This window comes from Paraburkholderia oxyphila NBRC 105797, assembly GCF_000685075.1.
Taxonomy (GTDB): domain Bacteria; phylum Pseudomonadota; class Gammaproteobacteria; order Burkholderiales; family Burkholderiaceae; genus Paraburkholderia; species Paraburkholderia oxyphila.
In genome coordinates, this window is sequence record NZ_BAYD01000016.1 from 57,672 (window position 1) to 114,474 (window position 56,803).

The window sequence follows — 56,803 nt, forward strand, 5'->3', positions numbered from 1 at the left end:
AGCTTCGCCGCAATGCGCGGCGCGACGTTCTTGCCATAGGCGGTCGCCGGCGCAAATATGTGCGAGTAGTTCATCGCGATGCTCAGTGCTGTCGCGGCGACGTTTTCCGCGAGACCGTCGGCAAGTTGCGGCGCATCGGCTACCAGCACTTTCGTGACGCCAGCGATCTTCGCCGCGGCGTCCGCCGCATCACTCACGTTATAGCCCGCAACCAGCACATGGATTTCCGCGTCCACTAACGCCGCGACAATGGCCGCGGCCGCGCCGGTATTAAGCGTCGCAGGCTTGATCGACGTATTATCGTGTTCCGCAATTACCAAAATTGTCATGATTTCCGCTCCCCTTAGAGCACTCGGGCTTCGGTCTTCAGCTTTTCGACCAGCGTCTTTACGTCCGGCACCTTCACGCCAGCCGCACGATCAGGCGGCTCGGCTACATTGAGCGTCGCAAGACGCGGCGACACGTCAACGCCCAGATCTTCCGCCCTGACCGTCTCAAGCGGCTTCTTCTTCGCCTTCATGATGTTCGGCAGCGTCGCATAACGCGGCTCGTTCAAGCGCAAGTCGGTCGTCACCACCGCCGGCAGCTCCAGCGACAGCGTTTCTGTCCCGCCATCTACTTCGCGCGAGACAGTTGCCTTGCTACCGACGATCGCCAACTTCGCGGCAAATGTTGCCTGCGGCAGGTTTGCCAATGCGGCAAGCATTTGGCCGGTCTGATTCGAATCGTCGTCGATTGCCTGCTTGCCGAGGATCACAAGTTTCGGCCGCTCCTTGTCGACGAGCGCCTTCAGGATCTTCGCGACCGCGAGCGGCTCGATGCCATCTTTCGATTCGACGAGAATCGCGCGATCGGCGCCGATTGCCAATGCGACCCGCAACGTCTCCTGGGAGGCACTCGTTCCGCATGAGACTACGACCACTTCCGCGGCCACGCCTGCCTCCTTCAAGCGCACTGCCTCTTCGACTGCGATTTCGTCGAATGGATTGATGCTCATTTTGACGTTCGCCAGATCGACGCCCGATTTGTCCGCCTTCACGCGAACCTTCACATTCGCATCCACGACGCGCTTCACCGCTACCAGCACTTTCATTAATACTCCTGATCCAATACGTTGCCTCTGGCCATTAGTTTGCCGCCGGGATGATTCCCTCAGCCCTCCAAACTTGCTCCAGGCGCAGGAAGCGTTCACGGTTGACCGCCCTCGTGTCGGCGTTGGGCGGATAGTCGACCCAGCGCGGAGGTAACAGCCCAGCTTCCCCGGCCTGCAGAAGTTCTGCCTGGACTTGTGCCCGGGTCTTACCCGAAGCCGGGCTGACGCTAGCAATTTGGCCCGATTCCGCGCCGACGGCCAGGGTCGCCGCCCCGGTGTCTGCCTGGTCGGCACTCGACACAGATACCGAATGTGGGATCGACCGATCCGGTCGAGGTGCCACGCCTCCACGAGCTTGAGCCGCGACGGCCACGGGACAGATCAAAAGCGCTACTACGATATGTTTTGATATGCTAATCATTTTTACCATGACCTCCTGACTGGAAACCTCATACAGAGACACACACAATTTCAGGAACCGGCGTCCTCGCGTGCTGCGTACATCACAACGATCATCACGTGCTCGATTTCATCGCCTTAAGGCGGACTCTCGACCGATTTCGGCTCACGAATACGTGTTCAAAGACCGGGCGAGAATCTGAAGACATCCCTGCACCAACATCCTTCACTGAGCACTCGCATGTGGCGCTTATTCCTGGGTCCACCCGTTCTTGTACAACCTCCCTGCCAACACACCCAGACGCGACGTGAGCACATAATTCTCGCCGTCTTCGATCAGAGCAGAGCGCACATCGCGGAAGATCTTTTCGATCGGGAATTCGCGAGTGGTCCCGTTCGCGCCGAAGAGTTGGAACGCCTCGTGCGTAATCTTCATCGCTTCTTCGGTTACACTCACCTTGCCCATCGCGGTCACATAGGGGTGGCCCTGCGGCGACATGCGCGAGTACGTCAGAGTCCGACGCGCGATGCCGCGCGCCATCTCCAGACGGCGCAGCATCTCACCCAGCCGTAGATGCGTCATCTGGTGATCGATCAGCAGTGCACCGCCCTGCTTGCGTTCGTGACAATAGGCAAGCGCGAGTTCGAAAGCCGAACGCGCAGCACCGACAAACGCCTGAGCCATGTGCGTCCCCGCGTACGACCACGCCGAAGTCAGGTTACCCAGGTATTCGTCCTTCAGCGCGACCGCAAAGCGCTTCGGCACCTTCACGTTGTCGAAATAGAGTTCGCCCTGCGGCATCGCGCGCTGACCGATCTTGTCCAGCGGCTTGCCGCGTGAGATCCCCGGCAGATCCAGCGGAATGATCATTGCGATGCCGTTGGTAAACGCGCCCCGCTCCCCTGTACCGTAGAAGCCGTCGCCGTAATCTGCAGCCATGTACGCGAGACCGACCTGTGCCACCGGCCCGTTCGATACCCACGACGAATACTGCCCGTTTATCACGATTTCGTCGGCGCCAACCTTCGCGGTGATGTTGCCCGTCGGCTGCTTTCCGTTAGCGCTGAGCTCTTCGCGGTTCAGGATCGCAGCATCCGAACCGCGGTCGGGCTGCGTGTTCATCCAGCAGCCAACTTTTCCCGTACACATATCGATCAGTTCCTGACTGCCGACCGACTGCGCGACCATCAGCGGCATCATCGACGCGCCGATCGAAATGGCGAAACCGGCATCGCCCCAACCCAGCTCCTCGCCGATGATCGACTCGATCCGGCTCGCGGTTTCCGGAGGAAACTGGGCGATCAGCTGCGGATCGAGTCCCAGCTTCGCGCTCTCGGCCAGGGCCGTCCAATATGGTGACCCGGCGGCAACGACTTCCTCCGGTTTCATGCGATCGAGCTCTCGGCCGATCGGCCGCAACACGTCGCGCGCGAAGCGGTGAACGGTGCTCTGGATCGCACTTTCCTCTTCGGTCAACGGCGTCTCGAAACCACTCAATCCGACCAACGGCAACTCGACAGACTTGCGCAGACGAATCATTTCGATGCTCCTCCTCTCATGGACGCATACAGACCGGATTGCTGAGTGTCCGGCCGTTTCAGTTAAAGGCTTTGACAAGACGAGTCGAAGGGGCCGCCAACCCGCATCTCGCTCCATTTACCTCTTCGACGTTTCACTGACGAGGAGGCTCCGGTCGAACTTGCATCGCCACTCATCTCCGGTCCTTTGATCCTGCCCAGAGCCGACGTTCAGCCCAACCCCCGGCGGCGTTTATGCGACCTACAATATACGTATGCATGACCTAATCATAGCGTCGCATTGACCTACAATCAAGGAGCATGAGGACAGGGAAAACACCGATCGCGCCAATATTTGATGCAATGAGAGGCAGATTACGGACCTCTACAGAAGGCGACAGAGCAAGGAATCCCTGACGATCCTGTGATGACAAAGCCGGAGGCCGGGCCGGTTGCGCGACGAAACCGCGAATCGCACCTTGCGCAAATTCTCCTTGCCGCCCGGCATCCGCTTCAGGAGGATGGCATGCTGGATTCGCGATACACCGTGTAGCGGCATCGCGCGGGAATCACATCAGGAAACCTTCCCGGCTTTCGAGCGAAAGAGGAATTAGATCTGCGCGTTGCGCGACGCAATGCGTGGCTCTGCAGGCATCGGTAGCAGTTCTGCGGCGCTATTCTTCCCTGACGCCGAACGCTCCCCCCTGCACGATGCAATTGACGGTCGAGATGTATCGCTCGTCGAACTCCCGCGTGTGAGCGTGCTTGCTGTGTCCCGCGCCGGGATGCATCGCCAATCCGTCAGCCATCGCAATGAGCAGCGCGGCGACATGCATGCTGTCCGCCGTACCGAATTTCGGGTTGACGGCACGGATCAGCTTTGCGAATTCATGCGTCAACGTGCAATACCACTCGTCAATCAGTTCGGCACACTCAGGGTCGGTCGACGCAAACGAAAAGAAGTGCCGCAGCAATGCCGTATATTCGATATCTTTCGCATCACGGAGCGACCGCTTCACGATCGCATCGAGCACTTCTTGCGGCGGCACGCCGCAGTCGAGCTTGCGCTTCACTTCGTCCAGATACGCGTCAATTTCGGGTTCCATCACCGCCCTCAATACTGCAAGTTTGGTCGGAAAGTAGTACTGGAGATTGCTGACGCTGATTCCGGCTCGAAGCGCGACCGCGCGCAACGAGAATTCCAGCGGGCCGCTTTCAAGCAGGACCTTTCTGGCAACCCGAACGATCACGTTGCGAGTACGTAAGCCTTGGGCTCTCAATCCGTCATGAGCCGCCCCAGCGGCGGCTTCGCTCGATATGTGCCGTTTCCTGATGCCGCGCCGCCCGGCCAACACTTTCGTTGCTTCCATCGTGATTTAGGTGCCCCGGAACTCGCCGAAACGAAATGATTAAATGAGCGATTCGCCAAACGATAGCGCGCCGGATCGTCAATGACAGCGGGAGGATCGCCCGTTATCCCTTTCTGTAGTGGGCCTCACGCACCTTGCTGTTCAAGCGATCGTCCAGCATGTTTGTCACGCACAGCGCGCCATTGACAACACACCAACGCAAGGGTTCGGGCAGCGTCGATGGCGTGTCGTGACGAAGCGCCGCAAGCAGTTCATCTTCGGTACCGCGAATCCGTTTGGCGATCATGTTCCCCACCAGGGACTGCGTACCAACACCATGCCCGGTGCATCCTGCCGCGTAGTAGATATTCTGATGAGATCCGGTTGTGCCGACTACCGGCAGCGCATCGCCAGCCAAACTGATATAGCCGCTCCAGCATGCACGAAGGGCGATATTTCTCAAGGCTGGGAAACGGTCGTGCAAGGCCACCCTAAGCTCGCGATACTGGTCGTAGTCAGGCACATTAGGTGTCTTCGATCCGTACGGGTAGCTGATCCGCTTCGTCGTCACCAATAGCGTGTTGTGTGCTGTCAGCCTATGGCTTTCCATCGTCCAGTGCGCAGTCACGATGCCTTCACGTCGTGGCCAACCCAAAGCCGCAAGTTGTGCGGCAGACAGTGGTTCAGTCTCGATCGCCGAAACCCGGATCGGAATCACCTTGCCCCCGAGTACGCCGAGTTCCGGCGTGTACGCGTTGGTCGCAAGCATCATGATCGGTGCACTCACGCTGCCCCGCGGGGTCCTTGCTTTGATGACAGCGCCTTCGACATAGGACAGCAGCGGCGTATTCTCGTAGATCTTCACGCCTGCGCGAAGGGCCGCCCGGCGAAGTCCCATCACGTACTTGCCAGGATTGAGCGTACCGCCACGCGGCGTGTAGTTGCCGAAGAGAAATGCCGGCGGAATTCCGCGGGCGCGCATCGCAGCCTGGTCCAGGAACTGCGACTGGAGACCCAGCTCTGCACCGATTCGCATGCCTTCTCGTACCTTCTCCTCCTGAGACGCATCGATGCCGGCGCGAATTAGCCCGGACTGGTTGTAGTCGCAGTCGATCCCATGCTCCTTGAGCTTTCTCTCAACGAAGCTAACCCCCTCCTCGTAGAAGCTGACGATCTTTTTCCCCTTCTCCTGACCGATGTTCTTGAGGAAAAGGTCGTACTCGATCCCCAGGGCGCCGGCAAGATAACCTGCGTTGCGCCCGCTTGCCCCAAATCCGGCAAATTCGCGCTCGAGGACGACCACTTTCGCCCCGTGCGCGGCAAGCTCCAGAGCGGCTGACAGCCCTGCGAAACCGGCACCGACGATCACCACATCCGCCTGAACATCACCCTCGAGCGCGGGCTGTGGGTCATCCGGTTTTTCCACCCATCCGCCAAGCGCCCGATACTTCCCCAGATCAGCGGTGACTTTCGCTTCGACCACCGATTCGGCATGCACGCTCCCTGCGGCTGCCATTGCCGGCGCGACGATCGTTGCGATGGCCGCGCCCTTGACGAAAGTGCGCCTGGTCACGCCGGAATGACCCGCGCCCCCGCCCTGATTTGCATCCAATTCCTTGACCATACCTACCTCGATCAATGCTTGCTCAAAATGTGGATGGCAAGCGCCGCTTCTTCAACGCCCTGCAATCCGCCACCGTTCTCCTGGATCGCGTGACGCGCGCCCGCCACCTGCCGTACGCCCGTTTCCCCGCGCAGTTGCGTCACCAGTTCGTACAACTGACCGATGCCCGTTGCGCCGAGCGGATGACCCTTGGATTCCAGGCCACCCGACGTATTGATCGGGATTCGCCCACCGAGCGTGAACTCGCCGCGCTCGGCCGCCGGGCCGCCTTGGCCGAACGGCACGAGTCGGAGGTTTTCTGCCTGGATGATCTCGCCCATCGCCGACGCATCGTGCACCTCGGCGACGTCAATATCCTCCGGACCCAGCCCAGCCTGCTCGTAAGCCTGCAGCGCAGCCAGACGACCGATGCCCTTCTCCGGCTCGTCGATGCGCCGATGCGTGAAGCTGCGGACCACGCTCGCCGCGATCCGGATGCAGCGGCTGCGATCGGCGCCGATGCGCCGCAGGCCTTCCTCGGTGCAAAGGATCGCGGCGGCCGCACCGTCCGTCACCGGCGCGCACATCGGCAGCGTGATCGGATAGGTGATCGGCGGCGCCGCGAGCACCTCGTCGATCGTAAAAGGCTTGCGGAACTGCGAATGCGGGTTGTGCACCGAATGCAGATGGTTCTTCGACGATACGGCGGCAATCTGGCGCTGCGTGGTGCCGTAGGTCTTCATGTGATATCGGCACATCGCCGCATAGATCGCCATGAACCGGCTATATGGCCTGTCGGATTCCGATCCGGGCGGCGGCTCGACACCTTCGCCCATCTTCGCCAGCGTTGCGAAGTTTTCGTCGACGCGGGACACGTCCCATCCCGTCTCGAACAGAGCGAGCGACCTCGCCTTGTCCTCGACGTTCATCTTTTCCGCGCCGAGCGCCAGCGCGACGTCGCTGACGCCCGCCCTGAGGTGCTGCACGGCCAGATGCACCGCGGTGCTGCCGGACGCGCACGCATTCTCGACGTTGAACACCGGCACGCCTTCGACGCCGATCTTGCTGAATACGACCTGACCGGGGATCGACAGTTGGCCCTGCAGCTGTCCGTTGGTGATGCCGGCGTAGAAAGCCACGCCGATCTCATCGGCGCTGCAGCCGGCGTCTTTGAGTGCACCGCGCAGCGCCTCGCCTGCGAGATCGTCGATGCTGCGCTCGAAATGCCGCCCGAACACGGTCATCGCAATGCCGGCAATGTAGATATTGGTCATCGTCTGTCGCTCGTGGAATGCAAGATCAGATCTTGCGTTGCTGGCCCTGCCAGTACTGCTCGCGCAGGTCCTTCTTCAACACCTTGCCGACCGTGCTTCGTGGCAGCGCAACGACGAAGTCCACGCTCTTCGGCGCCTTGATCGAGCCGAGCTTCTCCTTGCACAGCGCGACCAGTTCGTCGGCACTCACGCTCTGTCCAGCATTGAGCTCCACGACCGCCTTCACGGCCTCGCCCCACTTGTCGTCGGGCACGCCGATCACTGCGCAGTCCTGCACCGCCGGGTGCGCCCAGATCACTTGCTCGACTTCGCTCGGGTACACGTTGAAGCCGCCGCTGATGATCATGTCCTTCTTGCGATCGGTGATGTGCAGGTAGCCTTCGGCATCGAGATGGCCAACGTCGCCGGTATGCAGCCAGCCGTCGACGATCGTCTCGGCGGTCTTTTCCGGCGCCTTGTAGTAGCCCTTCATCACGAGGTCGCCGCGCACGCAGATTTCACCGGTGTTGCCTTGCGGCAGCACATCACCGCGATCGTTCATGATCTCGACGCGGACCAGCGGATTCGGACGGCCGACCGACGACAGCCGATCGTCCGACGCAACCTTGCCGTCGAAGAAATGCTCGGCCGGCGTCAAATACGAAATCGACGCCGCAGCTTCGGTTTGCCCGTAGCCGCCAGCCATCACCGGGCCAAACACCTCGATTGCGCGCTTGAGCTTTTCCACCGACATCGGCGCGGCGCCGTAGAGGAAATACTTGAGCGACGAGAAATCCTGCTTCTCAATGCCGGGGATGTCGAGCAGGCGGTAAATGACCGTCGGCGGCAGGAAGAACTCGGTGACCCGGTGCTTTGCGATCGCGTCGAGCAGCAGCGCGGGATCGGGCTTCGTGAGCACAACCACCGTGCCGCCGCGTGCGGTGCACGGCAGCGACAGCATCCCCGCGGTATGGGTCACCGGCGCGGCCGCAAGGTTCACGGGGCGCTCCGTCCCATAGGGGAACGCCGTCATGAATTGCGCGAAATAGGTTTGAAACACCCGGTGTGTATTCATCACGCCCTTCGGCAAACCGGTCGTGCCGCCCGTTGCCGACAGCGTCACGACGTCGTCCATCTCGTAATCGACGTGCGGCATGGTCGACGGCTGGTTCGCGCTCCAGGTGGCCAGCGACGGCGCCCACGGCAGGTCTGCGTCGATGCACACCCACAGCTTCACTTTCGGCAAGCTGACGCGCAGCGCTTCGATCGCCGGTGCGAACGACTGCTGGAAGAACAGCACTGCGCAGTCGAACGCGTCGAGCACGTACTGGTTCTCTGCGGGCGTGCTGCGCCCGTTGACGGGAATGTACGCCAGCCCGGCACGCCAAAGCCCCAGCGTGCACCCCCATGCGGTGATGTCGTTATCCGACCAGACCGCCGCTTTAGTTTCCTTCGTGAATCCTGCGGCGATCAGCCCGTTGGCAACGCGGCAGGACAACTCCCCGATTTCCTGAAAGGAATAGTTGTGGTCGCCCTGGATATAGGCAATGCCGCGAGGGTTGATGCGCCACCCCCGGTCGAAGAAATCAATAATGGCCATAGTGCGTATTTCCCTGAACCTGTATCGGACTGGTGGCGATTACAGCTGAGACACCGACGCGCGCGCGAGCCCGCGCTGCTCGAGGAACCCGAGCAGGTAGCGATGCCCGAACGCCTTCGAGCCGGATGCGAAGCCAACCTTGGCGGTCTCCCCGTCGATGAGCTTCATCGCGGCGGCAGTTTGAAGCGCCCCCGTCGAGATGTACGGCGTGACCCCGTGCACGGTGGCCCGCACCGCTGCGAGCTGGCCGCGTCCGACTGCCACGTCCACAGTGCGCTGCAGCGTCGTCCGTTCCCGCGGCGGCATCGACGGCGTCGTCGAGTCGACCAACTGCTTCAGAACCGCGTCCTGCTGCTCACGCGGCAGGTTCTTGTACTCGGTTTCCCATTTCTGTCCGAGCGTATGGACCATACGCATCGCGTTGTTGTCGTAGAAACCCACGAACGACACGCAGCTGCGTACGCGCGGATCGTGTTCGAAGTAGACAGGCAGTGACGTACCGCCCCACGGCAGGCAGAACACCGCCTGCAGGAAATCGGGCGTAGTAGCGGTGAACGACGCATCCGCGGCGTGGAGTTCCAGCTTCTTGTCCCACAGGTAGCACGCTTCCTGGCGATAGCCTTCAAAGATCGTCGCCGTCGAGCCCACAGTCACACCTGCGGCGCCACGCGGGCCGCGCGTCAAGGTCGCCGTTTCAAGAACATCGATGCCAGGAGTCTCGAGCGCCACTTCAGCAGCGATTTCGGCGAACGAATACATGTACGCGTTCGACGGAGACACCAGCAGACCGGCCTGACGATACAGCTCGCCGAACTGCTCGCGAACCTGGCGAATAAAGTGCTGTTCGCCGGCAGTGTCGATGTAGTGACACCCAGCCTTGAGCGCCGCTTCGACGGCAGCGAGCCCGAAATTGAAGAACGGCCCGACCGTGTTGCACACCACCTTCGCGCCACGGAACGCGTTCGCGAGCGCGTCGACGTTGTGTTCCGCTTCGATGATTTCGTAGTTCGCCGATTCGAGCCGCACGACACGCTGCGCCATCATTTCCTTCGTTCGCTTCGCATTGCGCGCGACGGCGGTGAACGGGATGTTCTGGTCGATCAGCCAGTCCATGATCAACATGCCGGTATAGCCGCTTGCGCCATAGACGACGACGGGGTGCTTTGCCATGAATCTCTCCTGATACTAAGTTAGTTTAGGTGTGAATCAACCAATCGTGATTGGGTACAGAATGCCCACTTCGCACGCCAAACGGCCGAAGCCTGCCTGACGTGTCCCATGAACGTGAAGAAACTGACATCTTAGTAGTACATATCGATTACCGTAGATCGTTTTGAAAATCCAAACTGTGTAAAAGCTGCATGTTCGGCGCCACGCAGATAACTCGCTACGCCGGGTCGTAAGGAAAATCTTCGGGTCCGGTCGGTGGTTGCCACGCAACATAACCGACCGACAATTTGCTTTGCTGCTTGCCGGCCTCTCTCTCTGTTCTAGTTAGCAATCTTTACTAATAAAAGATGGAACAACGTACGCTGTCAAGGTTTAGCCAACACGCCCTCTTGCGCGAACAGAATCGGTTTCCCGGCCTTGTCCAGCAGCGCTGCGGTCAGCGCCGCGCGATCCTCGCGCTGAGCGATCTCGAACGCTGCGGCGCCCGCTTTCTGATTCATCACCAGCCCGTCGAGCCCGACGCCCATCAGCCCGTCACCGGTTGCGATGAGATCAGTAATCGAACTTTTCGTGCCCGTATTCACTACCGACCATGTCGTCCCGCCATCGGTGCTCTGGAACATGCTGCCGAGCAGCCCGCCGACGATGATCCGTCCGTCCGGCATCGCTACACCCGTCCATAACGTGCCCCTGCCACCCGTCGCGAGATAGCTCCAGTTGGCGCCGCCATCTGTCGACTTGAGCACCATGCCCTGCTCAGAGTCGATATAAAGCGCGCCCCGTCCGTCCGAGAATATGTGATAAAGGTTGCGGTCCGCCCTGTTACCGCCTGGAGGCTTCGGTACGGTCACTTTGGTCCACGTCTTGCCGCCGTCATGCGTCGCGAGCATCAGCGACCACAGACCCACCGCAATCCCGTCCTGTGTATTCGTAAAAATCACGGAGAACAGTGGCTGGTCGACAGAAATATCCATCCGTTGCTTTTGCCACGTTTCACCGCCATCGTCGGTCGCGAGAATCACGCCCCACTGACCGACCACCCAGCCATGTCGGGCGTCGGCGAAGGTGACCGCGGACAGTGTTGCCGAGACTGGCACCTGAGCGGCCTGACGCCAGGAATGTCCGTCGTCATCCGAAAGAAGAACCAAACCGTGCTCCCCCACGGCGACGATGCGTTTGCCGGCACGGGTCGCGTCCATCAGCATCATGTGCGTCGGCGCGGTCCATGCGTGAGCCGGTTTCGTGGCCCACATCGCGACTGTCCCGGGGGCTTCTGCGGAAGCGGCTGTGGCAACGCAAAGTGCGGCACAAGCAACAAGTAATTTGATCATGGCTGATTCTCTGTAAGGATGCTGGCTAGGGTCAGTGGCTGAACAGGCCCGGCGCGCGCGCCGGCTTGGTGCGCGGGAACCAGCGCTCCAGGACCGAAGCCAATGCGGGCAATGCAGTCATGGCCATAATCAGATTGACGAGGAACATGAACGCCAGCAACTTGCCCATGTCGGCCTGGAACTTCAGTGCCGAGAAACTCCATGTCGCGACGCCGATCGCCAGCGTGATTGCCGTGAAGATTGTCGCCACGCCCACTTCGAGCATCGCGTGCTGGACGGCTTTGACGATCGTCTGCCCGCCGGCGAGATGCACCTGAAGCCTGTTGTAGATGTAGAACGCGTAATCGACGCCGATGCCGACGGCCAGCACCATCACCGGCAGCGTCGCGACCGTCAGCCCGATCTGCAGTTCCTTCATGAACCAGTAGCCGATGAAGGTCGCGACTGACAGCGGCACGCAGCACGCGAGCATTGCGCGCCAGTCGCGGTACGCGAGGAACACGAGGATCAGGATCGCGGCGTACACATAGAGCATCATCGGAAGTTCGCTCTGCGCGACCTCCTCGTTGGTGGCCGCGAGCACGCCGGCGTTGCCTGCCGCGAGACGGACATGAATGCCCGGGAAGACGTGCGACGCACGGTATTGTTTCACGTCGTCGAGAATCCGGTTGATGGTCGTGGCCTTGTGATCGGTGAGAAACAGATGCACGGCCGTCATGCTACAGTCGGCTTTCATGAATCCCTTCACCCGGCTAGCGTCGACCGATACCGCGCCATAATTTTCAGGGTCGATCGGCACGACGTTCATCTTCGGATAGTCTTCGTTGTAGCCCTGGTTGTACCTCCGCAGCATCCTCGAATAGGACTCCACCGAAACTACGCCCGGCTCACTTTGCATGGCGGTCGAGAGATCGTCTTCATACAGTCCGGCCGCCGGGTTGTTGCACGCATTGCCGCTCGACTCGATCGCAACCGTGAGCCAGTCGAGGCCAATGTCATAGTTCCCAGCGATCGACGTCGCGTCACGGTTGAAGCGTGCGTCAGCGCGCAATTCCGGCGCCCCAGGCTGCAGCGTACCGATCACGCGGTCGCGACTCTGCCACGCGGCCAGTGCGAGCACCACGATGGTCAGCGCGACGGTCGCTTCGGCATACTTTGGTTGAGCAACTCGAGCCAGCCCGCGCAGCCACGCTGAACGCCGCTGGCTGCGCTGCAGCGCGTTCTCCGCGTAGGCCTTTGTGAAGTTAAAGCAGGATGCGGCAACCGGCAGCAGGATGAGGTTCGTCACGATCTTGTAGCCGACACCCAGTGACGCCGTGATAGCCAACTCGCGCACCATCGGAATCGGAATCAGCAACAGCGTTATGAACGAAACGAATGCTGTGACGAGTGCCAGCACACCTGGGATCAGCAGGCCGCTGAAACTGAGACGCGCAGCATCGTACGAGCTGTGCCCATGCGCAATCTCGCGCACAATGAAGTTAACCTGCTGTACGCCATGCGACACCCCGATCGCAAACACCAGAAACGGCACCAGCACGGCGAGCGGATCGAGACCGAAGCCCAGCAGTTTCAACGTACCAAACTGCCAGACCAGGGACGTCAACGAACAGCAGATCAGCAGCGCCGTGAAGCGGATCGAATGGCAATACCAGTAGACCGCAAGCGCAGTGAGCAGAAGCGCGATCCCGCAGAAGCCGAGAACAGCGGTTGCGCCATCCGCGATATCGCCGATCTGCTTGGCAAACCCGATAATCTGGATTTCGTAGCCGGCATCTTCGAACGGCTTGCGAATCTGGGCTTCGAGCAGGTGATTGAACGCCACGTAGTCGAGCACCTTGCCATTGCGGTCGCGCTCGTTCAACTCCGCCGTGATCATCGCGCTATCCTGGTTATGCGACACGAGCGTGCCGATATAGCCGCCGAGCGTGGTTGCATGACGAATCCTGGCAACGATTGCCGGCGTCAACTGGTCAGGCGTGATCGTGCCTGAAATGATCGGCTCAGCGCGGAAGCCTTCGTCGGTAATTTCGTTGACGTACGCGTTCGGGGTCCACAACGACTGAACTCCGATTCGGTCGACATTCGGCAGGTACGTGACGGCCTGCGTCACGTTGTACAGTCGCGTCAACCCTTGCGGCGTCCAGATGGAACCGTTGCGCGCCCGCACGACGACAGTGATGCGGTTCGCACCCAGCAGGTCGTTCCGGTACTTCTGGAAAGTCCGGATGTATTCGTGGCCGATCGGCATCTGCTTCTCGAAGCCTGCGTCCATTCGCAACTGCACCGCGAACACCGCCATGGCGGCGGTGAACAAACCGATCACGACGAGTACGGTCGCACGATGACCAAAGAAGATTTTTTGCAGACCGCTAACCAGACGATGTAGCACGACACCTCCCCTCCAAGTATTTCGACGGCGCGCCGCGCGCACCGCGTCCCGCGTTGCAACATCAGAAGTTCCGCGTGACGAACATCCCTACGAAATTGCGGTCCGCGTAAGGTTGACCGACGTTATTGTGGCCGCCCCAGAACACGCTGTAATTGATACCCGCCTGCCAGACCGTCGGATTCTGATTGAACAGGACGTAGAAGTTCAGCGACTTCGCGCCTTGAAGGTAGTTCGCGCTCAGCGTCGGCGTATAGCCGTAGAGCGCATCAGAGAAAGTCACGCCGGGCGTCACCTGCCAGCCACGGATCAGCGTTCCGTCATACGTCCAGTTGAAATCGATGGTCGCGCCCACCGAACTCGACGTTCCCTGCGCCATCGCGATCGGATACCCCAGACCTGAGTTGTTGTTCAGCCAGGGCAAATAGCCTGCCTCAGGCACCTGCACGACCGTTTGCCCGTTGATCGTCCGCGTAATGCCGCGCGAAGTCACATCGGGGTAGTAGATCCACGTGAGCTCCCAGGTCAGCGCCGCCGCATCCGCCCCGATCAGCTTGAGAAACGGATACTCGCTGCGCGTCAAGGCCAGGATGCCGTTGAGGTCGTACTGAAACTTCTTCTCATCGGCCCACTCCTGGCAGTTGATGCCGGCTACGCCGTTGGTGTTTGCGTCGAGCGGGCCACCCGCCCCGTAGCAACCCGACAGCGACACGGCATCGTGGGGCCGGTAGGACAACTCCGTGCCGATCGCCCACTGGCCAACCCCGAAGTTCGCACTGACGCCAAAGAGCTGACGGTTCTGGAGATACGATTCCAGTACCGTTCCATTGGCCAGCGACGAAAGAACCGGAGACTTGTCGGTATAGTTTTCGTAATAGAAGGCGAAGTTGGCATCAAACGAACGCGGTGCATAGTTGAATTTCAGGCCGAACTGCGGCTTGTACTTCGACGGTGCCTGCCAGCTGACAGGAAAACCGATGTCGTTCCAGGGTGCACCGGCATAGACGCCGTTGACGAGCCCTGTGTTGATTCCGTTGAGCACATTCTGGTTACCGCTGTTCGCGCCCGCGATGGTTCCCGCACTTGGGCCAGCCACATTGAAGTTGTTCGTGCTGATCGTCAGCGGCTCAGCGCCGCGCCCAAGAACATTCGTGGTCGACCAGAAAGAACCGACCGGCGGGTATCGATTGCCGTTCCACTGGAACTGGTAGTAGTCCTCCGTGCTGAATCCATGCCCAAGATTGGCGGCGAAGCTCAGCATCGGTGCCGGGAGCAGCGCCTGCTTGAGTTGGGTACCCGGAATCAGCAGCTTCTGGATATCGAGCGAGTTGGTAGCGTTGATGCCACTACTGGCAAAAATACTCTCGCCCCAGTTGATCACCTGATTGCCGAGCCGCACATGAGCGGCCTCCCCGTTGATCGTGAAGTCCTTCTCGCCCCACAAATCGAGCAATTGCGCGTTGTAGACGACCTGCGCCGCAGCAGTGCTCGATAGCGGCGTTCTGTTCGTGTCACCCGCGAGGAAATCATACATCCCCGTGCCGCGGATCATGAATTTCAATCCCTCGCTCGGCATCGTCAGCAGCAACTCGCTGGTCGCACTGATGTAGGTGCTGAACGGCTGCCCCTTGCGGTAGTTCAGGTCGCCGTCGTCGCCGAAGCCCCATTGATTGACGTTGGCCGCCGGACCGCAGTCGAACGCGTTGGGATCGCCGGTAAGCGAGCAGCTCGGAGATTTGGTGCGAATCCCCGCGCCCGCTGTCAGGTTGGTCACCCACGACCCCGTGAGATCGTTGATTCCCGTCGTAAAATCGTAGCCGTACGCGCTCGAAGTCACCGCCCCCAGAATGGCGAACGATACCGTGGCACGCCCGACGATCGTTTTGCTTTTCATGTCTCCCCTCATCAGCATTTCGCGCTGACGGGCGCCGTCAGCGCACGTCCGCCATCTTGTTCACGCAACAGTGTTCAGCGCTCGCTGACCGACCTGAGCGTTTCCGCCGTGTAGAAATCGGACTTGAACTGAGGATCATTGGTCTTCTCGTACCAGCGAAGGTCTTTGCCCTGGCCAATGGTCGATTGATCGGACAGGTAGCGTCCATCGATCAGGTCATACTGCACGAATGGCTCGTTGTCACAGGCGCCACCCAGCTCCCACACCGGAATCGGGTAACTCTCCCGCACCTTCCACAGCTTGCCCTGAGCATCGTAATCCTCGCCTACGAGTGCAAGCCAGCTGTCTTCGTCCAGATAGAAGACCTTCTTCGAATCGACGTGGCGTGCAGTAGGCTTGAGCGTCGCCTCGACGATCCAGACGCGGTGCACCTCGTAGCGTCGGTTTTCGGGAGCGATGCCGGTCGGTGTAAAGACGTTGTGCAGCTTTTCATTGAACTTGTACATGCCGAAGGAGTTGTACGGCACGATCATTTCCTTCTTGCCAACGAGCTTCCAGTTAAAACGATCGATGGATCCGTAGAGCATGTTGGCTTCATCAACCAGATACTGGTTCTCGAAGCCGATTGCCGGCGCATCGTGCGTGTAGGCCGGCATGCGCCTCACCCGGCGCTGTCCGGGGAAGTAGTAGAACGTTTCGGCATCCTTATCGAAATAGTTCCGTGCCACATAAGCCTGCCCGGCCAGCGCCGCCGGCGAACGCATCGCGAAGTAGGTGCCCTGCTGGAGCTGATCGACGTCCTGCGGCGAGGTCTTACCCGTTTTGCCCCACGGGAAATACTCATTTGCCACGCTGACTACCTCGATCCAGTCGCCGCCCCCCGGACTCGGGGAAACGGTCGTCACCACCGACGGCATGTCGAGACCTTCACCCCGGTACCGTGACAGGTAGTTCAGAATCGCCTCGGCTCCTTGTTTCGGCTGCGGAAACGCGACGCCGGGGAATATCGCGGTCTGCACCATTTCGCCTGTCGAATCGAGCTTCGCGGCCGTCAGATTCGCCGTCGAGTTCTGTTCCGCGAAATCCGGTAGCTGGCATTCGCGGTGCGATGGATAGACATCCATTCGATAACCCTTCTTCTCCTTGATCAACTGGATCTGACCCGGCGACAGTTTGTCTGCGTACTTGTCGACATTCGAGGCGTCGATCGAATAAAGCGGCTTCTCGTCTTTATGCTTCCAGAAATCACCGCGATACTTCCCATATTCCCAGCCGGGCTCGGGTGACTGCCTGCCGACAAAGGCCGGCACGAGGCCGTCCTTGCTCGCCGCGCGGTCGCCGCCCTCAGGCGTGAGGTCGTCCCCGGCGACAGCCGTTCCGACCACAAGGAATACCGCAGCCGCGATAGCCGACACGGCTCCAATCCTGTGCTTCTTCATCATGGTTCCCCTCCGATTCCGCCTTCACACACCGGTCACGCCACTCTTGGACGAAACACGGTCATTTCGATACGATCATCCACTACCCGACCGGACTGCTCCTGACTATCAGCACCCAACGAAGATAGTCAAACGAGGTGATTCCTACTTCGGAAACGCTCCATACGATTCGTAATCTCCCGACAAGTTGAAGCGCAATGGCAAACTCGCGTCCCTATTTCCTCACGTGCTACTGACGACGTGTCGGGCGACTCGCTTATCGTTCTCCGGAACCGGCCACAGCACGAATCTCAACGCAAAAAGGTTGTCAGCCCGACCACGTCAAAGACGCTTGCCCCAGTCGTCTCGAGAATGGTTTCCAGGGACCTGAAGGCGATCCTCGCCTGCGCCGGACATCCTCGTCCACCGGGAAGACCACGGTCAGTTTCGGAAAGACTCATGGAATCAAGCCTACTTCCTTGAAGTCCTCTCGCTTCAAAAGCTCAAGCGGATCCACGATCCGACCATCTATTTCAATAAAACCGACGTAGGTTTCCCCCCTCGCCCAGCCCAGAAGCCGTTGAAACTCCTCCGTGAAACCCCTGACCTTTTCGATCGGAACGGAGAGGTACTGATTCTCTTCCTGTCTCAGGTACGACAGGTCGTACGGCATCGAGATGCCGGTACGGGGACCATTCGAGGTATTCTCGCCACCACCGTGGTAAGTCGACCCGAGCCACATGAGCGCGTCGCCAGCGCTCATCTCCGCTGGAACCGTTTCGTCCGGTTTCGGCATCCGCTCGTCATCCCACTTATGGCTGCCGGGAATGACTCGCGTTGCGCCGTTCTCTTGCGTGAACTCGGTCAGCGCCACCATCAAGTTGATGCGGGCCTCCCGCTCATAGGTCGGATGGCGCCAGAGATAGACCGCGTCGTCGCGGTGCAGGGGTTGCCCGCCTTGTCCCGGCCAGATCTGAATGGCCTGTGTGGCGCCGATCTGGATGTCCGGCTTACTTTCGATCTGCTGATCACCGAACCACATCTTGACCGGCTCCACCTGCAGGATCTTGCGTGCGGTTTCGAGCGACAGCGGATTCAGCGCAATGGAAACGGCGTGATCCGTGCGTGCAAATAGTCGAGAGAGACGGCGCGTCTTCTCACCGTGAAAGAATGGATCGTCGCCGGCCGGGATCTGCTCCAGGAGCGGCAACAGATCCTGCTGCAAGCCATTCAATGTTTCGGGCGACGCAAATCCTTCAATACAGACAACCCCATCCGCCCGCATGACAGCAGCGATTTCCTCGGGCGACGATGTATTGGGCAGCTTACGGATGCTCATTTCTTGACCTTTCAAAAATTGGACCAATTCAAATGTATTGATACTGAAACGCTTCACTTCGACACCGGCGGGCACATGCGTGCCAACTGAACAACAGGTGCTACATGACAAATGGCAGCAGCCCTCTCACGATTGCGCTCGCAAGCGCGCCGCCTTGCCGAGCACCGCAGCATCCGCAAAACCGCCATCCCTTGATTCGACAATAGCGATCCAGAGTCCGGCATTTGCGCGATGACCCGGCCGTACTCGCTTCGGCATACGGAGGGTCAGGACAAGTCTCGCTGTCGAACAACTCGCGGATGCTGTTCGCAATGCACGGAAGGACACGAGGGTTGCCCTCTTCGCCATCAACGCCGGGCCAAGCACTCACCACTATCCAACTGCACGTCAATACGACCTATACTTGACGTTTTAATGACCTAAGCATAGCGTTGCAATGACCTACAATCAAGAGAATTGAGAACAGGGAAAACACCGACTGGCATGACAAATTTTCTGGCCTAGCACCCGCACAGGACACTTTCACGGCGACTACGCCCCATTCACCGGGGCTCGGTGGCGGCCAGCGCCCAGGTCAGTCATGATTTCAGGGTAGAAACGTGTCCAACCAGCGGAGTTCATGGCGATGTTTTCTCCTGCCATCGAAGCGACCTATAATGGCTGGCAGGCCGATGTAAGCTTTTGGGGAGAACCGACGTGCACCAGAAGGCGAAAGAGCAAGGAACCTTTCATGAACTTGAACAGGCAGGAACCGACACCGGGTCGCCTGCGCGAATCAGCCGGGAACTACGCCTTGGGCAGATCATCCTTGCCGCCCAGCAAGCGTTTCAGGAGGATGGGTACGCTGGATTCGCGACGCGCCGCGTAGCGGGTCGCGTAGGAATCACATTGGGAAATCTTCAATACTACTTTCGGACGAAAGAGGAATTGTTACGCGCGGCGCTGCAAGAATATGTGCGCCAAATAGCCAGCGACTACACGACCATCGCGAGCCAGTCGGGTGTCGGCGCCGCACGGCGTTGCGCCGCGCTCATAGAGCGCATTTTTCACGACATCATTGAAACTGATCTACCGAAGTTCATGTTTGAACTATGGGCTTTCGCTCAGCGTGAACCCTATGCCATGGAACTCGTTGAAGGTACGTATGCCGAGTATCGGAACATCTTCGCGAAGCTACTGTCGGAAATCCACCCGGCTTTGACTCACGAACAGTGCCTGGTGCGTGCATCCGTTCTAGTTGTGCAGACGACTGGAATGATGATATTCACTAACCACGCCAGAGACTCGGATAAGGACTTCGCAGAATTCGTTCGCGTGACAAAACGGGTGGTGAAAATGATCGTTGGCTTGCCGCCGCAGGACCTGGAAGCCGACGCCCCTCCTCCCAGTTCGCCCAAGGGTCAGACACGCGACCAAAGGAGTGCACACATCAGGGTCTTTGGTTCCGAGGAGCACGTCCAGCACGGGCTGTTCGAGCTGAGCATGCGAAGAACAGGAAACGATGCCGCCTATTACCGACCCACAGTCCAAGGGAAACGTCGCGAGGTAAAGATCAACGAGATCGTCTCGACTGCCGCTAACCTTTTGGCGGCGGAAGGATACGCGAACTTTACACTGGCGCGAGTGGCCAAGGAACTCGGCATTCCGCCGTCCGCGCTCCAGAATTATTTTCCGACACATGACGACCTGCTTCGCTCGACGATTGGCGCGCTCCTGAACGCCTACCTGGACCGCTATGCAGACATGGGCAGGCCGACCGGTAAACCGGCGATGGAACGATTGTCTGGAATCGTTGATGATGCTATCGAAGAAGCCCGTGATCCGAGGACTTGTCGATTCTCGTTCGAATTGTCAGCACTGTCCCAGCACTCGGACATAGCGCTCGAACTCGTGAGAAGACTCTACTCCGCATATCGACCGATCTATGTGGATCTGGTGCGCGAGATAGACTCGTCTGCCACTGCGCGCGAATGCCAGGCGCGCGGGACACTAATTGCGGCGCAGATGGAGGGCGCCGTAATTTTGATGTTCGGATCCAGGAAGCAACCGCCGGACTTGGACGACGTTTTCGATTTGATGAGAGCGACGGTGATTCGCATCGCAGAAGGAAACATTGCCACAAAGGGCGCGGCGTAGAGTCGTCGCCCTCGCTGGTCACACTCATGCGGTAACGTGTGATCGGTCGTGGACGGAATCCGGTGGGCCACCAGCACGTCGATGGCAGTGTAGTGGTCAACTAATTTCGGACAGGCAGATAGGGTCTTTCGCTGTCGGGTTCGCCTCATAGGCGGCGGGCGACAGATAGCCCAGGGTGGAGTGCAAGCGCACCGGATTGTAGAAAGCGACGATGTACTGGTTGATATCGCGCCGAGCCTCATCGTGGTTAGCGTACTGACGCTGCCACACGCGCTCCATTTTGAGGTTCAGGAAGAATCTCTCCATCACCGAATTGTCCCAGCAATTTCCTTTGCGACTCATGCTGCAAACCACGCGATGTTGCTTCAGCAAGGCCTGGTACTCGTCGCTAGCATACTGGCTGCCCCTGTCCGAATGCAGAACCAGTCCCGGCGCTGGCCGACGCTGCTGCAGCGCCATGGTCAACGCCGACATGACCAGCCCAGTCGGCATGGTTGGTGCCATTGACCAGCCGACCACCCTGCGCGAGTACAGGTCAAGCACGACCGCCAGATAGAGCCAGCCCTGCGCCGTGCGAATATAAGTGATGTCCGAAACCCAGGCGCGATTGGGCTTGGCCACTTCAAACTGTCTGTCGAGCACGTTCTCTGCCACAGGTAGCGTATGCCTGCTGTCGGTCGTCGAGACGAACTTGCGCTTCCAGCTCGTGCGCAGGCCCGCTTCGCGCATCACCGTACGCACCCGGTAACGACCGATTCGTATCCCTTGCTCCCGCAGTGCATGCATCACGCGGCGGCTACCATAGCTCGCGCCGCTAGCGGCGAATGCTGCCTTGATGTGTGTCTGTTCCTGCAACCTCTTCGCGCTCGGCCCAGCGCTCCGGTGCGCATAGTAGCCAGAGCGGCTCACCTGCAAAACCCGGCAGGCGTTACTGACCGATACGGCCTCCTGTTGCAAATGAGTTACCACGCGGTAAATCACTTTAGTTCCCGGGCAAAGAAGGCCGATGCTTTTTTTAGCAGCGCGTTGTCCTCGCGCAGTTGCCGGTTTTCCGCCTCAAGCTGCCGGATACGCTGCTGCTCAGCCGTCAGCGGCTTGCCCTCGCCGGGGCCGCCTGCACGCTCTGCATCGTACTGCGCCACCCAGCGGCGCACAGCTGTCTCAACCAGGTCCATTGACCGGCAAACTTCGCTGACCGACAGCCCTTGGTCTCGCACCATCCGTACTACTTCCAGCTTGAAGCTGGCGTCAAATTGTCGGCGCCTTCTTGTCATCTTGCTCTTTTTCCTCGTCGATTCAGGATTGTCCTCCTATCGACCTGTCCGAGGAAATTAAACCACTACACAGTGCCCCCACCGGCCTTGCGAATTTGCAAAATAACGATCCAGTTCGAGCCAGAGACCGAATACCCTCGTCAACTTTCCGGCGCGCCTGTCCTGCCGACCAGGAACCATGTGCGGAGCTCGCCCATGCCGTTCGTCACTATCGTTCCGCGCTCCTCGAAGACGAAAGGTTCTCCCAGCCTGCCGCGAGTGCCCTCTGTTACCTGCACGCGCCCAGCTACGCCGTGCGATTCCATCCTGCTCTCAAGGTTGACAGTCATTCCCCACAAGTCGTAGATGAACTTGCGCTTCCCGATCACGCCAGCCACAACCTCTCCACTGTTGATACCGCGCTGGCAATCGTATGTGATGACACCCATTAGCGGGTGATCGTGTCCATGACTTCCTCCTTGGCGGAAGGTTGCTCAGCGGCCCCATGATCACACCAGAGGCTGGCGCTCCGCTGGCCGGGCAAGTCCTTTACCAATTCAGGATCAAGCGATCGGCGTACTGCGGTTACCTGTCGCCCTGGTGGCTCCGCGACCCCAGAAGAACTTTGGTACCGCAATGCGTCCATGGGGTTCGCACAAGTGCAAGGGCTGCCGGGTTGTCGGCGCCAATCCACGGCTGGCTCGCATTGCGGGCGATCCGCTTTTACTGCATATCGTGGACGGCGGCACAGCATTCGATTCAAACCAAAGTGGTTGAATACCAGTCATCACATGAGGCTTGCGGCCACCGTCGTTAGCTCTACTCAAAGCAGCACGTCATATCGAATGGTTTGTGCTCCTTCAGCATGTGGAAGCACGCGCGGGCGAGCTTGTGTGCCAAAGCTTTGCGCGCCAAGATAGGATTGGTCTTGACCTTCTCAAAGGCTTTGTGAGCGACTTCAGTGAGGAGTCTGGCGGCGGTCCTGACGCCGACTCCCAGCATGCTGGTCAGGACCGGCCAAAGAGGGGGTGCATGCACCAGGCGTTCTACCTCGCTGGCAACCTTGTCGCGTTGCTTGCGCAAAGGCGCGAACTGCTGGGCCAGACGTGGCATACCGATAGTTGCGGCCTGAGTGCCGGGTACGATCACCGCCTGTTCGCTGAGCGCCTGAACGATTTCGGCCGCAAGGCTTGTGCCCATGCGCGGTGCGAGTTTGGTGGGACGATTGGCGAGTGTCTTCTCGCTGGTTGCGGCAAGCTCGGCAGCCGACCGGTATCGCTCAAGCAGATCGAGCACGGCCGGATGTCGAGGCGCGGCCCCAGAACCCGTTCCAGTGCGGGATAAATCTGGGTAAGCAGGCCACGAATGTGGTTGCTGGTCTGCGTGATCTGTGCGGCGAGATCATCCTCGAAACCGCACAACATAGTGAGCTCGGCGAGCGGTTCGTCAGCCAGTCGAAGCGAGCGCAGCGTGTGCGGCAATGAGCGTGCGGCTTCCGCAATGATGGCGGCATCGCGAGCATCGGTCTTGGCTTCGCCTGCATGCAGATCGGCGATGCGGCGCATGGCCAGACCCGGCAGATAGGCGACGAGGACACCTTCATCACGGGCAGTGCGCCAATGGTGGCGGGCTGATCGACGACGAACAGAAGCTGGCCGTGCGCCTTGAGTTCGGTGATGAGCGCGTGCAGTTGGCCTCATCGTTGGGCGGAGCTTCGTTGTACAGGCTGCGAGACGGCACCTTTTACCAACCTAAACCAGCCCCTAACGCTTGACGAAAGACATAGCCCCCCGCGAATGCGCGACACGATGTGCTCGTCCATGATCGCGCACGTGGCCCGACCGTTCTTCCACTTTCGCGGTTTACGCAAATTCCGTGGTCGATTTCGTGTCTCGTTCAACCGGAAGGCGCAGACGTTGCCGTCGACGGCGACAGATGTTGGCGGCTGTGTAAATCCGACACTAGACGGCGGCGCTAGATCGTGAGGCCGCCGTCGACGACGACACACTCGCCGTTCGTGTAGCTCGATGCGTCCGACACGAGGTAGAGCATTGTGCCGGCCATCTCACGCGGTTCGGCGTGACGGCGCAGCGGAATCTTCGCCATCCAGCCTTCGTAAATCGCGGGATCCTCGAACAGCGCGCCTGCGAACTTGGTCCTCGTGAGCCCCGGCAGCAACGCGTTCACGCGAATGCCGAGCGGCCCGCACTCCTTCGCAAAGGCTCGAGTCATGTTGACGACTGCAGCCTTCGTGACCGAATAGATGCCCTGCCGATCGCCCGGCTGCAGCGCATGCACCGACGCGGTATTCACGATCACGCCGCCTCCCTGCGCCCTCATCATCTTGCCGGCTTCGACCGACATAAAGAAGTAGCCGCGGACGTTCACCTCGACGGTTTTTTCGTACGCCGCGAGATCGGTATCGAGGATATGGCCGAAGTACGGATTCGCGGCCGCGTTGTTGACAAGAATGTCGAGACGCCCGTGCTTGCCGCGGATCTGCTCGAATGTGGCTGCGATGTCCTCCAACCGTCCGACGTGGCACGCGAGCGCTTCGGCCCGGCCGCCCGCGGCGACGATCTCGTTGACCACCGCCTGGCAGTCGCCGAGCTTGCGGCTCGACACGAGTACGTGCGCACCCTGCTCGGCGAGCAGCTTCGCGATTTCCTCGCCGATGCCACGGCTCGCGCCGGTCACGAGCGCAATCTTTCCCGTCAGGTCGAACAACTTCGTTACCATACTTCGCCCCTCCATGGTTGTGCGGTTCGCGCCGCTTCAGGTTGTTCAGCAATGCGTATCAATCAAACCTCACTCAGCCTGGGAGGCCTCTACCGACGTCGTGACATAGTGCTGAAGTCGATAGAGTAGGATGAGGCCAGGGCTAGAAATGAGGAGCAGAGAGATAGCAATGGCCAAAATGGCGATCAGTATGCGTTTCTTCATCTTCGTGCTCCTATGCCTGACGCAGTGCATTGAGCGCCTGAAGCACGCCCTGATGTCCTGAACGTACTGCGCCATCCATATAGCCGGCCCAAATGTCCGCAGACTCTGTGCCTGACCAGATCAGACTCCCGCACGGCGGACGGAGCGCCTCACCGCGCGCGCTCCAGAACCCGGGAGGGATGGCGGAGACGCAAGTGATGGTCCACGGATCGGCCCGGCCCCAGTCACGATCGTCGTATGACACAGGAGACAATGTTTCGTCACCCTAGGCTCGTGCATAGAGTTCGATCTGCATATGCCTACCACCGTCGTCGAGCCGGGCTTTCCACGCGTATGCGCTTTACCGCGCTACTCCGACCGCCGTGGCTACTTTGGCGGGCGTCCTGCCCGCCAACATCAAGCGACCGGCTCGCACCCGCTTGCGCGTAGCTTCGTCCATCCTGGCCGCCCACCGAGTCTCCCTTCGACGTGGTGACCGTATAACGCGCCAGTAGAGAATTGGTTGCCATCGACCTCGTGATCCTAAATAGCACTTGATAAGTACTTCGTCGGTTTTGATGAGTACCGGCGGACTGCCCGCGATTTCATCTGATGATCTGCGGGCCCTTTCTTTGCCTAGTCGAACGTCGAAGCGCCAGTACCCAGTTGTTCCCCCGGCACCGGAAGGCGCTCGGTGTGCACTACGGTTCGACTGACAGGTCTCGAGCTGCCACGCTCAGCGACGTTCATCACGTTGTGCTGGTCGGCCTGAAGGCTCAGGGCGCTTTGGCCGCGTTGCGATGCTGGAGCTCCGACTTGCGGGTTATAGAACGGCGCCGGGCCATAACCGCTGGCAAAAACGGGGACGGTATACGCTGTAAAGACGGCGATGAGTAAAGTGGCGGGAAGCTTGGTCTTCATGATGTGCTCCGGTAATCGTTACGAATTCAGTTCGAGCGGGCGCTGCGGAAGGACCGGGGAAATATATTCCAGAGTGGCGGCGCGGCGACAGCCGCGGGACTGCCTTACCCGGAGATCGCCCCAGGTCGCGCTGTCCAAACCCGGCCCAACCCGCGCTTGGGACGTGCCGGGTGACTGGCTCAGGTCCCGCCGCTCCCAGCTACGGCCACTGCCCGAATCTCGATATAAAGCCCGGGAATGGAGAGCTGCGTCGTCCCGACCGCAGTCCACGACGGATAGCGGTCAGGGAAGTACTCGTCCTTGACAGCCGAGAAGGCCTCCGTTCCGCCCTGAATGTCCGTGTGAAATGTCGTCAGTTCGACAACGTCTGCCAAGTTCGCCCCTGCCGCCTCGAGAACGGCTTTCAGCGACTCGAAGGCGATCCGGGTCTGCGCCCGAATATCCTCGCCAACCTTCCCATCCGGAGTCGCCCCGACCTGGCCGGAAACCCAGATCGCGTCTCCTACGCGGATCGCTGGTGAGAAGTGGTACTCGTCATACCACCCCTGGAACGGTGGCGGAATGATCGATTGTCGTTTGGTGGTCGTTGCCATGACAAGTAAGCCCCTTTCCTTGAACGAGTTGACAGAGGCAGAAGATATGCTCCATAAGCCCGAGAAACTCTCCAAATTCGCCGGCGTCGCTTGCTACAGCCCCGATGCGACAACTGGGTACTGCTAGCGGTAGGCGGGGACCAGTTGGACACATTCGGGCACCATCCTCATACCATCGGCCGCTCAAGAGTGATGGATGGCCGCGGTCGCGGCAACCCTGCTCAGCGCAGTTGGGTGAAATGGCTGGGGCGGTAGGGATCCCCGGGATTCAGCGACGATTCGTTGCCCCCACCACATTCCATCTGATAGCCGTTCTCCGTGTCGGGCAGCGGCCGGTAGAAGAGCTTGTCGCCGGTGAACCGCAGTGCCATTGTGTGGCGCGCCGGGCAGGCTGGCGTCACGGGAGCACCACCGTGCAGCGCGCCGGAGTGGAACACCAGGGCATCGCCGGGCTCCAGATCCCAGGAGATCACGTCCCACGATGTCGGGTCTTTCTTGCGATCCGCCTCGATGTCGGGAAGTTTCTGGAAGAAGTCTCCCCCCCACCCCGGCGCGGTGGGATCCGATGGGTCGACATATGCGGGGACGTCGTACTCAGGGCCGAGGTGGGAGCCGCGCACGATTTCGAGCGCATTCTCCTTGGGAAGGCTCTCGAAGCTGAACCAGAGGTTGGCCACGTGCGGCCCGTTCGCCGGTATCACCGAGGTGTCCTGGTGCCAGGGTGACCGCCCTGCCTGCCCACCTGATTTGATGAACAGTTCTTCGGTAATGAACCAGACGTGCTCCGAGTCCCACAGGGACGCAAAGAGATCTTGGAGCCCTACCTCCCGGACAAATGCCAGGTACATATCTCTGTTCGCAGGATTGCCGTATTCGTTGTAGTGCGCGTCACTCGTTCCTTCGAAGATAATCTTGCCGGTGCCGGGGTGTGCGATCGCGTAGTCGAAGCACTCACGTGCACGCTTCATTTGCTCGGGCGAGAAGAGGCCCCGGATGACGATGGCGCCATTGACTGCCAAGTCCTGCTTCATCTGCTCAGTTACTTGCATGAATCCTTCCTTTTTTTCAGCAACAAACAGTTGAAAATTAAATTGGAATCCCAGACGCGCTGCGACGGGTTCTTCGATCCCATCACGCGTCGAGCAAGGAGATGCGAATCGCCTTGACGCCAACATCGTGCCGCCCCAATCCATCCGTTACTTCAACCTATTATTTACGTGTTAGTGACCTAATGATAGCGGTGATGTGACCCACTATCAAGGCGAAAACAGACAGGGAAAACACTGACTGGCGCAATACTTTTATCGGCAATTCACCAAAAGTTCGGCCATTCACGGGATGCAACCCCAATTTACATGGATCTAGCGAAGCCGACGCCCATTTCAATCACGATAGCGATGCAGAAGATGGCTAATAATTCAAGACACGACGAAATCTCGTTATGCCATCGCATCGACCTATAATTTTGGGCAGCTCGATGTGGGCTACTTTCGGTGGGCCGACGTGCAACAGGAGGCGGTAGAGCAAGAAACCTTTGACGATCGTGGAGAGGTAACGCCTGATTCCGTGCTGTACCCGCGGCGAACCCCGGAACTGTGCTTTGTGCTGCCCAGCGGACATTTCAGGAGGATGGATATGCTAGCTTCGCGACAGCGGGTCGCGCAGGAATAAATTAGGAAACCTTCAATGCTACTTTCGACCGAAAGACGAATTGCTACGCGCGGCGTTGCTACGCGCTAAACGTGGAGGCACGTATCGTCGTGTTGATCAAGAACGAAGCCTGAGGACCGCGCCACCCCCGCGTGCACGCCATCCAGTGCTGCTCGCCCACAACCCGCACAGGTCCACCCGGCGTACCCAATTCGGGCAAAGTTTCATGTAGTGCGCGATTTCAACCAAGGCTGTACCGCGATCGACTGTCGGGCGATCCAAAACAATTATCGCCCGCAAGCCGGATAGCCGATTCCGGTGCAAACTCAGGGAAACCGGGCACGCAAAGGCAAGACACGCGGACGGCAACAAATTTACTTGAAATTTTGACTCAACTTTCCGTGCGAGCGCACCAGTTTTTCGCACGATTCAACACGACTATTATGATAAGTTTTCCTATATAAATGGATTGTCTTGCGACGCATGATTTCTGCGCTGGCCAAGCGGCGCTATAAAACTTCCGTCAATTCTCGAAGTGCCAGAATGCGATCTATCCCTCATCCAAGTCGTTTGGCATTCGTGGCACGCACGTCGCCACCTTGGCTCGCGGGCGGCACGTCGCATGAATATAGCTTTTCCGGAGGAACGACGATCCGCCCGTGACCACGCCCCGGTGCACCCGGGAGAGCGCCCGCCGGAGTGCAGCCGCGCGGCCGACGGCTGGCCGGTCCCGGAGGCTGCCGCGGCCGCCCCGCGCGATGGTGAGCTGGCCGCGATAAGGGCGTTATCGCGGCCAACAAATGAGTCGAGGGTCTTCGAGTGCCGAACACATGTTCGACCGTTCGGCGCCGTATCGTCATGGCATCAAGCTGGCGATCCAGTCTGAGTTGCAGCGCCTCGAGTACCGCTTCGTGCTCCCATCGTCGAATGCGTCGGTAGGGCGCCGGGGTGCACTGGCTCTTGAGCGAGCAATGAGGACAGGCACTGCTCCCATAGACACGCGGTTTCAGCAGATTGGCGCTCTCGACCGTAGTGAATCTGTATATTGCCCGCTGCCCAGCCGGGCACACGTACTGGTCATCGCTGGCGATGTAGATGAAGTCGCTCCGGTCGAAGCGCCCATCAGCCTTTGCGCTCGAGGTTTGCGTTTTCGGAACCAGCGCCGCAATACCCATATCGTCGCAAGCCTTGACTTCTGGTGCTTTGAAGTATCCACGGTCTGCCAATGCCTTGAGCCGCTTCTTGCCCATGGCATCGCGCGCGGCCTTAGCCATTCGGCTCAACTGCGCCCGGTCGCTGCCGATGTTCGTAACCTCGTGGGTCACAATGAGATGGTGTTGGGTATCGACGGCTACCTGGACGTTGCAACGTTGTAATCAACCACGCCCGTGCCTTTGGCTTGCGACATCATCGAGCGTGAGTCGGGGTCAGTCAGCGAGACCTGTTTTTCCGGCAGATCGTTCAGAAACTCCGCCGCACGATCCAGATCGCGTATCTGTTCGCGCAGCGTCTCGATCTTATCCCGTAGCCGCTCGGTCTTCGATTCTACTTCGGCGGGTTGAGTGCGATCCGCGGTTTCCAGCGCATCCCGGTAGCGCTGAATGCTTTGTTCGATCTGCCCCTGACGTTTCGCGATCTTGTTGGGTGTGAAGTTCTGGTCGCGGCTGTTGACCGCCTTGAACTTGCTGCTGTCGATGGCCACGATCGCTTGCGTGAACAGTTTGAAATCGCGGCAGATCATCACGAAGCGACGGTATACGTTGCGAATGCCGGCACCATTGCTACGCCTGAACTCGGCAATCGTCTTGAAGTGCGGCGCCAGCCGGCCCGTCAGCCACATCAGTTCGACGTTGCGCTGGCACTCCCGCTCCAGACGCCGGCTCGACTCCACGCGATTGAGATAGCCGTAGATGTAGATCTTCAGAAGCACTGCCGGATGGTAAGACGGTCGGCCCGTGTTCGCAGGGGTAACCCCTTCAAATCCCAGGGACGCCAGATCGAGTTCGTCTACGAATGCATCGACAATCCTGATCAGATTGTCTTCGGCGATGAAGTCTTCGAGACACTCCGGCAACAAGGTCGCCTGACTGCGCTCTGCACCTTCGACGAATCGTCCCACCTGTACCTCACGTACCAACGGGTTGATTCAGTCTAGGCGATCACCGGCGTTTTTACACACCCTCGGCCGACCTCTGCCTGACACGGATAACTGCGTTCCGAGCGACGGAACAAATGCACCGCAGAAAATATGTGCTTGGCTGGGCGGCACACCGGCTTGGCAACGATCTATGGGGATGTGTATGTGTGCTCACGCAACCATATCCGCCGTTGCTCTTGGGTGAGCTAACGGCGGCCCCTGATCGTTAAGATTGAACGCCCTTGAGGTGCTCTAGTTTTATAGGCCAGCCGCTTTGATTGGGCTGCGTCACCGACTCTGTCTCAACGCGTTCGAGAATTTTTCCGTCAGCATCCTTTCTAATTGAGACGGACTTCGTGTACGTGGTCGAAACGCATCCAGAGAAAAAAATAGAAACAAAACAAGCTGCCAAAAAGTATGTCTTCTTCATTGGAGTCATTCTATGTTGAAGGGTCGCGCTTCATCCCTGCTTTGTGTAGAAGGCGCTTGCAGCAAATGCAACGGCACCTTGGTTTCTCTATCCTTGCGTGGAGTGAGAGAAGACCGCGATGCCAAATCGGGTTTACGGCAGGACGGCGTTCCGACTTTAGGGTACTGGACTGAGCCCGTTCGCTATGCGGCCGCAGGAAGTTGTCAGGTTAGCGAGCGCGGTGCATTAAAATGAGGCGATGAAGAAGACGAAGTCGCTTTATCACGGTCACCGCTTCCCCGCGAGCGTCATCAGCTGCGCTGTTCGCTGGCATTTCCGCTTCAACCTGCGCCTGCGCGATATCGAGGAGTTGCTGCTCGAGCGCGGCGTGGTGGTGAACTACGAGACAATCCGTTGCTGGTGCGACAAGTGCGGAGCCGCCTTCGCAGGGCGCACAAAGGCGGTGTGACGCAAGTCCGGTAGCACGTGGCATCTGGACGAAGTGTTTGTGACGCTGCGCGGCGAGCCCTACGTGCTGTGTAGGGCTGTGGATGAATGCGGGCGCCGAGCTGGATGTGCTTCTGCAGAAGCACCGAGACAAGGTCTCGGCCAAACGCTTGTTCAAGCATCTGCTGCGATCGAATCCCGTGCCCCGGAAAATCGTCACCGACCAACTGCGCAGTTATCCTGCGGAGAAGGCAGGCATCGCAGAACTCGCGGACGTCAAGCACATGTTCCACCAGTCTGAAGGTAAAGGTCATGGCGCTTGAGTCGCTCGGCGATGCCGCGAACCTCTATTGTGAGAGCGTCGCGGCTCCGGACGGTCTGGTTGCCCGAATTCCGCCGCTCGAACGTCACGCACACGGGAGTTCACTGTATCTGGGCGCCGCGCCGGATCATTGTCACGTCTTCGACGCGGAAGGCAAGGCCTTCAAGCGCACCGGAGTCCGCGCGTTGGCGGCTTGACGAGCCACCACGTATCCATGACACGCTCCTCAGGTTAAATGAAGCCTTCAACGCTCCCCATCCAGAAGGACGATCATTCGCACGATGATCCGCTCGCACTGCCCGTTCCCGCTCTCATCGGCGACCAGTTTCCTTGCGCTATCACGTTGCATTGGAGGCGATGAAACTCGGAAAGAGTAATGCGGCGACAGCACAGGCCCTGATGGGAAAGGTACTCGCCGCAGGTCTGCTGGCCGACTGTGGGCATGGGCGGCTGGACCTCCAGCAAACACGCGCTGCAGAGAAGGCAATCAGGTGTGTGGCGGAGAGCGGCCTGCGGTTCAGGAACTGGAGGCTTTCCGCCGTTGGCTTTGACGCCCTGCGTACGATGATGGCCGAGCATGATATCCAACTCAGTAACGCGTGCGCGCGGGATGTACTCCGCGTTCTTGAGCACGTGTACCAGTTGGGTCATCGCGCAGGCGTACCGGCCAGCAAATCCTCATCTGGAGGATAGCGCTCAAGGCTTTCGCTAACGTGCGATGGTCGCCGCCGCCCAGACAGTTGTGGTTCGTCGCGGGCCACTGGGGTGGCAAGGGGGCAGCAAACGGCTGATTTATATTAGAAAATATTGGGGCGGCAAGCGAAGACAGCGCCAGTCCTCGCTGTTCCTAACCAGAATCCTGCTCGAAAATCAAAGAGCCCCCGACAGCACGGCAATGTGCGTCGGCCATCTCAAGGTCCACGAGGTGGTGCAGTTCACTCAACCCAGCAATGCACTTGGCCAGACGATTTCGGTAGTGTCATTTACCACCAGTCCTGTCGATGTCCCCGACTGGGCAAAAAACGCCGACGGCCAGCAAGAGGATGGACTCGACATCAAACTGGCTGACCATGGCAACGCCTCGCGAACCCTCGTGTTGGCGAGCGACGGATGGATTGACGCCAGCGACTTCAGCAGACAACCACGACAAAGGTCGGTTCGCACCGGCCTTTCTTCCGTGCCGGTGGAGGTTAGCGGATGCCCGCCGCCTTTCGCTCGCGCAGCGCGAATTTGCGCAGGCTGGCGTAAGGATCGAAAAGTCGGCGCGGCAGGCGGAACAGTTTGCACAGTGGCGCCAGTAGGCCGCCAAAGCCCACGCCCGCGACGATGCCGGCCACGATACGCAGATTAGGCCAGTCTTCGGGCGTCACCCCGAGCAGCAGGATCGCACAGATGCTGATGCACGCCATCGCGCCGAAAAATTCCCACGAGAGCTTGAACGAGTCGATGTCGACCATCGCGCACGGGATTTCCTCGGTCTCGTAGGCTTCCTTCTCGAGGACCAGTCGAAGATCGAGCGGTGCCGGCCGCGACGAAACCGGATTGACCAGGCGGGTCGAGAGCGCCGCGGCGGTGACGTCGACCGCCGGAAAGTCATCCGGCCATTGATGACGTTCCCGCACGCCATAGGCCCGTAGCACCGGCAACGCCCAGTCGGGGTGGTTGATGGGTTCCAGCAGCTGGTCGTCCAGCACGGCCCAGTGCACGGTCTGGTTCGCGTGCTTCACGGCGTAGAGGGTGAGCCGTTCGGCGGCCGGATAGTCATATGGCGCCACATGGGCGGGAATCCACCGGGCGTCCATGTCGCGGAAGAACCCCACGCGATTCTTGCCTTCGTGCGCGAGGAACAGGCCCAGCGGCTTGATCCACATGAACTCGGCCCGCTCGCGATCTTCTGTCGTGGCCCGCGCCGGCTCCTGCAGTCTGGCCAGTAACTCCGGCCGTTCGGCCTCCGGCACTGAGCGTGTCGTCCACCTCCAGCTGGCCCCGATGGTCTGTGAAACCGGCACCAGCGCGCTAAACGCCTCACCATGAGGTTTGAAGCCGCTGAACGGCATGACTGTCTGGAAAAAAGCCGCCCCATTTCGCGGGCCGTAGCCGCCATCATGGAGCGCCCCAGTCAGGCGCGGACCTGCCACGCCATGACGGGCCAGTTCGTCGACCTCGTACTTGGCGTCAACCAGTTGCCGGATTTCCTCGCGCAGCTGCGTGGAAATCTCGTCTGCGACGGCTTCGAGTGGGGAGTACGGTGTTGCGCTCATCGTGTCACTCCTTGGCTGGTGAATGATTTGTTAGCTACTCGCTGAAAAGATATCCCAAACGCGCCCATGCGCGTTCTGCAGGCGTCAACGCACGTCCTCCCTGGCACACGCGTTGCCCCGCGTTCGACGGGCGCGCCCGGCCTCGCGCGTGGCGTATGGGCAACACCGCGCAGCGCGGTATTGCCACCGCCGGCCGGGTTCTCCAAGGGGCATCCCCTTGGAGCACGGTATATGTAGACGGAAATGCGTCAGCATTTCCGTCTACATATACGTCGTGCCTCGGCTTTGAGCCGACCGCCCGACGACAGGTCATTCCTGGATCGGAATGAATCGCTTTTGGATCATTTCTGGATTGCTTTCAGAGCATAGAAGATCAGAGGTTGAACACTAATGGTGCAGCTTTCGATCATTCGCGGCATACTGACGCCGTTTCCTCTCCCGCGAGCGCTCAAATGGACGCCCAAATCGCCGCGCAACGCGCACAACGCCTCGATGCCCTGTCGGCGGCATCGGATGGCCGGTCCAAGACCGCCCAGCTTCGCGACGTGTTCGACAGCGTCGAGCGCGCCATTCGCGCAGGCGTCCGGTACGCCGCGATCATTCAGGACCTGGCCGAGACCGGCCTTGTCTTCACGTACCAGACTTTCGCCCTGACCCTTAAAAGACTCCGGCGCGAGCGCGGCATTGTGCTCCGCCACCCCCGCGCGCCACACCCGGACACTGGCCCGGCAGCCCACCGGGCGGAGGACGCGCCGGACCCGGCAACGGCCCGCACGTCAACGCCTGGCAATGACGCCAGATCCGCTCCGGACGTGGTACCCGCCCCGCCCGTTGTGCGCGAACGTCGCCCGATTGCTCCCGTCGGCGCAAGGCTTCCCGATGACTGGCTCACCGCCGACCTGACGCGCGAACAAAAACGACTGCTGACATCTGAACAGCGAAGCGCACGCGCGGATGCGAAGGTCAAACAGTACTGGCCTAACCCGTTCGATCCGGTGCCGCCCAAAAAAGACAACCCCGCCTGAGCGGGGTTGTCGTGTTGCGACGCGCAACGGACGTCAAAGACCTGAGGGGCAACCCCGCTCAGTGCGGCTCGTCGTCCTCCTCGTTTGAACCCGCCTGAGTTTCTGATAGTTCGTCAGTTTCGGTCCCGGCGTCGGCTCCATCCTCTTCGTCGTCGTCCTCGCGGTATCCGTATGTGACGCGCTCCGGCACTTCGCGGTTGCGCAGGACTTCCGGCAACCAGCCCGAGTCCGTCATGCGAAGCTCTGCCGCCGCTGCTGCGTCGTCCTTCTTCATGCCGCGCAGTTCGCCCGCCACCTGAGGCGATACGCTCTCACCCACCACCGCTGCAATCCGGTCTTTCGCCACGTGTGCAAAATAACCGGCGCGCGTCGGTTTCCAGTAACGCGAGAGGTCCACCGCCAGCGTGTTGGCCACCTCGTTCACGGCGTGCGGACGGTCGGCGCTGCTGATCCCGTCAACCGTGGCCGCCACGCAGAAGGCAAAGAGATTCGACGTCACGTCCTCGCCCTGTTCCAGCAGCCAGGGCAACAGTTCTTCGGCCCGCCTGGGCAGCATCCGCGCCCACTTCGCGCGCTCGCCTTCCAGTGCCTTCCAGGCCACGCTTCCGGCCATGTCGTCCGCATTCGATACCAGCGCATCACGCGACGTATGCAGTTCAATCTTCACCGCGTGGTCGATGTACGACCGCGCATAGACGTCATCGAATACAACCGGAATCATGCGCTGCATCAGCACGGCAAGCGCCACGCCCGGCTGCTGCGCAAGCTCGATCTGCACGGCGGCGGTCCGGTGCGCGGTCAGTCGCCTGCACAGCTTTTCGCCATGCAGGGGGCGCTCCTTCGGGGCGCGTGCTGCGTTAGCCATCGCGCTGCCCACAGGCGACGCGCTTGCCTGCGCACCCGGCGTCGCCTCCCGCCGCACCAGGCCACGCTCGATACACACACGCCCCTCGTCATCGAGATAAACAAACGCCCCGGCCTGCTTCATGTCTTCCGGATCGAACGTCTCCAAGCGCTCGGCGTACTGGTCAGCGGCATACGTCGCGGCGGTGGCCGTCGCCTCCAGACGCTCCTGCAGTGCCTCGTCGGGTTCGCTGTCGTCGTCGTAATACGCGTCGAGCTCCGCCTGCGCGGCGTCACGCGCGGCGCTCAGTTCCGCAAGCTCGGATTCTTCCTTTTTCGTCGGCTTGCGTGTGGTCGAGGCGATGCGCCCATGACGCATGATTTCCATCGCGTCGTAACGGGTCCGGCATTCCGTCCACTGCCAGCCTTCCGCCGCGACCGTCTGCGAAAGCGCGATCAGCCGCTCGGTGGCGAGCCGGTGCAGCAGTTCGGCGTCCTCGATGTATCCCGCGTGCTCGTCGGCGCTGAAGAGGTCACGGCGCACCCGACCGCCCGCCGCTTCGTAAGCATCAAGGCCCACGAACCGGGCCAGGGCGCTGTCCCTCGCATCGATTTCCTCGCGCGTGATCGCCGCGCGCAACTCGGCAGGGCGGCGTTGCCACGCGTTCACCGCTTCGTGCCAGACGCGTTCCTGCGTCGCGTGATCGTCGGCCAGAACCAACACCTTGGCCTGCTCGTAGTCCAGCTTGTCATCACGCAGCAGATCGAGCAGCGTGGGTGCAAGGCTGGCGATTTTCAGCGCGCGGCGCACCGCGACTTCCGGAATGCTGAAAAGCGCCGCAATGTGCCCGGTACTTTTCCCCTCGTCGACCAGCAGCCCGAAAGCGACCGCCTCATCCGCAATGCACATGGGTTCGCGCGCGCGGTTCTCGATCAGCGACGCTGCGACCGCTTCGCCTTCGCTGACGATCAGCACCGGCACCTGGTAGTCCTTTGTAATGCGGCCCTGCGAAAACAGCAGATCAAGCGCGGCGAGTCGCCGCTGGCCCGCGCAGACCCCCAGCTTTGGTAGCTTCGCACGGCCTTTCAGTGCGTGCACGACCAGGTTCTGCAACAGGCCCTTCTCCCCGATATTCGCGGCGAGGGCTTCAATCTCGTTCGGCGCCTTTTTGCGCACATTCAACGGCGAGAGGGACAGTTGAGAGTACGCCACATAGTCAATGCGACCCTGCGTACCAGCTTCCACTTCAGCAGGTGTTTCGGTTAGATCACTGCGAATCTCTTTAGCCACGGTTATCTCCGGTTATGGCCATCGCAATACGCGAGGCACAGAAGATATTATAAGGTCTTAAAGCCCGGATTACATAAGTAAAACCCAATCCGCATTAAAATCTCTCTATTATGCTGCCGAATCAATTGGAAATCATTTTGCAGAATTCCTTTACATAGGTCTTAAAGACACTATACTTATTTTGTGCCTCGCATGTTGCGATGGCCATAACCGGAGATAACCGTGATTGACAATGAAACCCGTATTTCTTCTTCTGTCATCCCTGATGAATTGCAACTGAATGTCCTGCCGCGCTATCTTGGCCAGCACTACCTGACCGGCGAAGGGATGGTGTACGACTGGGCCGCGCGCCTGTGCAGCCGGTATCAGAACGGCGCGTGGCACTTCTTCTCCCTCTCCAATGGTGGTTTTTACATGGCTCCCGCCGAGATGGGCCGCGTGCATGTGCGCTGGCACCTGAACGGCTACAACGACATGATGGGCGCGGATGCCTTCGGCGTCACCGTGACGCTCTTCGCGCTCTGCCACCTCGCTGAAAAGACGCAGGACGATTCCATCATCGATCGTTACCACCAGTTGCGTGAGTTCGCCGTACAGCACGTGGAAGCCGCCAACATCCTGCGCGCCATCGATTAACTGACCGGCCCCGGCCTGCGGGCCGGATCTGCTCCATCATTGGGGAAAAGACATGAGTACGCTAGCAAGCCGCTTCAGCAGCAATGCCATTGTCCTGCGCTCGGATCACCCGCTGACGAACGACGAAATCGCGGAAGTTGCGCCTTCCGTCCTTGCCAACGCCGCGCACGAAAGCCGTTCGGCGCGTTACACCTACATTCCCACCGTGGATGTACTGGATGCACTCCGGAAGGAAGGCTTTCAGCCCTTCATGGTCTGTCAGACGCGTGTGCGCAATGACGACATGCGCGAATACACCCGGCACATGCTTCGCCTGCGCCACGCCGACCAGATCACGGGCACGCGCGAAGCGAATGAGGTCATCCTGTTGAACAGCCACAACGGCAGTTCGAGTTATCAGATGATCGCCGGAATGATCCGCTGGGCGTGCCAGAACGGGATTGTGTGTGGTAACGACCTCAGCGATATCCGCATCCCGCACAAGGGCGATGTGATCGGTCAGGTTGTTGAAGGGGCGTTCAAGGTGCTCAAAAACTTCGATCAAACTGCGGAACAGCGCGAAGGCATGGCGGCGACGGTGCTCGATGAGGGCGAACAGATTGCCTTTGCCCGCGCGGCGCTCACGCTGCGTTATGACGAGAGCAAGCCTGCGCCGGTCACGGAACGCCAGCTTCTCGCGCCGCGCCGCATGGAGGATCGTGCGCCCGATCTCTGGACCACCTTCAACCGTGTCCAGTAACGTTATGTGCAACGTTACTGGACTTATGTGGCGATGCCGCTTACGTGGAGCAATTCAACAGACCCTGCGTCGGTTGGGAATTTCTCTCGCCACATCTGCACATTACTTTTCAGATCGCGCTAGCGTTGAGATCCCTGATCCATTTCAAGAGGTGATCGTCATGCTTGAAGAACTCTTTGTTCGCGTCCACGCGAGATACACGTGCTCACCGCATGCCGCCGAGCTCAACGAGTTCGCGCTATGGTTGATCAGCCACGGGTACGGGCAGCGCTACGCCCAGCGACTCGTTTTCCGTGCCATGCGCTCTCTGGATGCCTTCGATCTCCCCTCAGCTAGTCAATGGACTGATCAGCAAATCGACTGTGCGTTCCGCAATCGCCGCCACCCTCGACTGTATCGCCACGCCAGCCACGCTTTTCGTGCTTTCCTCGTCTCTGTCGATAGACTTTTACCGACGCCAGCGGAGGACCCGAGGGCGGTACTGATTGAGCAGTTCGCCGATTATCTCAAAGAGGTTCGCGGGTTGCACCAACATACCGTCTCGCAATATGTCAACGAAGTTCGTTCGTTTCTGAATGCTACGCTCGCCAATAGCTCATCGATGGATTCGATCAACGTCGACGACATAGAACGTTACGTTAGTCGACGGTCACGTTCCGTGAACCGCCACACCCTTCATTACGTCCTGGCTCAGATCCGTGTCTTTCTGGACTACTGCTCGGAGCGAGGCGTACTTCCACGGCCGATTCAATCAATCGACCTTCCTCGCGCGTTTCGACGTGATCAGCCGCCACGTGCACTTACATCAGATTTCATTGAGCGATTCCTCGACTCTATTGACCGACGTGACCGTTGCGGCTGGCGCGACTTCATGCTCTTCCACCTGATGGCCCGCTATGGTTTGAGAACAGGTGAGACGACGCGATTGACAACCGATTCGATCGATTGGGCTGTAAGGGCGCTCCATGTCGAGCAGTACAAGACGCGAAGCTGGCTCACCTTGCCGCTGGCAAGTGAAACAATTGAGCTGCTCCACCGCTATCTTGCGGACGGCCGACGGTCCAGCCCATGTCGAGCACTCTTTCTCACTGCCACGGCGCCGGATCGGCCAATGACGAACTCGGCGGTGAGCGCTGCGTTCAAGTTTCGAGCCCGCCGCAGTGGTCTTCCAATCGCCGATGCCTCTTCCTATGCCCTGCGTCATTCATTTGCAATGAGGCTGTTCGAGAGCGGCGTGAACATCAAGACTATTGGCGACCTGATGGGTCATCAAAGCCTGGAGAGCACGGCTGTTTACCTCCGGCTGCACATGAACGCGTTGAGAGACGTCCCATTGCCCGTTCCTCAGCAACAACCAGGATCAGGAGGCCACCATGTGCGCCTTGAATCTTGAGCAGGCTGTCGAGGGTTATCTCGAGTATAAGATCTCGCTTGGTCTGAATTTTAAGCAGGAGTCCTGGTTATTAAGGCATATAAATAAACAAATTCTCGAGGACGGCCGCGTCGAGCTAGACGCAATTGCGTATGAGCACTGGAACAACAGCATCAAGGATCGGCACAACAATACGCGGCGTAAGTGGCAACAGATCGTCTACAACTTCTGCCTCTATCGACGGCGCAGTGATCCCACTGCTTTTGTACCGGAAGCCGAAGGATTTGTCAGGAAGCGACCATATGTCACGCCAGTGATCGTTGAGCCCGAACAGATCAGTCGAATGCTCATTGTGGCCACGGGACTCTCGTCAAACCGAAGCTTTCCGTTGCGTGGACCGTGCATGCGACTCGCCGTTGTACTGCTCTACACGTGCGGACTGCGCCTGGGCGAGCTGCTGCGACTCAGGCTTTCCGACGTGGAAGAAGGCGGTCGTGTGCTGCGTATCCGCGAATCCAAATTCCATAGGTCCCGGCTCATCCCGTTGTCAGATAGCGCAGCGGGAGAATTGCGAGCCTATCTGGACACGCGTCGTGCCATGGCCAGTACCAAAGCTGATGCGCCGCTTTTGTGCAATCGCTTTGGAGGCGCCGTGCATCCATACAGTCATCCAGGTATGCAAGCCGCGCTGATCAATCTGTTTGACGCCGCCGGCGTTCGCGACGAATACGGCCGACGTCCGCGCGTGCATGACCTTCGCCACAGTTTTGCCCTGCAGGCGTTGATTCGGTGGTATCGGCAACGGGCCGACGTGCAATCAAAGTTGCCGATGCTCGCGCTGTACATGGGACACACATCGATCGAATCGTCCGCATATTACCTGAAGTGGGTGCCAACGCTGCGACAGCTGGCAAGCACGCGCTTCGAAGAACGATTCGGCTATCTCGTAGAGGGAGATTCGCTATGAAACGCCAACTTCCAACTGACCTTGCGCAGGCCATATTCCGCTTCTTTCAGGACTACCTTCCCGCCCAGCGAGGGATGAGTCTACATACGATCCATAGTTACCGCGACAGCGTGATATTGTTTTTACGCTACCTTACTGAGGATACCGATAGGACGACAGATAGACTGCAATTGCGTGACTTCACGGCTGATCACGTGATTCGTTTCCTTGCCCATCTGGAAGCGGAGCGCAAGAACACTATTGCCACCCGGAACGTACGGTTGGCGGCACTGCATACGCTCGCCCGCTTCCTCTGCGGGCACGACCCCGAACACATGCTCATTTTTCAGGGCGTACTCAATATTCCGTTCAAACGTGGTGCGCCGCGTGTACCGATCGATTATCTTGACGCGCATGAGGTCGAAGCGCTGCTTGCTGCGATAGACCGAACCACCGCAACTGGTCGACGCGATTACGCATTGTTCGCGACGATGCTCAATACCGGCGCACGGGTGCAGGAGGTCCTGAATCTGAAGGCGCAAGATATTCGATTCGATCCTCCCCATCAGGTTCGCCTCACGGGTAAGGGCAACAAGGTACGCCTGTGTCCCATCTGGGAAAGCACTGCGCAGTTGCTGCACCAACTGGTACGCGATGGTGATTTGAAGCAGTCCGATCAGTTTGTGTTTCGAAACCGCCGTGATGAACCGCTTACACGGTTCGGCGTTCGCTACCTTTTGCACAAGTACTTGCCTGTGTCCAACGGACAAGGATCGCGCGAAGGGGCGAGACGGCCCCATCCCCACTGCCTGCGCCATACGACAGCCGTTTACCTGCTGAAGGCCGGCGTCGATTTCGCAACGATCAGCCAGTGGTTGGGGCACGCCCAGCTCAACACTACGATGCGATACGCAAAGGCCGATATGGATCTGAAGCGGCAAGCGCTCTCTCAGGTGTTCCCCGAGGTGCTGGGCGCACCCGCTATATCAGCCGTTCCGCTTGACGGTAGTCGACTGACCAGTTGGCTACGGCGACTCTAGTTTTCGCGAACCCGGCGCGGCGCGCTGCATGAACGCGGCCGCGCTAGCCCAGCTGGCCACCCGGAAATAATGTGCAATGAATCCGCCATCAACATGGATCTCACTCTCGAAAGCGACGCTACTCAACGTAAGCGACAAGGCAACATAAGTCCAGGAAAACATGACTCGCGGTGGGCTGCACGGTCGCAACGCAAGCGGTCGGGCCACCACAACCCGCGCCGTCACCGGTATCGACCAGAATATCCGCCTGAACCGTGCCCTGTGGGTACTCGCTGACGAACTGCGCCGCCTGCGCGGCTAACCGGATTGCCCCGGCCTTCGGGTCGGGGCAATCCCACCAGGGGAATATCGCATGGACACCCTGAACACCCGTCCTTCGTGGCTCGCCACCCTGCTGCCGTTGCTGGCTGTCTGGCAGTACGGAGACCGAAATATCGTGCGCGCCGAACTGCACCGCATGGCCCTGTCGGCTGATGCGGCGGCACACGCCGCCGATGCGCTCCGGCGCATTGCCAGCATGCTTGACCGCGAAGGCAATCCAGTCGAGATGCATCGCGAGGAATTGCGCGCCGTCGCCCTTGCCGCACTGGCCAACTTTGATCGTGTACCGCCTTACGCCCCCGTCACGACCATCATCGAACACCAGGTGCAATTGCACTAGCAGTGGCGGACTGACGTTCAACGCCCGCGCATGGTATGGCGCGGGCCTGTGAGGCTCTCATGACTACCCGCTTGGCCATCGCCGAAATCAAACAGGCCATCAACTTCTGATGCCCGCAGGAAGCACCTGGCCAGGATGGCGCGCTGTGCGCACGGGCGCGCCCGCTCGCCGACGTGTAGGGCCTGATGATCTAGGAGCGCGCAACGTCTGTCGATGTCTCGCGGCTCACGCCTGAGCAGGTGGACGCGGTGCGCGTCGCGCTGGATCCCCGGCTTCCGCCGCCGTGATAGCCTTGCGGCCGGCCACCGGGGGCTGGCCCGAGCGCGCCCCGCCCCTCCCCCTGCAAGCCAGGAGGCCGGATAATCACGCCACGTCTCGCGCGCCGCGCGCCCGGATCGAGGCGCACGGGGACCCGCGCCGCGGGCGCGGGGAGAGCGCCGGCGCGCCGCGGCTGCGGCGCGACGATCCGGCTGGGCCTGGGTGGACCGCCGGGCGGGGTCGTCAAGCTCCCGCAGGGAGCGTGTATCCCCCGCGGCGCAGCCGTGGGGGCTCGATTGCTACCCCTTTCAGCGCCAGGAGGGACTGGTTGCGGGGCTATCACGTGCAAAAATGTACGAGCCAGAAAAATTGGAACAGGAAGGTACTGAAAAATGACCGTCGAATATCACGTGCAGATCCGCAAGGAGTGTCTGTGCCCGGCCGATGAGGGATGGGTACGACCTCGAGGCGCTGAGGTCCAGGAGGTCGTGCGGCGCACAGGCCTGTCAGGACGCGCCGTGGCACGTGTGCTCGGACTCAGTGAGCATGGCGGCCGGCAGGTGCGGCGCTGGATCAGCGAGGACGCGCCGATCAACTATACGGCGTGGGCGATCCTCTGTGATATGGCCGGTCTCGGCCGGATATGGCGTGGAAAAACGCTCGAGATGGGCCTGAGTCTCAGCGATACGGGCGAAGATGCCGAAGGTGCCGGGGACGATTCCTGAGCAGTACCAGGGACGGGAATCGTGAAACGGATAATTCCGGGATTGAGGCCGTGCTGCGGAACTACCAGTCGACCACAAAATGAGGATATGGATGACCAATACTCCTGTCTCTTTTCCGCGATACCTTGCCGCATCGGCCGTTGAGGCACTCGCGATATTAACGACGATTTACACGCTCTGGAGCATCGTTCCGTTCTTGCGCGGTGACCTTGGCGCACCCGGCGCATATGTCATTCACTGCGTAGTACTTTGGTTGACGCACCTCGCCAATCAGTTCTTCGGTCTGCCCGTGGCGCACGGCACTGACGGACTCACCTACTACTTCAGTGGTTTTATCGTCTGGATGGGGCTCTCGAGTTTTATGATCGCCATGGGCTACGGTCTGAGCCGCGCGGCGGCGGGCCATCACGATGACTGACGACGATGCGAACGAACCGGGCAACCGGAAGGAGAGTCACGATGAAGCACGTGGTGGCGCCGCCTGGTGCGTTCATTCTGGCATCCGGGCCTGCGTGCTTGTACGCCGGATGGGTTTCTGTTGTTGACGGCGCGGTCCTCGCGCGCGGCATCCATACCAGCCGCCTTGATGGTCATGCCGCAGGCCGACCCGGTACCTGCAGGGCAACAAGTCTTTGACGGCACGAAAATGACGCGTGACGGGCAGATTGTTCGGTGTGACGAGACAGGTCAAGCGTATGTGATAACTGTCAAAGACAGTTTCACAATACGCGATCCCGTCTGGAAAAATGGGAAGCCCGTTAAATACCGACGTGACATGTTCGTGAATTGAGCCGCAGTCCGAAGGAACGGGGAGCTGGCATGAATCGGGAGAACCGTATGCCGTGGCGGCCGTGGCTCGTCCAGACGGCTGGCGGCGTGCAGGTCCAGCCAGTCGATCCCGCGCCGTGCGCCCTTCTGCCCCAGGTGGGGCACTTCGGCGAACCAGCGCGGGAGACGCCCGCGGATCAGGGCCAGCAGGTCCGCGAGGGTTGCGAGGCCTGCGGCGGTCAGGCGCGCGGCAAGCGCCGGATCGAACCAGGTATCGAGCGGATCTTCCGGCCGGGGATCGAGCGCCAGCGCGGCCTCCGTGCGCGCGAGGGCGGACGCCTGAGCTCGCGCAGCGGCGCATTGCGGGCGAGTTTGCGATCCAGCCGTTGACGTTCCGGCGGCGAAGCCTGCGGCGGATACGCGTCGCGGTACAGCGCGCGGAGTTCCGCCTCGGAGTAGAACCCATCCGGGTCGACCTGCTCGGGCCAGTCATCGAGCGGGGGTGCGCCGGGCGCCGGTGCAGGCCCGGCGGCGGCGAGCTGAGCTGGTCACGCAGGCTGCCCGGCTTCAGACGCAACAGGTGCGCGGCGTGCGCGCCGCGCGGCGGTCGACAGGGTGTCGCGGATAAGCACGAGCTGCCGGCGCGTGATCCGCGCATCGGTGCCCAGGGTGCCGTAGCTCGCGTGCAGCGCCGTGGCGTCCACGCCTTCGAGCCATGCGCGGTACAGCTCGAAATCGGCGCGGGTGAGGCGCGATGGCCGGGCGGGGTGGGGTGTTGCGGTACGTGGCATCAGGAATCCGCGCTACCGTCTCCAATCGGCGGCGTGACGTGCAGCGTGACCCCGCCATCCCACTCGAGGACAACCGGACCGCCACACGACCTGCAGCAGGCCGCTTCGCCGTCGTGCGTATCACCGGGCAGGTGGACTTCACCCCGGGCCTGGCAGGCGGGACACCGGTAAACGTAGAGAACCTGTCCTGTGTCTTCCATGATTACCTCCGTTGCAGTGAGCGCGCCGTCAGTCGTCGTGCTGCGTGCCATCGTCGATCCCGCCTCGCCCGGGTTCAATCCCGTGCATCAAAACAGGCAAAGCTGCCGCGGATCCCGCACCGGCACCCGCGCGGGCTGCACGCCCTGCCCGACCCGCCGTATCCGCGCGATCAGCGGAACCACGCAGCCATCGACGGTCAGCCCGAAGCCGAACGCCTCGAGGCCGTCTCGCGTCAGGTGCGCCATGGGTTTCCAGGTCGGCGCCCAGCCGTGTGCGCGTGTGCGGACGAGCAGCTGCCGCCGGCGAACCAGGCCAGCACCGCGGGTTCCGGCGCCGGGCGCAGCAGTTCGGACAGCACGTTGGTGTCGAGCACGATCATGCGACGCCCAGGTCCGGTTCACGCATCGGCTCACGGGCCGGCAACTCGAGCTCGACGCCCGCGAACGGCGCGACGCGCCGGCGGATCGTGTCGACCAGGCTGTCGCCCTGCAGGGGCTCGGTGGCAAGCGCGCTGCGCAGGATGTCGCGCGCCTCCTCCTCCATCGAGCGCCCGTGGCGGGCGGCCTGGATGCGCAAGCGCGCCTTGAGCGGCTCGTCTAGATTGCGGATGGTCATGATGGCCATGGGAGCCTCCGGGGTGTAAACGGCATTCACTGTAGTCAATGAATGGATTCATTGACTACATACCGGCACACGCGCGCTTCGCCCCCGTGCCTTGCCCGGTGGGCGTCCGACGAAGCGAAAGTCAGCGCGTCCCGGACGTGAATGTTTTCGACCCGCCCGGCGAGCGCATCCATGCCACCACAGGTCCCCGTGATCAGCCAGTGGCTCACCACACTGGCGAGCGACGCCCGGTATTCGGGGATGACCGCATAGGGCGAAAAACCCTGTCCGAACCACCGATGACGTTCGAACGACAAATGCCCGAAGCGGTGACAGATTGTTTGCGCTCCACATCCCGCTAGCGACGCAGGGGCACAACCGCCCTGCCCGTCCCGCATGGCCCGACAGTCGCGAACACCAGGCTTTGGGCACGCATCCCTTCAGCGCTCAAGCGCAGGTTCGTCGAACAGATCGGGACCCACGCGAGACGCGGCGGGCTCGGGGACTTCGCCGGCGCGGACCTGCTCCAGCAGGGGCGGGGGCAGCCAGACCGCCTCCAGTGTGCTGATCCCGCCTTCGATCAGTTGCTGCAGGAAGAACGACGGTTTGCGACCACTCGTTTCGGCCAGAAGCCGGAGCCTGCGCTCGATGGCCGGATCGATGCGGACTGCGACAACCTTCAATTTTTCTGCTTTCCTGGGCCTGACCAACCTGCGCTCCGCAATTTTCAACGTATGCGCATTCTACGCGGAGCTCCCGGACGTAATGCTCTGCGCGTCAGGAATACGTAACGCGGTACCTGCCCGCACGCGTCGGCGAGCCCGCAACGCTTCGCGTTCGCCGGCTTGCGTCGCGCCCTTGCCCGATGCCGTCGTACGCGTTCACTCACCCCCTGCACGCCGACAAGATCGCCATCCGTCACCGAGGCGATACCCCCGCCCCGGGACGCTAATCCACCCCGAGGTTTGTCCTCCGGCGCGGAGCCCTGGCTGCGGGACACTCTGCTCATAGAAGGAACCGGTCGCGGTTCTTCGCATCCTTGATCCAGTTCGGCGCACGGCCCCGGCCCGACCAGGTTGCGCCGGTCTTCGGATCACGATATTTAGCCGGCACAGCGCTTTCGGCGGTTTTCCTCGGTCTGCCGCGCCCGCGTCCGAAGATGTCCTGCTCGGTGAATCCGTAGTCGGCCACCTTCGCCCGGATGTCCGCGAGGACCTCCTGAAACTCTGCCGCCCGGGCCGCCGCCGCCTGCGCCTCGAGCGCGGCCATTTGGGCTTTCAGCTCCTGGTATGTCGCCAAGATTGACCTCCCCGACTGGATATGATGATGGCGATCATAGCCCGCTTCGCGTCAGTGCGACCGGCAGCTGCCCCCCAGTCGCAAGCGGGAATCCAGTCCCGGCACGCGCCCCCCTGGCGCGCCTGCAGCTGGCCCACCAGTGACTAGAACAACCCCTGCTGCCGCACATCCCGCGGGGGCGGCAGCGAGACCTTCGCGCGGTGAGCGGTGCGACGGCGCGCGAGGCGGCGCACATGGGCCACGAGCTCGGCCCGGACGCCCTCCGCCACCAGCACCAGTGAATACAGCTGCAGGCCGTCGGGCCCGGCTTCAGGTCGTGCGCGCAACGACATGCGCAGGGCCAGGCGCCGCGCGCGATCAAGCAGCTGGGTGCGGCTCATACCCGGCCAGCACGCGGCGACCAGTGCCGCGACCGGCGGCGGAAGGGATTCGGGGGCGCAGCCGGCGGGCAGCGCGAGGGCAACGAGTTCGAAGCGGACGGTCATATCGTGTGGAGATGCTGTTCTAAGCTGCTGGGAAGACCGGGCGACCTGCTCATCCTGGCATCAATCCCACTGCGCTGCAAACCCCTTCCGCAGGCTTCATCGCTAAGCGCTCACCATCCCAGAAGCCGCAAGAGCACCGTAGGACACCCCCGCCGCGCACGACCGATCCCAAGTTTTTCCCAAAAATGTGCAATGCAACAGTGCCATTAAGATAATCCTTTTATCACAATGCACCGGTTTATGCAGTAAACTTGGTGCATGACAAATCGCCCTGACCGGCTCCCGGCCCCGCCTTCCCCCGAACCCGCCGGCTTTCCCGATGCCGACGAACTCGCGATGCTGCGCGCCTGGTATTCCGGCCTGTCCGTGCGCCAGGCCGTGGCGCGCTACCTGCCCGCGCGCCTGGGCGACGGCAAGTCCGCACGCGGCGTGCTGGGTACCCTCCGGCGCCGGCTGCAGGCCCTCGCGCGCGCGGCGCATCGCGACGACCTGGCGGCGCTGTTCGCCCATTCTGCGGAGGAACGCGAACGGCACGCGAAGGCCGTCGCCCAGGCGATCGACGCCCTGCGCACCGCGCGCCCGCCGGAGCCGCAGATCGCCGACGCCATCGCGCAGTGGTTCGCGCCGCGCGCGGTGCGCGTGCTGCACGCGCACGGCATCACGACACTGGCCGACCTCACCGTGCGCATCCCGCGCCGACGCCAGTGGTGGAAGGCCGTGCCGGGGCTCGGCATGGCGAGCGCCCGCGCCATCGAGGCGTTCTTCGCGGCGTGGCCGGCGCTCACGGAAAAGGCGCGCGCGCTCGTGGCCGCGGACCGGCGCGGCCCGATGGACATGATGTGCGTGCCGTGGGAAGCGATCCGGGTGCCCCACGAGGTCGACGGCTCCGATGGCACCTTCCGCGCACCGGCCGCCACCTGCACGCTCGATGCATCCAACGACTACGAGGCCGTGCACACCTGGCTGTCACTGCACGAGTCCCCCGCCACCCAGCGCACCTACCGCAAGGAAGCGGAGCGGCTGATCCTGTGGGCGATCGTCGAACGTGGCCGCGCGCTCTCGTCGCTCACGACGGAAGATGCCATCGCCTACCGCACCTTCCTGCGCCACCCTTCGCCGCGTGGCCGCTGGGTCGGTCCCGTGCGGGCGCGCACCTCGCCGGACTGGCGGCCGTTCAACGGCAGTCTCTCGGCGCGCTCGGTCGCGCACGCCCTGTCCATTCTCGGCGCCCTGTTCCGCTGGCTCATCGAGCAGCGCTACGTGCTCGCGAATCCGTTTGCGGGCGTGAAGGTGCGCGACGCGACCGGCACCCGGGTGCTCGATACCTCGCACGCGTTCAGCGAGGGCGAATGGGCCCTCGTGCGCACGATCGCGGACGGACTCGAGTGGTCGTACGGCTGGTCAGCGCCCGCGGCGCAGCGGCTGCGCTTCCTGCTGGATTTCGGCTACGCAACCGGCCTGCGCGCGAGCGAGCTCATCGGCGCGACGCTGGGACACGTCGAAACCGATCCGCGTGGCGACCACTGGCTGCGCGTGACGGGCAAGGGAAAGAAGCTGGCGCGCGTCGCACTGCCGCCGCTTGCGTGGGACGCGCTTGCGCACTACCTGGCCGCACGCGGCCTGCCCGTGCTGCCCGTGCGCTGGAATCCGGCCACGCCCATGATCGGCAGCCTTGACGTGGGCACCCCCGCGGACAGCGACGCGGCGATCAGCAGCGTGCGCCTGTGGATGGTGATGCGGCGGTTCTTTGTGCTGGCTGCGGATGCGATCGAGGCCGATCACGCGCCGCTCGCGGAAAAGCTGCGCCGTGCGAGCCCCCACTGGATGCGCCATACGCATGCGACGCACGCACTGGCCCGCGGCGCGGAACTCACCACCGTGCGGGACAACCTGCGGCATGCCTCGGTGTCGACCACGTCGATCTACCTGCACAGCGACGAGGTCAAGCGCGCGCGGCAGATCGGTGAGGCCTTCACCAAGGCAAAATGAACATGAGGTCGCTCATATGCAGCCGCCCATGAGCAGGACAGGCGAAGGGGCCGGCCGCCACATGTGTGTGGCCTTTTCTGCGGCTATACTCCGGCCTCCCTCCTTCCATTTGCCCAGCATGAAACGCGTTTCGGTCCGGCGATCTCCCATCCACGGCAAGGGCGTGTTCGCCCTTCGTCCACTTTCCCGTGGTGAGCGCGTGTTCGAATACCGGGGGCTCGTAACCACCTGGCGGGAAGCGTCGCGCCACTACGCTCGACGCGATGAGGAGAGCCATACCTTCCTGTTCGGCCTGTCCGACGGGCGGGTAATCGATGGCGGACGCGGCGGAAACGGCGCCCGGTGGCTGAACCATGCGTGCTCAGCAAATTGCGAAGCGGTCGAGGGAGCGGACCGTGTCTACATCGAGGCGATCCGCAACATCGCGCCCGGCGAGGAACTCTTCATCGACTACGCGCTTGAGGTTCCCCCGAAAACATCCCAGAAATCCCTCAGCGACTACGCCTGCCGTTGCGGGACAAGGCGTTGCCGTGGAACCATGCTCGGCCGCGCCTGGCGCGATCGGGTGCGCGCGGTTGATCGCTCGGCATAGCAGTGGCTGAGGTCGGGCCATTAAGAGACATTCGACGGTAGAACATGGATCGTTGACAATCGCAACGTTATGCCATTTCACCAGCCGATTGCAAGTACCTCGCTAACTATCGACTTGTGGCAACGCAGGCGGCTCGGCTCCGTTGATCAGCGACTGGCCGCCAATCACAAATACTTCGATTTCGCCTTGTTTGGCGAGGCACTCCAGCATATCAAAGCTGACACATTTCGCATCCAGCAGCTCGGCGACTCTTTATATTTGTGACGCAGGATGACCACGGAGTGGCGAGTAGGACTCTATCAGTCGTCTGAAATACTACACCGACGCATTAGCAATAGCGATTCCCCGCGCGCCTCTACAATATCATCTGTTATTCGGCCCCCTGCACCCGTGCAAACACTGTTAGAGCGCAGCCCTGTCGATGGCGGTCTAAATCCGCGCAAATCTGGCGGCGTCAAATAGAGACGGCGTGACCCGAGAGCAAAAAAGAACTCGCGGAAATGACCGACGCATCGTGACCGGGATGTTGATGCAGGGCACGGTGAAGGGAGCCCGAAGGGCGACTGGAGACGTGCCCTGCATCGGGGCGTGCCGTCCGCATGGTAGAAAGGCGTTTGCCGAAGAAGAAGAACAACAACAGGCGCAGCGCCGGCCTCAACCGCCAAGTCCAGTCCGGCGCCGCACCTCCACAAGGGATATCCACATGGCAGGTCTGTTGACCTGCCGGACAGCCGTGTGAGCCGTGTGAGCCGTGTGAGCCGTGTGAGCCGTGTGAGCCGTGTGAGCCGTGTGAGCCGTGTGAGCCGTGTGAGCCGTGTGAGCCGTGTGAGCCGTCAGTATCGCATTGCTCACGCGGCCCGTCGACCTTGTTCGACTGCTCCTCTTTGGCGTTCTGGAGGAACCGCCAATGCAGCCGCCCACGGGCCGCCTGTACGTGTGCGCCCGTTGCCGGGCGCAGGTCATCGTCTGCCACCGCTGCGATCGTGGCCAGATCTACTGCGGTCGCGACTGCGCTTTGGCTTCCCGCCGGGCCATTCAGCGGGAGGCTGGCCGCCGCTACTAGCGCAGCCGGCGCGGACGTTCTGCACATGCCGCCAGAATGCGGCGATATCGCAAGTTAGCAGCGCGCGGCAAGAATGTGAACACCGGTGTGGTTGCCGTTGCGCGAGAGCTCGCGGGGTTCATCTGGGACGTCGGCAGACTGGCCATGTCCCTCGCCATACCGCGGGCCAGACCAAACTGACACGGAATCACCTTAACGAGGACCCAGGGAGTTTCCTGAAGGCGGCGTAGCCCGGCACCCGAGTAACCCGCGATTGGACTATGCAACACATGTCATGTGACTTGCGACTTTAGGTAGCGGCAGGCTCATAGGGCGGACCACAGTAATGCGGTAACCAACCCGCGGATATCAGATCCTATGAAGCGAAGGCCTCGACAAGCTGACGCCTAAAATTGGCTGCAGAAGTTCGACGCAGCTATCTATATGGCGGCCTCGGCTGGGGAATCGGACATGGTGGAGGCAGGTACCCAGGGTTTGGTGCGACATGCGGATCGTCGGGCGTCGGATATGTCGGAACGTATCCTGGGTCGCCAGGGCCAACTGGCGCATCTGGATTCGGTACCGGTCCTGGCGGCTCAGGCGGGGGAGGAGGCACTGGCGCCGGTTCCCGGTAAGGTGAGTTGAATAGCCAGTGCCATACCAAGTTACCTCCATAAACAGCAAATGCCAGACCTAACGCACCTCCAGCCACAGTTCCAACCGGGCCCAGAAGACTCCCTATCTCGGCTCCACTCTCGGCAAAAGCCCACGCGCCCGCCTGCAACCCGAGTGTATCCTTCCGATTGACGGGATTGTTAAATCCATAAATATAAGGGTTTGTGTCGAACAACGCTGTAACCGGTTTCGCAGAAAAGTAGGAAGATAAAGTCGAGCTTTCCCAAATAGGATCGCGGCTCAACCAGCGCCCTAATGAGGGCGCATACGAGCGGTACTGCGCCAGCATGAGACCGCTACGGCCGTGCTGGTACATGCCCGCAAAACCGATGTCGCTTGCCATTGACCCTAAGGTCTCTACGCGATTGCCAAATGGATCGTATCTGTATTGGGCATTGACCGCTCCGTTCTGGCCAATGACCTGAAAGACGCTTCCGAGAAGGTCAAGCGTGTAAAAGTATTTCCGTCCACCGGAAATAAATCCTTGACTGAAGTATCGCGTGACAACTTGGCCGTTGGTATCGAGTTGCGCACACAAAACCGATCCGCACCACACATAGTTTTTGACCTCTGTGAGAATTTCAGTACCAGCGCTCCCGTCGAGTACGTACTCTTCGATTCGATTCCATCTCCCAAGCGCATCATAGGTAATGTGAGTTGATCCGTGGTCCCGCTCGTCGATTCGCACCAACTCGTCACGCGCATTCCAATGGAAACGGAGGGGGAGCGATGGATCGTCAATCGCGATCAAACGTCCCGCCTTGTCATATGAGGCACCCAAACCCACAATCTCGTTCACGGAGTTGGACTGCAACGTTTTAGTTGAGGAGCCGACGGATATTTGCGTCAGATTGGATGCTGCGTCGTAGCCAAAACTGTAAGAACTGGCGTTGTTGGCGTTTGTCGTCGGTGTAACGGCTTGCAAAGCGCCCGTGGCTCCGTATTGCATACCATAGGGGAATCCGGCATACGTGACTTGAGAAGGAAGGCGGTACTGATAAGGCGTGGACGTGGCAATAGTACCGTCGGCATTGTATGAATATCCCAGAGATAGGAATGCCGTGGTGTCACCCGGCCAGACTGGCGCATATGAGCCCTTCGGAGACTTTCCTCCACTGCGCCGCCAGAGTAGCTGTAACGCTCGACGGTCCTGCTCGGGTCCATAGAAAGTCGCGGACATCTCGATGCTAAACGACGGATGCGCAGCCTCGGCGGCCGGAGGTATTGATACCCGCCGCGATGCAACGGGTCCAGCGTTAATGTAGCTATAACTGAAATTACCCAACGATGATTGGTCCGTAACCACACGGTTTAATGGATCGAACTGACGCGTGTATGTCCCACCATAACCTGTAAGCCCGGTCATTCGACCTCGAGCGTCATACTGGTACTGAACCTGCGGGCTTCCAGACGGCGAATATGCCTCACCCGCGATTAAACTTAGTTGTGATGCGAAGCTACCGCTAACACTGTAGGTATAAGTGATCTGCTGATTCAAGAGGCTTGAAGGATTCGCCGCGTCTACCAACTGAGTGACCGAGGAAAGACGCGGGAGGTGGGGATCCCAAATTAAGCTGATCGGCGCAGAACTGGGATCCGAAATCTCAGGTGTGGCGGGATAAGTCCATTCAGAGAATGCCAATGAATTGTCGACATTGTAGCTATACGTAGCGGATTGACCGAGCGCGTTAGTGGCGCTATGAAGTCTGCTTGTCGACTTTTCGAACGAATAGGATACCGTCGTGTCATCCGAAAAAATTACAGCCGTTACACGATTCTCGCCATCACGGCTGAAGGTTGTGGTGCTGTTAGCCGGATCAGTCACCGAGAGCAAATAGCTTGACGGATAGTATGTTAACTTCGTGGTGTTATGACCATTATCGGTAATCGCGATCGGTCTGCGATCGTGATCGTAACTGATCGTCGTTTGCCGCCCCATTCGGTCCGTGTACTGATCGAGGTCGAGTAGCGTGTAATGAAATTTTTCAGTTGTGTTGTCAGGGTAGGTGCGTTGGATAATGCGGTCTGCAGCGTCGTAGGTGACGACGATGGTGAGTCCCTGCTCGTTTGTGAACGAGCCAACTCGATTTTGGGTATCAGGTGTGAAGGTACGCGTTGCGACGCCACAGGCGGGATTGCACAGAGGGGGACTTGATACGGAATTCAAAAATCCAGTCGCTCCGTCGTGACTATAAGTGAACACGTCTCCCCCGACTGAAACGGTATGTGTTTGCCCGTTGGTGTCGTAACTGTAAGCGATGGGTTGTCCACCATCCTGAACTTTCAGCGGTTGGTGCTGGGCGTTGTATAAGCTGACTACAAAGGAAGTCGCTCCCGGTGCCAGTTCGCCATTCGGCAAAATCCACTGTTCGGAAACAAGATCGATCCCGTTGGATGCGTAGGTTACCTGCATTTGCCGGCCAATCGGGTCCGTAAACAGTGTAACGTGACCATAATCATTACCTTGGTATTGCTGCAACTGGGTCGAGCCGTCGTCCAGCACTCGAGCGATAACTGTGGGTTTGTTGCTACTTCCAACCCAGTTCGGTGTAGAGTTGGTTGAAAGTAGAGGGTAGTTGTACCAAATCCGGTTTTCCAAGGGATCTTTAAGACTCTCCAGCACGGGACCAGTGGTTACTTCGTTTTGATGTTCAAAGTGAAGAATCCGTGCCTTCGTATAATCTGGCGACCCGTCCGGATTCGGCGTCGCAAGTGCCAAGGATAGTTGATACGGATCCCAAAAAAATGTGTTTCGATCTTCCAAATATTGATTTATTAACTGAACGACGTTACCTTGAGGAACAACGCTATTCGGCTCGCTTCGTTCGATTCCGGGTGCTCCCTCTCTCATGTCTACGCGCGAAGTTAATCCCTCCGGATCGGTAATAGTTAGCGAACGCCAGAAGCACAGCGTTTGGCCATCGGCTTGTGCTGCTGGACTGCATGTTGTAGAAGTATCGCTGGTTGAAAAACTGGTCACTCCGTATGGAGTTGACAACGTAGAGATAAAATCGTCTACGCCCCAGCCGTATGTCGACGTAATATTTAGGCGATCAGTTGTGCTACTGAGATGGGTGCCATCTGGTGAGTATCTGAGAGTAATGGCTCGTCCGAATGGGTCGACGACACCAGTAATCTTCAACGGATCGGATGGCTCGTTGTACTGAATCTCCGTGACCTGGTGAATTGCGTCGGTGACTGATACAATACGCATCGACGAATCATACTGGAACGTCACGGCATGCCCCTGCGGATCTACGATTGCAGTCAGGAAGTATCTTTGACCCCATGGAAAAATTGCGGGCGCCTGTTGAGTAAACGTCTGCGTAGACCCGTCGGGCAGCGTGCGCACGAAGCCATTTGAGATCCGGGTCAGATGCGCCTGACTCATCAAACCCGGTGCGAAACCGTTGAAGTACGTGTAAACCTCAAGCCCCCCACCCGGCAGATAAAGATCCGCCTCTTCGCCACCATTAACTCCCACGTTGTCGGTTATGTAGCTGATCCAGTTAGACGTCCACTTGGGGCCAAGATTGCTATAGTCGAAGGTGGCCGGTTGCTCGACGTCCCGATGCATGTAGAAGATCTGGAAGCTCACCGCTGGACCGAGCGGTGGCTGATAGCCGAGTAGTTCATCGTGCAGTTCGAGGCTGTCGTCCATCGCGTCGACACTGTAAGTTGTGCATCCTCCGGCAGGACTGCCACCGGCTCCGCCATTTGAACCATTGGGTCCGCTCGGTGCGCCGGGGGCACCGCCGCCGCCACAGCCCCCGCCCACTTGCGGGTCATTAGGTCCCGGCGGCGCCGTATTCGGGCCGGTCGGCCCGCGCCCCCATATATTGTTTCCCTCCAATGCATCGACGGGGCGCCAGCCTTCGGCGAGGCCCCCTTCCGGAATCAGAAAATACCCCGTCGCCTCGTCGTCAATCGTCGAAGTACGCGCCCACATTTCGTTGCTCGAACCACTACCAGCGATTCGGTAGAGATCACCGGTCTTTGCGATGATTGCTGCATAGTGCCCCATCTTGAAATTGATCACTGAAGGGACCGGTATACCCGATCCGGGGCGACGAAATGCCATTTGGTAATTGAGTCCGACGGACATGGCCAGGTGCCGTAGCTCGGTCAGCGAGATGCCCCGACTGGTCGCTCGGGCACCTAACAGTGGCAAGCCAGCCTTGAATTCGTTCTCGAACATGCAAATGCGCAACAGCGCAAATGGACCACAGCGAAAGGCCATTTGCGGGCTCTGCTGCATCACTTTCAGTTCGGCCCTGGCTTGAGCCACGTTTTCTGAGGCCGCGCCAGTAAAGGTTCGTCCCTGAGCAGAGTCGAGCAGTTTCGCTAGATCTGCCGAGTTGCCCGCATACATGAGGAGCACCGCAAGTTCGCCAAACATCGCGTCGGCGATCGCCTTCCCTCGGGGGGCGGTAATATCCCGTGACGCCTTCCACCCTTCCTGCCACGTCAATATGGCCTTCGAAAGATGGCCAGTTTCCTTGTAGATAAGGCCAAGATTAAACCTGAGGGCTGTGTTCCAAGGGGAGTCCGGGTGGTTCTGGATGAACGAAGCAATCGGAGCAATTTCGTCTGGATACTTCGATCGCTTATATTCGGCAAGCGCATCGGCCAGGACGCGACTTTCGCCATCGCTCGTCGGGCCGCCGACGGGTACCATCGAGCGGAATACACCGGACATAGGAACCGGGTCGACGGCGTCGTTGGCCGGCGGGTCGGCACCCGCATCAAGGCCTTGACCTTGGGCCGATGTGGTCGCAATCAGTGCAACGACAATGGCGATCAGTGCGTGTCGTGAGAAGCGCATGCAGCCCTCCGAATTAGGCAGCAGGAACGTTGGGCTGACGCGTCGAGAAATCACGCGCGAGCGGCCCACCTTCGCAAGCGCCTACCTGGTTTTCAACTTTTTTGGGTCGGCAAAACCTTCTTCGCGCTCCGCGGGGCGGATCGATGCAAACATCTCTTCGTTGATCGTTGGAAACAGTTCGACTCGAGTTAATTATAGGCGGTGTTGAAGAGCTGCAAGAGGTATTAAAAGAATTTGTTAGGCACATTAAAAAATATTACGTCTTCTTAATTTAATGTTTCAAATTTAACATCCACGTGTCACGAATTTTTTGATAACAACATGTCTGTCGTTAGCAAGCTTGTGCCAGCTGGAAGGCCCTGCGATCAGCGCTTCAGCTGACCGCTAGGATGTACCGCACGTGATCGTGGCAGTCTCGTCGAGGCTCATCAAGGTTGAAGGCGGAAAAGAGGCTTTCCTGACCACAACCTTGGTGACCCATCATGACGATGCACTCCCGTTGATCCACGTCTTCCAGGATATGCAAGATTCGACCTCTCGGATGAGTTTTTCAACAGAATCGGTCGGTTTCGGACGACCGCATTAGGGGG

General features: G+C 60.1%; 43 protein-coding genes and 9 pseudogenes (1 of these 52 running past the window's edge). 16 read left to right on the top strand and 36 right to left on the bottom strand.

Annotated elements, in window-relative coordinates:
- The 14 genes from BO1_RS13700 to BO1_RS13765 form a co-directional block, all read right to left on the bottom strand.
- Positions 1 to 329 carry the beginning of an electron transfer flavoprotein subunit alpha/FixB family protein gene (locus BO1_RS13700; protein WP_028218041.1) on the bottom strand. 616 nt of this gene lie to the left of the window's left edge, so 329 of the gene's 945 nt are visible here — the first part of the coding sequence; its start codon is at positions 327 to 329; its stop codon lies beyond the left edge, outside the window.
- Positions 330 to 343: 14 nt separating this feature from the next.
- Positions 344 to 1,093 carry an electron transfer flavoprotein subunit beta/FixA family protein gene (locus BO1_RS13705; RefSeq protein ID WP_028218042.1) on the bottom strand — a complete coding sequence of 250 codons (750 nt, stop codon included), beginning with the start codon at positions 1,091 to 1,093 and terminating at the stop codon, positions 344 to 346.
- Positions 1,094 to 1,127: 34 nt separating this feature from the next.
- Positions 1,128 to 1,523, bottom strand: a complete 396-nt coding sequence (locus BO1_RS50955; protein ID WP_322788527.1) for a DUF4148 domain-containing protein — start codon at positions 1,521 to 1,523, stop codon at positions 1,128 to 1,130.
- 219 nt (positions 1,524 to 1,742) lie between these two features.
- Positions 1,743 to 3,032, bottom strand: a complete 1,290-nt coding sequence (locus BO1_RS13715) for an acyl-CoA dehydrogenase family protein (RefSeq protein WP_028218043.1) — start codon at positions 3,030 to 3,032, stop codon at positions 1,743 to 1,745.
- Between the two features lie 652 nt (positions 3,033 to 3,684).
- Positions 3,685 to 4,380 (bottom strand): TetR/AcrR family transcriptional regulator, encoded by a 696-nt coding sequence (locus BO1_RS13720; RefSeq protein ID WP_043284770.1) that lies wholly within the window; start codon positions 4,378 to 4,380, stop codon positions 3,685 to 3,687.
- A 103-nt stretch (positions 4,381 to 4,483) separates the two neighbouring features.
- Positions 4,484 to 5,983: an NAD(P)/FAD-dependent oxidoreductase gene (locus tag BO1_RS13725; RefSeq protein ID WP_084687942.1), complete on the bottom strand. Its 1,500-nt coding sequence runs from the start codon at positions 5,981 to 5,983 to the stop codon at positions 4,484 to 4,486.
- Between the two features lie 11 nt (positions 5,984 to 5,994).
- Entirely contained in the window at positions 5,995 to 7,236 is a 1,242-nt protein-coding gene (locus BO1_RS13730) for a thiolase family protein (protein ID WP_028218046.1), read from the bottom strand.
- Between the two features lie 25 nt (positions 7,237 to 7,261).
- A complete protein-coding gene (locus BO1_RS13735; RefSeq protein ID WP_028218047.1) occupies positions 7,262 to 8,815 on the bottom strand; it encodes a class I adenylate-forming enzyme family protein in 1,554 nt (517 codons plus the stop codon).
- 39 nt (positions 8,816 to 8,854) lie between these two features.
- Complete coding sequence (locus tag BO1_RS13740) at positions 8,855 to 9,985, bottom strand: saccharopine dehydrogenase family protein (protein WP_028218048.1); 1,131 nt, start codon at positions 9,983 to 9,985, stop codon at positions 8,855 to 8,857.
- Positions 9,986 to 10,350: 365 nt separating this feature from the next.
- Positions 10,351 to 11,316: a WD40/YVTN/BNR-like repeat-containing protein gene (locus BO1_RS13745; protein WP_028218049.1), complete on the bottom strand. Its 966-nt coding sequence runs from the start codon at positions 11,314 to 11,316 to the stop codon at positions 10,351 to 10,353.
- A 31-nt stretch (positions 11,317 to 11,347) separates the two neighbouring features.
- Complete coding sequence (locus BO1_RS13750) at positions 11,348 to 13,708, bottom strand: efflux RND transporter permease subunit (protein WP_028218050.1); 2,361 nt, start codon at positions 13,706 to 13,708, stop codon at positions 11,348 to 11,350.
- 61 nt (positions 13,709 to 13,769) lie between these two features.
- Positions 13,770 to 15,599 carry a DUF1302 domain-containing protein gene (locus BO1_RS13755; RefSeq protein WP_028218051.1) on the bottom strand — a complete coding sequence of 610 codons (1,830 nt, stop codon included), beginning with the start codon at positions 15,597 to 15,599 and terminating at the stop codon, positions 13,770 to 13,772.
- 74 nt (positions 15,600 to 15,673) lie between these two features.
- Positions 15,674 to 17,041: a DUF1329 domain-containing protein gene (locus BO1_RS13760; protein WP_028218052.1), complete on the bottom strand. Its 1,368-nt coding sequence runs from the start codon at positions 17,039 to 17,041 to the stop codon at positions 15,674 to 15,676.
- A 433-nt stretch (positions 17,042 to 17,474) separates the two neighbouring features.
- A complete protein-coding gene (locus BO1_RS13765) occupies positions 17,475 to 18,356 on the bottom strand; it encodes a phytanoyl-CoA dioxygenase family protein (RefSeq protein WP_028218053.1) in 882 nt (293 codons plus the stop codon).
- A gap of 696 nt (positions 18,357 to 19,052) precedes the next feature.
- Between BO1_RS13765 and BO1_RS50960 the strand changes: the two genes are divergently transcribed.
- Positions 19,053 to 20,492, top strand: coding sequence for a TetR/AcrR family transcriptional regulator (locus BO1_RS50960; RefSeq protein ID WP_167338340.1), 1,440 nt, complete (start codon positions 19,053 to 19,055; stop codon positions 20,490 to 20,492).
- Between the two features lie 96 nt (positions 20,493 to 20,588).
- On the opposite strand, the gene BO1_RS13775 is transcribed toward BO1_RS50960, so the two are convergent.
- From BO1_RS13775 to BO1_RS50975, 9 genes and pseudogenes are all read right to left on the bottom strand, one after another.
- Positions 20,589 to 21,766 (bottom strand): IS3 family transposase gene (locus BO1_RS13775; protein ID WP_156992236.1). Its coding sequence is split into 2 segments (ribosomal slippage): positions 20,589 to 21,499 and positions 21,499 to 21,766, totalling 1,179 coding nucleotides; the frame shifts between segments, so codons are not numbered across the junction.
- Positions 21,767 to 21,906: 140 nt separating this feature from the next.
- Positions 21,907 to 22,164 (bottom strand): annotated as a pseudogene (locus BO1_RS13785) (adenylate/guanylate cyclase domain-containing protein); the annotation flags it as partial.
- Between the two features lie 400 nt (positions 22,165 to 22,564).
- Positions 22,565 to 23,461, bottom strand: a pseudogene (locus tag BO1_RS50965) (IS110 family transposase); the annotation flags it as partial.
- Positions 23,462 to 23,719: 258 nt separating this feature from the next.
- Positions 23,720 to 24,484, bottom strand: a complete 765-nt coding sequence (locus tag BO1_RS13795) for an SDR family oxidoreductase (RefSeq protein WP_028218056.1) — start codon at positions 24,482 to 24,484, stop codon at positions 23,720 to 23,722.
- 214 nt (positions 24,485 to 24,698) lie between these two features.
- A pseudogene (locus BO1_RS61105) lies at positions 24,699 to 24,977 on the bottom strand (FAD-dependent oxidoreductase); the annotation flags it as partial.
- A 326-nt stretch (positions 24,978 to 25,303) separates the two neighbouring features.
- On the bottom strand, positions 25,304 to 25,588 hold the full coding sequence (locus BO1_RS50970) for a hypothetical protein (protein ID WP_043284774.1): 285 nt from the start codon (positions 25,586 to 25,588) through the stop codon (positions 25,304 to 25,306).
- A 179-nt stretch (positions 25,589 to 25,767) separates the two neighbouring features.
- Complete coding sequence (locus BO1_RS13810) at positions 25,768 to 26,181, bottom strand: RidA family protein (protein WP_028218058.1); 414 nt, start codon at positions 26,179 to 26,181, stop codon at positions 25,768 to 25,770.
- Positions 26,182 to 26,402: 221 nt separating this feature from the next.
- Positions 26,403 to 27,230, bottom strand: a complete 828-nt coding sequence (locus BO1_RS13815; RefSeq protein WP_028218059.1) for a phytanoyl-CoA dioxygenase family protein — start codon at positions 27,228 to 27,230, stop codon at positions 26,403 to 26,405.
- 1,419 nt (positions 27,231 to 28,649) lie between these two features.
- A pseudogene (locus BO1_RS50975) lies at positions 28,650 to 29,950 on the bottom strand (IS1182 family transposase); the annotation flags it as partial.
- Between the two features lie 686 nt (positions 29,951 to 30,636).
- Between BO1_RS50975 and BO1_RS57430 the strand changes: the two are divergent.
- Positions 30,637 to 31,114, top strand: a pseudogene (locus BO1_RS57430) (IS6 family transposase); the annotation flags it as partial.
- Between the two features lie 22 nt (positions 31,115 to 31,136).
- Positions 31,137 to 31,343 (top strand): annotated as a pseudogene (locus tag BO1_RS13835) (ABC transporter ATP-binding protein); the annotation flags it as partial.
- 993 nt (positions 31,344 to 32,336) lie between these two features.
- Here the strand turns inward: BO1_RS13835 and BO1_RS13855 are convergent.
- Entirely contained in the window at positions 32,337 to 33,407 is a 1,071-nt protein-coding gene (locus BO1_RS13855) for a hypothetical protein (protein ID WP_028218064.1), read from the bottom strand.
- Positions 33,408 to 33,859: 452 nt separating this feature from the next.
- On the opposite strand from BO1_RS13855, the gene BO1_RS13860 reads away from it, so the two are divergent.
- On the top strand, positions 33,860 to 34,432 hold the full coding sequence (locus BO1_RS13860; RefSeq protein ID WP_043284776.1) for a hypothetical protein: 573 nt from the start codon (positions 33,860 to 33,862) through the stop codon (positions 34,430 to 34,432).
- A 58-nt stretch (positions 34,433 to 34,490) separates the two neighbouring features.
- Here BO1_RS13860 and BO1_RS50980 read toward each other — a convergent pair whose 3' ends face one another.
- Positions 34,491 to 36,566, bottom strand: a complete 2,076-nt coding sequence (locus BO1_RS50980) for a ParB/RepB/Spo0J family partition protein (RefSeq protein WP_245643789.1) — start codon at positions 36,564 to 36,566, stop codon at positions 34,491 to 34,493.
- Positions 36,567 to 36,788: 222 nt separating this feature from the next.
- On the opposite strand from BO1_RS50980, the gene BO1_RS13870 reads away from it, so the two are divergent.
- The 9 genes and pseudogenes from BO1_RS13870 to BO1_RS13910 all read left to right on the top strand — a co-directional run bounded on the left by BO1_RS13870 (position 36,789) and on the right by BO1_RS13910 (position 43,361).
- Entirely contained in the window at positions 36,789 to 37,202 is a 414-nt protein-coding gene (locus tag BO1_RS13870) for an antirestriction protein (protein WP_028218066.1), read from the top strand.
- Between the two features lie 52 nt (positions 37,203 to 37,254).
- Positions 37,255 to 37,938: pseudogene (locus BO1_RS50985) on the top strand (DUF932 domain-containing protein); the annotation flags it as partial.
- A 163-nt stretch (positions 37,939 to 38,101) separates the two neighbouring features.
- Positions 38,102 to 39,334, top strand: a complete 1,233-nt coding sequence (locus BO1_RS60720) for a tyrosine-type recombinase/integrase (RefSeq protein ID WP_043284809.1) — start codon at positions 38,102 to 38,104, stop codon at positions 39,332 to 39,334.
- Entirely contained in the window at positions 39,315 to 40,280 is a 966-nt protein-coding gene (locus tag BO1_RS56915) for a tyrosine-type recombinase/integrase (protein WP_043284780.1), read from the top strand. Before BO1_RS60720 ends, BO1_RS56915 begins: the two co-directional genes overlap by 20 nt.
- Positions 40,277 to 41,299: a tyrosine-type recombinase/integrase gene (locus BO1_RS13895; protein ID WP_028218068.1), complete on the top strand. Its 1,023-nt coding sequence runs from the start codon at positions 40,277 to 40,279 to the stop codon at positions 41,297 to 41,299. Before BO1_RS56915 ends, BO1_RS13895 begins: the two co-directional genes overlap by 4 nt.
- A gap of 148 nt (positions 41,300 to 41,447) precedes the next feature.
- Positions 41,448 to 41,600: pseudogene (locus BO1_RS62280) on the top strand (DUF932 domain-containing protein); the annotation flags it as partial.
- 51 nt (positions 41,601 to 41,651) lie between these two features.
- Positions 41,652 to 41,960 (top strand): hypothetical protein, encoded by a 309-nt coding sequence (locus tag BO1_RS13900; protein WP_028218069.1) that lies wholly within the window; start codon positions 41,652 to 41,654, stop codon positions 41,958 to 41,960.
- Positions 41,961 to 42,610: 650 nt separating this feature from the next.
- Entirely contained in the window at positions 42,611 to 42,943 is a 333-nt protein-coding gene (locus BO1_RS51000; protein WP_043284782.1) for a hypothetical protein, read from the top strand.
- Between the two features lie 91 nt (positions 42,944 to 43,034).
- The gene (locus BO1_RS13910; protein ID WP_028218070.1) at positions 43,035 to 43,361 is read left to right on the top strand and encodes a hypothetical protein; all 327 of its coding nucleotides are present in this window, start codon (positions 43,035 to 43,037) and stop codon (positions 43,359 to 43,361) included.
- Between the two features lie 269 nt (positions 43,362 to 43,630).
- On the opposite strand, the gene BO1_RS57435 is transcribed toward BO1_RS13910, so the two are convergent.
- The 9 genes from BO1_RS57435 to BO1_RS13950 all read right to left on the bottom strand — a co-directional run bounded on the left by BO1_RS57435 (position 43,631) and on the right by BO1_RS13950 (position 47,090).
- Positions 43,631 to 44,200 carry a phage integrase family protein gene (locus BO1_RS57435; RefSeq protein ID WP_084687945.1) on the bottom strand — a complete coding sequence of 190 codons (570 nt, stop codon included), beginning with the start codon at positions 44,198 to 44,200 and terminating at the stop codon, positions 43,631 to 43,633.
- 59 nt (positions 44,201 to 44,259) lie between these two features.
- On the bottom strand, positions 44,260 to 44,502 hold the full coding sequence (locus BO1_RS56360) for a hypothetical protein (RefSeq protein WP_028218072.1): 243 nt from the start codon (positions 44,500 to 44,502) through the stop codon (positions 44,260 to 44,262).
- The gene (locus BO1_RS51010; RefSeq protein ID WP_043284811.1) at positions 44,502 to 44,702 is read right to left on the bottom strand and encodes an FmdB family zinc ribbon protein; all 201 of its coding nucleotides are present in this window, start codon (positions 44,700 to 44,702) and stop codon (positions 44,502 to 44,504) included. Before BO1_RS51010 ends, BO1_RS56360 begins: the two co-directional genes overlap by 1 nt.
- Positions 44,703 to 44,789: 87 nt before the next feature.
- Positions 44,790 to 44,948: a hypothetical protein gene (locus tag BO1_RS59070; protein WP_156992238.1), complete on the bottom strand. Its 159-nt coding sequence runs from the start codon at positions 44,946 to 44,948 to the stop codon at positions 44,790 to 44,792.
- Positions 44,936 to 45,082: a hypothetical protein gene (locus tag BO1_RS60725; RefSeq protein ID WP_218002803.1), complete on the bottom strand. Its 147-nt coding sequence runs from the start codon at positions 45,080 to 45,082 to the stop codon at positions 44,936 to 44,938. The genes BO1_RS59070 and BO1_RS60725 overlap by 13 nt, the downstream gene beginning before the upstream one ends.
- The gene (locus BO1_RS13935; RefSeq protein WP_028218073.1) at positions 45,079 to 45,327 is read right to left on the bottom strand and encodes a FitA-like ribbon-helix-helix domain-containing protein; all 249 of its coding nucleotides are present in this window, start codon (positions 45,325 to 45,327) and stop codon (positions 45,079 to 45,081) included. The genes BO1_RS60725 and BO1_RS13935 overlap by 4 nt, the downstream gene beginning before the upstream one ends.
- Before the next feature lie 419 nt (positions 45,328 to 45,746).
- Positions 45,747 to 45,989, bottom strand: coding sequence for a hypothetical protein (locus tag BO1_RS13940; RefSeq protein WP_245643790.1), 243 nt, complete (start codon positions 45,987 to 45,989; stop codon positions 45,747 to 45,749).
- A 322-nt stretch (positions 45,990 to 46,311) separates the two neighbouring features.
- A complete protein-coding gene (locus BO1_RS13945) occupies positions 46,312 to 46,605 on the bottom strand; it encodes an H-NS histone family protein (protein WP_028218075.1) in 294 nt (97 codons plus the stop codon).
- A gap of 143 nt (positions 46,606 to 46,748) precedes the next feature.
- Complete coding sequence (locus BO1_RS13950; protein WP_028218076.1) at positions 46,749 to 47,090, bottom strand: hypothetical protein; 342 nt, start codon at positions 47,088 to 47,090, stop codon at positions 46,749 to 46,751.
- A 258-nt stretch (positions 47,091 to 47,348) separates the two neighbouring features.
- Here BO1_RS13950 and BO1_RS13955 point away from each other — a divergent pair, with 258 nt between their 5' ends.
- Positions 47,349 to 49,079 carry a site-specific integrase gene (locus BO1_RS13955; protein WP_028218077.1) on the top strand — a complete coding sequence of 577 codons (1,731 nt, stop codon included), beginning with the start codon at positions 47,349 to 47,351 and terminating at the stop codon, positions 49,077 to 49,079.
- A gap of 118 nt (positions 49,080 to 49,197) precedes the next feature.
- Positions 49,198 to 49,671, top strand: coding sequence for an SET domain-containing protein (locus BO1_RS51020; RefSeq protein ID WP_043284814.1), 474 nt, complete (start codon positions 49,198 to 49,200; stop codon positions 49,669 to 49,671).
- A gap of 454 nt (positions 49,672 to 50,125) precedes the next feature.
- Here the strand turns inward: BO1_RS51020 and hxsA4 are convergent, their stop codons facing one another.
- On the bottom strand, positions 50,126 to 50,761 hold the full coding sequence (hxsA4, locus tag BO1_RS62005) for a His-Xaa-Ser repeat protein HxsA4 (protein WP_407669945.1): 636 nt from the start codon (positions 50,759 to 50,761) through the stop codon (positions 50,126 to 50,128).
- 12 nt (positions 50,762 to 50,773) lie between these two features.
- Between hxsA4 and BO1_RS59080 the strand changes: the two are divergent.
- Positions 50,774 to 50,914: pseudogene (locus BO1_RS59080) on the top strand (IS110 family transposase); the annotation flags it as partial.
- Positions 50,915 to 51,149: 235 nt separating this feature from the next.
- Here BO1_RS59080 and BO1_RS57440 read toward each other — a convergent pair.
- Positions 51,150 to 56,213, bottom strand: a complete 5,064-nt coding sequence (locus tag BO1_RS57440; protein ID WP_084687946.1) for an RHS repeat-associated core domain-containing protein — start codon at positions 56,211 to 56,213, stop codon at positions 51,150 to 51,152.
- Positions 56,214 to 56,803 lie beyond the last annotated feature (590 nt).

Excerpts from the sequence above, each read along its gene's own strand:
- BO1_RS56915 (WP_043284780.1), top strand. The coding sequence starts at position 39,315 with ATGTGCGCCTTGAATCTTGAGCAGGCTGTCGAGGGTTATCTCGAGTAT.
- BO1_RS13855 (WP_028218064.1), bottom strand. The coding sequence starts at position 33,407 with ATGAGCGCAACACCGTACTCCCCACTCGAAGCCGTCGCAGACGAGATT.
- BO1_RS57440 (WP_084687946.1), bottom strand. The coding sequence starts at position 56,213 with ATGCGCTTCTCACGACACGCACTGATCGCCATTGTCGTTGCACTGATT.
- BO1_RS13745 (WP_028218049.1), bottom strand. The coding sequence starts at position 11,316 with ATGATCAAATTACTTGTTGCTTGTGCCGCACTTTGCGTTGCCACAGCC.
- BO1_RS13955 (WP_028218077.1), top strand. The coding sequence starts at position 47,349 with ATGACAAATCGCCCTGACCGGCTCCCGGCCCCGCCTTCCCCCGAACCC.
- BO1_RS13715 (WP_028218043.1), bottom strand. The coding sequence starts at position 3,032 with ATGATTCGTCTGCGCAAGTCTGTCGAGTTGCCGTTGGTCGGATTGAGT.
- BO1_RS50970 (WP_043284774.1), bottom strand. The coding sequence starts at position 25,588 with ATGAAGACCAAGCTTCCCGCCACTTTACTCATCGCCGTCTTTACAGCG.
- BO1_RS13730 (WP_028218046.1), bottom strand. The coding sequence starts at position 7,236 with ATGACCAATATCTACATTGCCGGCATTGCGATGACCGTGTTCGGGCGG.
- BO1_RS51000 (WP_043284782.1), top strand. The coding sequence starts at position 42,611 with ATGACCGTCGAATATCACGTGCAGATCCGCAAGGAGTGTCTGTGCCCG.
- BO1_RS13735 (WP_028218047.1), bottom strand. The coding sequence starts at position 8,815 with ATGGCCATTATTGATTTCTTCGACCGGGGGTGGCGCATCAACCCTCGC.
- BO1_RS56360 (WP_028218072.1), bottom strand. The coding sequence starts at position 44,502 with ATGCCACGTACCGCAACACCCCACCCCGCCCGGCCATCGCGCCTCACC.
- BO1_RS13740 (WP_028218048.1), bottom strand. The coding sequence starts at position 9,985 with ATGGCAAAGCACCCCGTCGTCGTCTATGGCGCAAGCGGCTATACCGGC.
- BO1_RS13725 (WP_084687942.1), bottom strand. The coding sequence starts at position 5,983 with ATGGTCAAGGAATTGGATGCAAATCAGGGCGGGGGCGCGGGTCATTCC.
- BO1_RS60725 (WP_218002803.1), bottom strand. The coding sequence starts at position 45,082 with ATGATCGTGCTCGACACCAACGTGCTGTCCGAACTGCTGCGCCCGGCG.
- BO1_RS13910 (WP_028218070.1), top strand. The coding sequence starts at position 43,035 with ATGACCAATACTCCTGTCTCTTTTCCGCGATACCTTGCCGCATCGGCC.
- BO1_RS13765 (WP_028218053.1), bottom strand. The coding sequence starts at position 18,356 with ATGAGCATCCGTAAGCTGCCCAATACATCGTCGCCCGAGGAAATCGCT.
- BO1_RS13900 (WP_028218069.1), top strand. The coding sequence starts at position 41,652 with ATGGACACCCTGAACACCCGTCCTTCGTGGCTCGCCACCCTGCTGCCG.
- BO1_RS13860 (WP_043284776.1), top strand. The coding sequence starts at position 33,860 with ATGGACGCCCAAATCGCCGCGCAACGCGCACAACGCCTCGATGCCCTG.
- BO1_RS13720 (WP_043284770.1), bottom strand. The coding sequence starts at position 4,380 with ATGGAAGCAACGAAAGTGTTGGCCGGGCGGCGCGGCATCAGGAAACGG.
- BO1_RS13895 (WP_028218068.1), top strand. The coding sequence starts at position 40,277 with ATGAAACGCCAACTTCCAACTGACCTTGCGCAGGCCATATTCCGCTTC.
- BO1_RS13705 (WP_028218042.1), bottom strand. The coding sequence starts at position 1,093 with ATGAAAGTGCTGGTAGCGGTGAAGCGCGTCGTGGATGCGAATGTGAAG.
- BO1_RS59070 (WP_156992238.1), bottom strand. The coding sequence starts at position 44,948 with ATGGCGCACCTGACGCGAGACGGCCTCGAGGCGTTCGGCTTCGGGCTG.
- BO1_RS13760 (WP_028218052.1), bottom strand. The coding sequence starts at position 17,041 with ATGATGAAGAAGCACAGGATTGGAGCCGTGTCGGCTATCGCGGCTGCG.
- BO1_RS13795 (WP_028218056.1), bottom strand. The coding sequence starts at position 24,484 with ATGGTAACGAAGTTGTTCGACCTGACGGGAAAGATTGCGCTCGTGACC.
- BO1_RS13950 (WP_028218076.1), bottom strand. The coding sequence starts at position 47,090 with ATGACCGTCCGCTTCGAACTCGTTGCCCTCGCGCTGCCCGCCGGCTGC.
- BO1_RS13810 (WP_028218058.1), bottom strand. The coding sequence starts at position 26,181 with ATGGCAACGACCACCAAACGACAATCGATCATTCCGCCACCGTTCCAG.
- BO1_RS60720 (WP_043284809.1), top strand. The coding sequence starts at position 38,102 with ATGCTTGAAGAACTCTTTGTTCGCGTCCACGCGAGATACACGTGCTCA.
- BO1_RS50955 (WP_322788527.1), bottom strand. The coding sequence starts at position 1,523 with ATGGTAAAAATGATTAGCATATCAAAACATATCGTAGTAGCGCTTTTG.
- BO1_RS13935 (WP_028218073.1), bottom strand. The coding sequence starts at position 45,327 with ATGGCCATCATGACCATCCGCAATCTAGACGAGCCGCTCAAGGCGCGC.
- hxsA4 (WP_407669945.1), bottom strand. The coding sequence starts at position 50,761 with ATGTGCAGAACGTCCGCGCCGGCTGCGCTAGTAGCGGCGGCCAGCCTC.
- BO1_RS51010 (WP_043284811.1), bottom strand. The coding sequence starts at position 44,702 with ATGGAAGACACAGGACAGGTTCTCTACGTTTACCGGTGTCCCGCCTGC.
- BO1_RS13755 (WP_028218051.1), bottom strand. The coding sequence starts at position 15,599 with ATGAAAAGCAAAACGATCGTCGGGCGTGCCACGGTATCGTTCGCCATT.
- BO1_RS13815 (WP_028218059.1), bottom strand. The coding sequence starts at position 27,230 with ATGCAAGTAACTGAGCAGATGAAGCAGGACTTGGCAGTCAATGGCGCC.
- BO1_RS51020 (WP_043284814.1), top strand. The coding sequence starts at position 49,198 with ATGAAACGCGTTTCGGTCCGGCGATCTCCCATCCACGGCAAGGGCGTG.